49 protein-coding genes (1 of these 49 running past the window's edge) are annotated in these 56,939 nt (G+C 70.5%); 16 read left to right on the top strand and 33 right to left on the bottom strand.

Annotated features, from left to right (window positions below; translation table 11 throughout):
• Positions 1-1,893, bottom strand: the 5' portion of a protein-coding gene (iolD, locus tag D1J51_RS08245; protein WP_119074716.1) for a 3D-(3,5/4)-trihydroxycyclohexane-1,2-dione acylhydrolase (decyclizing). 99 nt of this gene lie to the left of the window's left edge; only the first 1,893 of its 1,992 coding nucleotides appear in the window; its start codon is at positions 1,891-1,893; its stop codon lies off the left edge, out of view.
• 313 nt (positions 1,894-2,206) lie between these two features.
• Positions 2,207-3,670: an aldehyde dehydrogenase family protein gene (locus tag D1J51_RS08240; RefSeq protein ID WP_119074715.1), complete on the bottom strand. Its 1,464-nt coding sequence runs from the start codon at positions 3,668-3,670 to the stop codon at positions 2,207-2,209.
• Between the two features lie 169 nt (positions 3,671-3,839).
• Between D1J51_RS08240 and D1J51_RS08235 the strand changes: the two genes are divergently transcribed.
• The gene (locus D1J51_RS08235) at positions 3,840-4,340 is read left to right on the top strand and encodes a Gfo/Idh/MocA family oxidoreductase (RefSeq protein ID WP_162903725.1); all 501 of its coding nucleotides are present in this window, start codon (positions 3,840-3,842) and stop codon (positions 4,338-4,340) included.
• 91 nt (positions 4,341-4,431) lie between these two features.
• On the opposite strand, the gene D1J51_RS08230 is transcribed toward D1J51_RS08235, so the two are convergent.
• From D1J51_RS08230 to D1J51_RS08210, 6 genes are all read right to left on the bottom strand, one after another.
• Positions 4,432-5,520, bottom strand: coding sequence for a LacI family DNA-binding transcriptional regulator (locus D1J51_RS08230; RefSeq protein ID WP_240423056.1), 1,089 nt, complete (start codon positions 5,518-5,520; stop codon positions 4,432-4,434).
• 183 nt (positions 5,521-5,703) lie between these two features.
• The gene (locus D1J51_RS17885; protein WP_162903724.1) at positions 5,704-5,880 is read right to left on the bottom strand and encodes a hypothetical protein; all 177 of its coding nucleotides are present in this window, start codon (positions 5,878-5,880) and stop codon (positions 5,704-5,706) included.
• Between the two features lie 11 nt (positions 5,881-5,891).
• Positions 5,892-6,668 carry a TIM barrel protein gene (locus D1J51_RS08225; protein ID WP_119074713.1) on the bottom strand — a complete coding sequence of 259 codons (777 nt, stop codon included), beginning with the start codon at positions 6,666-6,668 and terminating at the stop codon, positions 5,892-5,894.
• Positions 6,669-6,718: 50 nt separating this feature from the next.
• Positions 6,719-7,735 carry an inositol 2-dehydrogenase gene (gene iolG / locus D1J51_RS08220; protein ID WP_119074712.1) on the bottom strand — a complete coding sequence of 339 codons (1,017 nt, stop codon included), beginning with the start codon at positions 7,733-7,735 and terminating at the stop codon, positions 6,719-6,721.
• Between the two features lie 263 nt (positions 7,736-7,998).
• Positions 7,999-8,493, bottom strand: coding sequence for an FBP domain-containing protein (locus tag D1J51_RS08215; RefSeq protein WP_119074711.1), 495 nt, complete (start codon positions 8,491-8,493; stop codon positions 7,999-8,001).
• Between the two features lie 202 nt (positions 8,494-8,695).
• The gene (locus D1J51_RS08210; protein ID WP_119074710.1) at positions 8,696-9,712 is read right to left on the bottom strand and encodes a LacI family DNA-binding transcriptional regulator; all 1,017 of its coding nucleotides are present in this window, start codon (positions 9,710-9,712) and stop codon (positions 8,696-8,698) included.
• 209 nt (positions 9,713-9,921) lie between these two features.
• Here D1J51_RS08210 and D1J51_RS08205 point away from each other — a divergent pair, with 209 nt between their 5' ends.
• Positions 9,922-11,118 (top strand): Gfo/Idh/MocA family protein, encoded by a 1,197-nt coding sequence (locus tag D1J51_RS08205; RefSeq protein ID WP_119074709.1) that lies wholly within the window; start codon positions 9,922-9,924, stop codon positions 11,116-11,118.
• A 224-nt stretch (positions 11,119-11,342) separates the two neighbouring features.
• A complete protein-coding gene (locus D1J51_RS08200; protein WP_119074708.1) occupies positions 11,343-12,344 on the top strand; it encodes a sugar phosphate isomerase/epimerase family protein in 1,002 nt (333 codons plus the stop codon).
• A gap of 74 nt (positions 12,345-12,418) precedes the next feature.
• Here the strand turns inward: D1J51_RS08200 and D1J51_RS08195 are convergent, their stop codons facing one another.
• Positions 12,419-13,879: a sugar porter family MFS transporter gene (locus D1J51_RS08195; protein WP_119074707.1), complete on the bottom strand. Its 1,461-nt coding sequence runs from the start codon at positions 13,877-13,879 to the stop codon at positions 12,419-12,421.
• A gap of 92 nt (positions 13,880-13,971) precedes the next feature.
• Between D1J51_RS08195 and D1J51_RS08190 the strand changes: the two genes are divergently transcribed.
• Both D1J51_RS08190 and D1J51_RS08185 read left to right on the top strand, forming a co-directional pair.
• Positions 13,972-14,739 carry a sulfite exporter TauE/SafE family protein gene (locus D1J51_RS08190; RefSeq protein ID WP_119074706.1) on the top strand — a complete coding sequence of 256 codons (768 nt, stop codon included), beginning with the start codon at positions 13,972-13,974 and terminating at the stop codon, positions 14,737-14,739.
• Positions 14,740-14,857: 118 nt separating this feature from the next.
• On the top strand, positions 14,858-15,943 hold the full coding sequence (locus D1J51_RS08185; RefSeq protein WP_119074705.1) for a transaldolase family protein: 1,086 nt from the start codon (positions 14,858-14,860) through the stop codon (positions 15,941-15,943).
• A 35-nt stretch (positions 15,944-15,978) separates the two neighbouring features.
• Here the strand turns inward: D1J51_RS08185 and D1J51_RS08180 are convergent, their stop codons facing one another.
• The 4 genes from D1J51_RS08180 to D1J51_RS08165 all read right to left on the bottom strand — a co-directional run bounded on the left by D1J51_RS08180 (position 15,979) and on the right by D1J51_RS08165 (position 19,354).
• Complete coding sequence (locus D1J51_RS08180) at positions 15,979-16,215, bottom strand: hypothetical protein (RefSeq protein ID WP_205547832.1); 237 nt, start codon at positions 16,213-16,215, stop codon at positions 15,979-15,981.
• A gap of 245 nt (positions 16,216-16,460) precedes the next feature.
• Positions 16,461-17,333 carry a sugar phosphate isomerase/epimerase family protein gene (locus tag D1J51_RS08175; RefSeq protein ID WP_119074703.1) on the bottom strand — a complete coding sequence of 291 codons (873 nt, stop codon included), beginning with the start codon at positions 17,331-17,333 and terminating at the stop codon, positions 16,461-16,463.
• Positions 17,334-17,391: 58 nt separating this feature from the next.
• Entirely contained in the window at positions 17,392-18,408 is a 1,017-nt protein-coding gene (locus D1J51_RS08170; RefSeq protein WP_119074702.1) for a Gfo/Idh/MocA family protein, read from the bottom strand.
• Between the two features lie 19 nt (positions 18,409-18,427).
• The gene (locus tag D1J51_RS08165; RefSeq protein ID WP_205547830.1) at positions 18,428-19,354 is read right to left on the bottom strand and encodes a sugar phosphate isomerase/epimerase family protein; all 927 of its coding nucleotides are present in this window, start codon (positions 19,352-19,354) and stop codon (positions 18,428-18,430) included.
• A gap of 273 nt (positions 19,355-19,627) precedes the next feature.
• Here D1J51_RS08165 and D1J51_RS08160 point away from each other — a divergent pair, with 273 nt between their 5' ends.
• Positions 19,628-20,998: a Fic family protein gene (locus D1J51_RS08160; RefSeq protein WP_119074700.1), complete on the top strand. Its 1,371-nt coding sequence runs from the start codon at positions 19,628-19,630 to the stop codon at positions 20,996-20,998.
• A gap of 236 nt (positions 20,999-21,234) precedes the next feature.
• On the opposite strand, the gene iolD (D1J51_RS08155) is transcribed toward D1J51_RS08160, so the two are convergent.
• From iolD (D1J51_RS08155) to iolC, 5 genes are all read right to left on the bottom strand, one after another.
• On the bottom strand, positions 21,235-23,160 hold the full coding sequence (iolD, locus tag D1J51_RS08155; RefSeq protein ID WP_119074699.1) for a 3D-(3,5/4)-trihydroxycyclohexane-1,2-dione acylhydrolase (decyclizing): 1,926 nt from the start codon (positions 23,158-23,160) through the stop codon (positions 21,235-21,237).
• Positions 23,157-24,110: a 5-deoxy-glucuronate isomerase gene (gene iolB, locus D1J51_RS08150; protein ID WP_119074698.1), complete on the bottom strand. Its 954-nt coding sequence runs from the start codon at positions 24,108-24,110 to the stop codon at positions 23,157-23,159. Before iolB ends, iolD (D1J51_RS08155) begins: the two co-directional genes overlap by 4 nt.
• A 22-nt stretch (positions 24,111-24,132) precedes the next feature.
• Positions 24,133-25,644 (bottom strand): CoA-acylating methylmalonate-semialdehyde dehydrogenase, encoded by a 1,512-nt coding sequence (locus D1J51_RS08145; protein WP_119074697.1) that lies wholly within the window; start codon positions 25,642-25,644, stop codon positions 24,133-24,135.
• A 125-nt stretch (positions 25,645-25,769) separates the two neighbouring features.
• The gene (locus D1J51_RS08140) at positions 25,770-26,672 is read right to left on the bottom strand and encodes a Cgl0159 family (beta/alpha)8-fold protein (protein ID WP_162903721.1); all 903 of its coding nucleotides are present in this window, start codon (positions 26,670-26,672) and stop codon (positions 25,770-25,772) included.
• 1 nt (position 26,673) lies between these two features.
• Entirely contained in the window at positions 26,674-27,627 is a 954-nt protein-coding gene (iolC, locus tag D1J51_RS08135; protein WP_119074696.1) for a 5-dehydro-2-deoxygluconokinase, read from the bottom strand.
• A 174-nt stretch (positions 27,628-27,801) separates the two neighbouring features.
• Between iolC and D1J51_RS08130 the strand changes: the two genes are divergently transcribed.
• The gene (locus tag D1J51_RS08130; protein WP_119074695.1) at positions 27,802-28,560 is read left to right on the top strand and encodes a GntR family transcriptional regulator; all 759 of its coding nucleotides are present in this window, start codon (positions 27,802-27,804) and stop codon (positions 28,558-28,560) included.
• A 181-nt stretch (positions 28,561-28,741) separates the two neighbouring features.
• Here the strand turns inward: D1J51_RS08130 and D1J51_RS08125 are convergent, their stop codons facing one another.
• Positions 28,742-29,983, bottom strand: coding sequence for a glycosyltransferase (locus D1J51_RS08125; protein ID WP_119074694.1), 1,242 nt, complete (start codon positions 29,981-29,983; stop codon positions 28,742-28,744).
• Positions 29,984-30,223: 240 nt separating this feature from the next.
• Here D1J51_RS08125 and D1J51_RS08120 point away from each other — a divergent pair, with 240 nt between their 5' ends.
• Positions 30,224-30,928 carry a GntR family transcriptional regulator gene (locus D1J51_RS08120; RefSeq protein WP_119074693.1) on the top strand — a complete coding sequence of 235 codons (705 nt, stop codon included), beginning with the start codon at positions 30,224-30,226 and terminating at the stop codon, positions 30,926-30,928.
• Positions 30,929-30,984: 56 nt separating this feature from the next.
• Positions 30,985-31,755 carry an SDR family NAD(P)-dependent oxidoreductase gene (locus D1J51_RS08115; RefSeq protein WP_119074692.1) on the top strand — a complete coding sequence of 257 codons (771 nt, stop codon included), beginning with the start codon at positions 30,985-30,987 and terminating at the stop codon, positions 31,753-31,755.
• Positions 31,756-31,789: 34 nt separating this feature from the next.
• On the opposite strand, the gene D1J51_RS08110 is transcribed toward D1J51_RS08115, so the two are convergent.
• The 8 genes from D1J51_RS08110 to D1J51_RS08075 all read right to left on the bottom strand — a co-directional run bounded on the left by D1J51_RS08110 (position 31,790) and on the right by D1J51_RS08075 (position 42,869).
• The gene (locus D1J51_RS08110; protein WP_119074691.1) at positions 31,790-32,896 is read right to left on the bottom strand and encodes an alanine racemase; all 1,107 of its coding nucleotides are present in this window, start codon (positions 32,894-32,896) and stop codon (positions 31,790-31,792) included.
• A gap of 12 nt (positions 32,897-32,908) precedes the next feature.
• Positions 32,909-34,408, bottom strand: coding sequence for an aldehyde dehydrogenase family protein (locus tag D1J51_RS08105; RefSeq protein WP_162903720.1), 1,500 nt, complete (start codon positions 34,406-34,408; stop codon positions 32,909-32,911).
• Positions 34,409-34,439: 31 nt separating this feature from the next.
• Positions 34,440-35,717, bottom strand: a complete 1,278-nt coding sequence (locus D1J51_RS08100) for an NAD(P)/FAD-dependent oxidoreductase (RefSeq protein WP_240423083.1) — start codon at positions 35,715-35,717, stop codon at positions 34,440-34,442.
• Between the two features lie 82 nt (positions 35,718-35,799).
• Positions 35,800-37,299, bottom strand: a complete 1,500-nt coding sequence (locus tag D1J51_RS08095; protein ID WP_119074688.1) for an ABC transporter substrate-binding protein — start codon at positions 37,297-37,299, stop codon at positions 35,800-35,802.
• Between the two features lie 60 nt (positions 37,300-37,359).
• Positions 37,360-38,034 (bottom strand): HAD family hydrolase, encoded by a 675-nt coding sequence (locus D1J51_RS08090; RefSeq protein WP_119074687.1) that lies wholly within the window; start codon positions 38,032-38,034, stop codon positions 37,360-37,362.
• A gap of 28 nt (positions 38,035-38,062) precedes the next feature.
• Complete coding sequence (locus D1J51_RS08085; protein ID WP_119074686.1) at positions 38,063-39,973, bottom strand: ABC transporter permease subunit; 1,911 nt, start codon at positions 39,971-39,973, stop codon at positions 38,063-38,065.
• 63 nt (positions 39,974-40,036) lie between these two features.
• On the bottom strand, positions 40,037-41,674 hold the full coding sequence (locus D1J51_RS08080; protein ID WP_162903719.1) for an ABC transporter ATP-binding protein: 1,638 nt from the start codon (positions 41,672-41,674) through the stop codon (positions 40,037-40,039).
• A 133-nt stretch (positions 41,675-41,807) separates the two neighbouring features.
• Positions 41,808-42,869 (bottom strand): isocitrate/isopropylmalate dehydrogenase family protein, encoded by a 1,062-nt coding sequence (locus D1J51_RS08075; protein ID WP_119074684.1) that lies wholly within the window; start codon positions 42,867-42,869, stop codon positions 41,808-41,810.
• A 168-nt stretch (positions 42,870-43,037) separates the two neighbouring features.
• On the opposite strand from D1J51_RS08075, the gene D1J51_RS08070 reads away from it, so the two are divergent.
• Both D1J51_RS08070 and D1J51_RS08065 read left to right on the top strand, forming a co-directional pair.
• A complete protein-coding gene (locus D1J51_RS08070; protein WP_205547828.1) occupies positions 43,038-44,327 on the top strand; it encodes an aminotransferase family protein in 1,290 nt (429 codons plus the stop codon).
• Between the two features lie 11 nt (positions 44,328-44,338).
• The gene (locus D1J51_RS08065; RefSeq protein ID WP_240423054.1) at positions 44,339-45,802 is read left to right on the top strand and encodes an NAD-dependent succinate-semialdehyde dehydrogenase; all 1,464 of its coding nucleotides are present in this window, start codon (positions 44,339-44,341) and stop codon (positions 45,800-45,802) included.
• A 113-nt stretch (positions 45,803-45,915) separates the two neighbouring features.
• Here D1J51_RS08065 and D1J51_RS08060 read toward each other — a convergent pair whose 3' ends face one another.
• Positions 45,916-46,671 carry a GntR family transcriptional regulator gene (locus D1J51_RS08060; RefSeq protein WP_119074681.1) on the bottom strand — a complete coding sequence of 252 codons (756 nt, stop codon included), beginning with the start codon at positions 46,669-46,671 and terminating at the stop codon, positions 45,916-45,918.
• 179 nt (positions 46,672-46,850) lie between these two features.
• Here D1J51_RS08060 and D1J51_RS08055 point away from each other — a divergent pair, with 179 nt between their 5' ends.
• From D1J51_RS08055 to katG, 3 genes are all read left to right on the top strand, one after another.
• Entirely contained in the window at positions 46,851-47,504 is a 654-nt protein-coding gene (locus D1J51_RS08055; RefSeq protein ID WP_119074680.1) for an MIP/aquaporin family protein, read from the top strand.
• 153 nt (positions 47,505-47,657) lie between these two features.
• Positions 47,658-48,242: a Fur family transcriptional regulator gene (locus tag D1J51_RS08050; RefSeq protein ID WP_119074679.1), complete on the top strand. Its 585-nt coding sequence runs from the start codon at positions 47,658-47,660 to the stop codon at positions 48,240-48,242.
• Positions 48,235-50,469 carry a catalase/peroxidase HPI gene (gene katG, locus D1J51_RS08045; protein ID WP_119074678.1) on the top strand — a complete coding sequence of 745 codons (2,235 nt, stop codon included), beginning with the start codon at positions 48,235-48,237 and terminating at the stop codon, positions 50,467-50,469. The genes D1J51_RS08050 and katG overlap by 8 nt, the downstream gene beginning before the upstream one ends.
• Before the next feature lie 126 nt (positions 50,470-50,595).
• Here the strand turns inward: katG and D1J51_RS08040 are convergent, their stop codons facing one another.
• The 4 genes from D1J51_RS08040 to D1J51_RS08025 form a co-directional block, all read right to left on the bottom strand.
• Positions 50,596-51,924, bottom strand: a complete 1,329-nt coding sequence (locus D1J51_RS08040; RefSeq protein ID WP_119074677.1) for a dihydrolipoamide acetyltransferase family protein — start codon at positions 51,922-51,924, stop codon at positions 50,596-50,598.
• Between the two features lie 8 nt (positions 51,925-51,932).
• On the bottom strand, positions 51,933-52,943 hold the full coding sequence (locus D1J51_RS08035; protein ID WP_119074676.1) for an alpha-ketoacid dehydrogenase subunit beta: 1,011 nt from the start codon (positions 52,941-52,943) through the stop codon (positions 51,933-51,935).
• Positions 52,940-54,130 (bottom strand): thiamine pyrophosphate-dependent enzyme, encoded by a 1,191-nt coding sequence (locus D1J51_RS08030; RefSeq protein ID WP_119074675.1) that lies wholly within the window; start codon positions 54,128-54,130, stop codon positions 52,940-52,942. The genes D1J51_RS08035 and D1J51_RS08030 overlap by 4 nt, the downstream gene beginning before the upstream one ends.
• An 89-nt stretch (positions 54,131-54,219) precedes the next feature.
• Positions 54,220-55,326, bottom strand: a complete 1,107-nt coding sequence (locus D1J51_RS08025) for a histidinol-phosphate transaminase (protein WP_119074674.1) — start codon at positions 55,324-55,326, stop codon at positions 54,220-54,222.
• A 77-nt stretch (positions 55,327-55,403) separates the two neighbouring features.
• Between D1J51_RS08025 and D1J51_RS08020 the strand changes: the two genes are divergently transcribed.
• Together D1J51_RS08020 and D1J51_RS08015 are read left to right on the top strand one after the other, a co-directional pair.
• Complete coding sequence (locus tag D1J51_RS08020) at positions 55,404-55,811, top strand: phage holin family protein (RefSeq protein WP_119074673.1); 408 nt, start codon at positions 55,404-55,406, stop codon at positions 55,809-55,811.
• Between the two features lie 37 nt (positions 55,812-55,848).
• Positions 55,849-56,259 (top strand): arsenate reductase/protein-tyrosine-phosphatase family protein, encoded by a 411-nt coding sequence (locus tag D1J51_RS08015; RefSeq protein ID WP_119074672.1) that lies wholly within the window; start codon positions 55,849-55,851, stop codon positions 56,257-56,259.
• A gap of 53 nt (positions 56,260-56,312) precedes the next feature.
• On the opposite strand, the gene D1J51_RS08010 is transcribed toward D1J51_RS08015, so the two are convergent.
• Positions 56,313-56,636, bottom strand: coding sequence for a transposase (locus tag D1J51_RS08010; RefSeq protein ID WP_162903718.1), 324 nt, complete (start codon positions 56,634-56,636; stop codon positions 56,313-56,315).
• Positions 56,637-56,939 lie beyond the last annotated feature (303 nt).

Raw genomic sequence — 56,939 nt, 5'->3', positions numbered from 1 at the left:
CCACACCTCGGAGGACGGCAGGTCGGCGTGCGGGATCGTGGGCACCACGATCACCACCGGGCCGCGTGCATCCCGGGTATCGTCGAGCGCCGCGCGCACCTCGTCGGCGGTGACGGGCCTGCGCACCTCCGCGCCGAGCCCCGCCGCGATCTGCGCGAGGTCGATCTTCAGGTAATCGCCCTCGAGGCGATCCGCGCGCGCCCGAGCCGACTCCGCCCGCTCGACCGCCCCGGTCAGCGCGCCCTCGCCCTCGCGGTAGCGGAACTCGTTGCCGAAGTGCTCGCCCGTGCGCCACATCTGCAGGCGGCGGATCACCTGATAGCCGTGGTTCTCGGAGATGACCACGGTGAAGGGGATCCCCTCCTGCGCAGCGGTGACGATCTCCGTGGGCATCATCACGAAGGTTCCGTCGCCGATGAACGCGGTCACGCGATGCGCGGGATCGGGATCGGCGACGCGCACGCCCATGGCGGCGGGCAGCTCGTACCCCATGCACGAGAAGCCGAACTCGAGGTGCGCGTGGCGCCCGCCGGTCGCGTCCCACACCTTCTGCAGGTCGCCGGGAGGGCCTCCCGCCGCTGCGACGATCGTGTCGCCCGGCCGCGCGTGCTGCTGCATGAGCCCGATGAGCTGGCCCTGGGTGAGCACGGCGTCGGTGTTGGTGTTGGTGCCGTCGGGCAGCTCGGGGTGCCGCTCCGTCGGGAAGCGGGTGCCGGGATCGAGCGCGGCGTCGCGCGTCGGAATCCACTCTGCGCGGGCGGCCTCGACCTCGGCGGCCCACGCCGCGGGCACCCGGTAGTCGCCGAGCTCGGCGGCGAGCGCCTCGAGCGCGAGCTTGGCGTCGGCGATCGCGGCCGTCGCCCCCTGCTTCACGGCGTCGTGCTCGACCACGTTGATCGAGGCGAAGCGCACGCCGGGGTCGGCGAACAGCGACTGCGACGCGGTGGCGAAGTCGGTGAGGCGCGTGCCGATGTGCACGACGAGATCGGCGCGCCCGGCGAGGCGATTGGTCGTGGGCGCCCCCTCGAGACCGATGCCGAACACGCTCCACGGCCCGTCCTCGGTGATGGCGCCCTTGCCCGCGAAGGTCTCGCTGACGGGCAGCAGCGTCCGCTTGCCGAGCCGGGTGAGTTCGGGCTGCGCATCGGAGTAGATGACGCCACCGCCCGCGATGACGAGCGGGCGCTCGGCGTTCTTGATGAGCTCCGCGATCCGCGCGATCTCGGCCGCGTCGGGCACGCGGCGGCGGATCGCCCAGTCGCGCTCCTCGAAGAACTCGACGGGGAAGTCGAAGGCGTGCGACTGCACGTCCTGCGGCAGCGCGACCACGACCGCGCCGGTCTCCTCGGGGTTCCCGAGCACTCGGAACGCCTGCGGGAGCGCGGTGAGCAGCTGCTCGGGGCGGGTGATGCGGTCGAAGAAGCGGGCGACCGGGCGGAACGCGTCGTTCACGGTGACGTCGGGGGCGCCCGGCAGGTCGAGCTGCTGCAGCACGGGGCCCTGTCGGCGGGTGGCATACGTGTCGCCGGGGAACAGCAGCAGCGGAACGCGGTTCACGGTGGCGAGCGCCGCGGCCGTGACGAGGTTCGTCGACCCCGGGCCGATGGACGCGGTCACGGCGAGGGCCCGCTGCCGCTTGGAGGCCTTCGCGAAACCGGTGGCCATGTGCCCGAGCGCCTGCTCGTTGCGTCCCTGCACGAACGGCAGGCGATCCGCGTGCTCGGCGAACGCCTGCCCGAGGCCCGCGACGTTGCCGTGGCCGAAGATGCCGAGTGCCGCCGGCACGAAGCGGCGGCGCTCGCCGTCGGCGACCGAGTACTGGGCGGCGACGTATCTCACGATCGCCTGTGCGACCGTGAGGCGGACGGTCCGCCCGGAGTGTCCTTGGACCATGTCAGATGCTCCCTTGCTTCCTGTGACTACTGCTTGTTCTGAGTACTTGCTGCTCGACGAGGCCTGGTCGGCCGCGCGAGCGGTGCCCGAGACGTCTGGGAACCGGAACTCCCGGCCAGCGCCCAATGCAGACTGTTGAACTGTGCGGGTGACCCCGGCGGCCGGCCGAGCGACCGTCCGGGTTTCTCCCGCGAAGCTTGGCCGGGTCTGGCGGGAGCGATCGTGGTTCGGCGCGCAGCGCCGGACACGATCGCGGATGGATGAGCTTCGCGGGAGAAACCCGGGCGGTCTCGATCCCGATCCCGATCCCGAATCACCCGTGCATGATGACGGTCTTCACCTCCGTCATCTCCTCGATGGCCGACCGCACGCCCTCCTTGCCGTAGCCGCTGGCCTTGAGGCCGCCGTAGGGCATGAGGTCGGCGCGCCACAGCGGCGTCCAGCCGAGGTGCACGCTGCCCGCGTCGATCTCCCGCACCGCGCGCACACCCTCCGAGAGGGTGCCGCCGAACACGCCCGCCGCGAGCCCGTAGGGGGTGCCGTTGGCCGCCTCGACCGCTGCGTCGAAACCGTCGACCGTGGTGACGGCGACAGCCGGGCCGAAGAGCTCCTCCTGCGCGAGCGCCTGGCGGGTGGCGACACCCGTGACGACCGCGGGCGACACGAAGCCGCCGTCCCGCTCGCCGCCCGTGAGCAGCGTGGAGCCGTCGGCTACGGCCCGGGCGATGCTGCGCTCGACGCGCTGCGCCTCGCGCTCGGTGATGAGCGGCCCGAGGGTGACGCCCTCGGCGAAGGGGTCGCCCGCGCGGATCGCCCGCACCTTCGGCAGCAGGGCGTCGAGGAAGTCGGCCTCGACGTCGCGGTGCACGACGACGCGCTGCACCGAGATGCACACCTGGCCGGCGTTGACGTATCCGCCCGCGGCGACCGCCGAAGACGCCCTCTCGATGTCGGCGCCCGGCAGGATCAGCGTCGGGGAGGAGGCGCCGAGCTCGAGCGAGAGCTTCTTGACCCCGGCGACGGCGGCGATCCGCTCGCCCACCGCGGTTGACCCGGTGAAGGAGATCTTGCGCACGCGCGAATCCGACACCAGCGCGTCGCCGAGCACGCCGCCCGAGCCGGTCACCACCGAGACGACGCCCTCGGGCACCCCGGCCTCGACGAAGAGCTGAGCGAGAGCGAGAGCGGTGAGCGGCGTGGCCGCCGCGGGCTTGAGAATGACCGCGTTGCCGGAGGCCAGGGCCGGGCCAACCTTGTGCAGCACCAGCAACGCGGGGTAGTTGAAGGGGGTGATGGCGACGACGATCCCCACAGGCTGGCGCAGCGTGAAGCCCACCTTGTCCTGCCCCGTACCCGGATTCGCGTCGAGCGGCAGGCTGTCGCCGTAGAGCTGGCTGCCCTCGTGCGCCGAGAGGCGGATGATCGCCCCGGAGCGGCGCGCCTCGCCGAGCGCCTCGCCGAGCGGCTTGCCGTTCTCGGCCGAGATCGTGGCGGCGATCCGATCGGCGCGGGCGTCGGCGAGGTCGGCGGCGCGGTTCAGGATCGCGGCGCGCTCGTGCGCGGGTGTGCGGCGCCAGACCGGGGCGCCGCGCTCGGCTGCCGCGATGGCGGCATCGACGTCCGCGACCGTTGCGACCGCGACCTCGCCGACGGCATCGCCGTCGTAGGGCGAGCGCACCTCCGCGCGGGCGCCGTCCGCGGCCTCGCGCCACTCGCCGCCGATCAGCAGCCCGCAGCTGCTGTACTCTCGTGTGACCTGCGTGCCCTGCGCGTACATCGCCGTCCTTTCATCCTTGATTTGGACCGGTCCAAATTGTAAGCACAAGGGCCCGGGCGCGTCAACTCCCGCCCCGCGGGCGTTTCGCGGGCGTTTCGCGGGCGCGGGGATCGCGACGCGCCGAACCCCCTCGCCGAAACCGCACGACCTCACCGATACGCCAAGACATTTGCGCGATTCTCTTGGCCTTTCGGGTAACCTCTGGCGTCTCGGCGCCCGCCCGGTCGAGGTGTTCGCGGTCGCCGACGCGCTCGCATACCCCGAGTTCAAGGAGGCGGGCCTGCTCGACACCGCGGTCGTCACGGTCCGCTACGACAACGGCGCGATCGCCACGGCCGAGGCCAGCTTCTCGGCTGCCTACGGCTACGACGTGCGCGGCGAGATCTTCGGTTCGGCCGGTATGGTCACCGCGGGCGACGCACGCGAGCACAGCGCGCGCCACTACACCGCGGCGGGCGAGGCGAGCGCCACCACGCGCCTCAACATCGACCTTTTCCACCAGGCATACACCGACGAGCTCGTCTCGTTCGCGGCCGCGGCGCGGGGCGGCGAGGTCGCGGGAGCCCGCGGCGAGGACGCCCGCGCCGCGCTCGTCATCGCGCTCGCCTCCGTCGCCTCGGTACAGGAGCGGCGACCCGTCGCGCTCGCGGCCGACGGGTCGCTCGCATAGGGCACCGCGGGCTGCGGCTCCGGGAGCGCAGGAGCCGGAGCCGGGAGGTATCGGGGCGAAGGACGCCGGGGCGTGCCCGAGCGACGCGGGATCAGCCCCCCGTCGACCCCCGCACCACGAGGCTCGGCGGGATCAGCACCTCGCGCCCGCGCCGGAACGGCCCCGACGCGGCGAGCAGCGCCTCCGCCGCCTCCCGGCCGATGCGCCGATTGTGCGGGTCGACGCTCGTCAGGGAGATGCGCGGGATCGAGGCGAGCGTCGAGTCGTCGTAGCCCGTCACACGGCAGTCCCCGGGCACCCGCACGCCGGCCTCTTCGAGCGCGGCGATGACGCCGAGTGCGGTGAGGTCGTTCACGGCGACGATCGCCTCGGGAACGCGGCCCGCGGCCAGGAGCCGCTCCACCGCGCGTCGCGCGTCGCGCTCTGTGAAGTCGGCTCGCTCCACCGCGGTCGTCCCGCTCAAGCCGCGGCGCTTCGCCGCCGCTCGGAAGGCGCGCTCCCGCGACGCCGACACCGTTCCGCCGTCGCCGCCGACGAAGACGATGCGGGCGATGCCCTGATCGGCGAGATGGTCGACGACCAGATCGATGCCGGCGCCGTCATCGGTGCGCACCGCCGCCACCGTGTCATCGGTCGCATCGATGGCGCTCGCGACGACGGTGGGGATCGTCGCGGTGAGGTCCGAAAGCTCGGGGAACTCCGGGATCGTGCCGACCGTGATGAGGCCCGCGGGCCTCAGATTGCGCAGCACGGCGAGGTTGTCGCGATCGAGCACGGACTCGCCGCTGCCGTCGTCGACCTGCGCGGTGACGATCATCGTGCGCTGGCCGGCCTCGCCGAGACGGGCCTTCGCCGCGCCCACGATCTCGGCGAAGATCGGGTTCGACAGATTGGAGACGAGGATCGCGACGAGATCGCGACGCCCCGCCGAGAGGGACTGGGCGACGAGATTCGGGCGGTAGCCGAGGGCCTCGGCGGCCCGCAGCACCCGCTCTCGCCGCTCCTCGCTCACGTTCTCGCCGGCGTTGAAGACGAGCGAGACGAGCGACTTCGAGACTCCAGCCTCGCGCGCGACGTCGCGGATCGTGGGCGGGCGCGCCGGTACCATGGGCGCGGCGACCGCGGCTTCGGCCTCGGGGGGCGCCGGTGCAGGCGCGTCGGTTCCCGCTCGCTCCGCCATCTGCACTACCGCCCCTTTGCTCGCACACGCCCTCGCCGCCTTGTACCGTTCCAAGCCATTCTACCGCCGACCCGTGAACCAGCCCTGCGATGCGCCCCCACCGTGGATACGGGATCTGCCGTAGATATGGCCGACGCACCTGGCTGGGAACATATCTACGGGAGATCCCATACCTCCGGCCGCTCAGCCGGCCGGAGTCTCGCTCGGCTCGCCCGCGGGATCAGATAAGAGGCCGAAGATATCGGGGGCCTCGAGCACGGCACCGTCCTGCGTGAGCAGCCAGAGCAGTCCGAGCGCGCCGACAAGTCCCGCGACGAGCACGACGACGCGGTAGACGTTGCGCTCCCGGTCCCCTCTCACAGCAGCCGAGTCTACGCCCCGAACGCCGCCGCGAACGCGTCGAGCGCCGCTTCGGGATCGCCGCTCGCCCAGGCCTCCATGCCGATCACGCCCTCGTAGCCGAACTCGCGCAAAGAAGCGGCGATCGCCTCGTAGCGGATCTCGCCGGTGCCGGGCTCGCGGCGGCCGGGCACGTCGGCCACCTGGATCTCGCCGATCCACGGCAGCGCCTCGGTGACGAGGGAGATCAGGTTTCCCTCGCCGATCTGCGCGTGGTACAGGTCGAGGTTGAGGCGCACGCCCGGCCGGTCGACGGCCCGCACGAGCGCGAGCGTGTCGGCGGCCCTCGCGAAGGGGGTACCGGGGTGGTCGACGGCGAGGTTGAGGTTCTCGAGCACGAAGATACGGCCCGCGGCCTCGCCCAGCGCGGCCAGCTCGCGCAGGGTGTCGGCGGCGCGGATCCAGTCCTCCCCCGTCGCGCTCTCGCGCGGCACGACGGGCAGCCCGCCCTCGCCGAGCCCGGTGCCGTGCAGGTTGAGGCGCGGCGCATCGATGATCTCGGCGGCGCGCAGCGACTCCTTCGCGGTGGCGACGAGTTCGGCGCGGCCCCCGTCGGTGGTGAGGTCGCCGCGCAGGTAGCCCGTCATCGACGAGAACTCGGCGCCGGTTGCGGCGAGCGCCTCGAGGTCCTTGGCGCTCCAGTCCCAGATCTCCACCAGGAAGCCGCGGTCGTGGATGCGGCGCACGCGCTCCTCGAACGGCAGCTCGAGGAAGAGCATTTCCGCGCAGGCGGCGAGGCGGTAGGTCATCGGCGGGTCCTCTCGGGTGGTTCGGGATCGGCGCTCGAGGCGCCCGGAGTTCAGATCTCGACGGAGACGGCGACGCCCTCGGTGGCCGACCGCTGGGCGGCGTCGGCGAGCATGAGGGCGGCGCGGCCGTCCTCGAAGGTGGGGCTGGTCGACACCTCGCCGCGCACGAGCTTGACGAACTCGGTGAGCTCGTCGGCGTAGGCCTGCGCGTAGCGCTCGAGGAAGAACGCGCCGAAGGCGGGCTTCGCGTCGACCGCGTCGGCGGTGGAGGCGCTGACGAGGCTGGTGGGGGCGTTCGCGACCTGCAGCATGCCCCTCGCGCCGAAGGCCTCGAGGCGCTGGTCGTAGCCGATCGCGCTGCGGCGCGAGTTGACGATGGTGACGATGGCGCCCGAGGCGGCGCGCAGCGTGGTGACGGCGGTGTCGAAATCGCCGTGCTCGCGAGCGCCCGGGTCGAAGGCCTGGGTGCCGGTGGCGCTGACCGAGACGATCTCGGGCAGGAAGAAACGGGCCATGTCGAAGTCGTGGATGGTCATGTCGCGGAAGATGCCGCCCGAGACCCTGACGTAGTCGGCGGGCGGGGAGGCCGGGTCGCGGCTGATGATGACGAGCTGCTCGAGCTCGCCGATCTCTCCGGAGGCCACGCGATCCCGCACCGCCGAGAAGTCGCGATCGAAGCGGCGGTTGAAGCCGAGCGCCACGGGCACCCCGCTCGACTGCACGAGCGGGCGCAGGGCGTCGACGCGGGCGATGTCGAGGTCGATGGGCTTCTCGCACAGCACCGGCAGGCCGGCCTCGACCGAGGCCCGGATGAGGTCGACGTGGGTGGGCGTGGGCGAGGCGATGAGCACGGCGTCGATCTGCCCCGATGCGCCCGCGGCGATGAGCTCCTCGGCCGAGTCGGTGGCGGTGCCGCCGAAGTGCTCGGCCACGCCGCGGGCGCCCTCGATGAAGGGGTCGGCCACCCACGCGAGCGCCGAGTCGGGGGCGGCGGCGATGCCGGCGGCGTGCACGCGGCCTATGCGGCCGGTGCCGATGAGTCCGAAACGTACGGGGGTCTGCGTCATTGCCGTGTCCTCTGCGCTGTGAGATGGGGATCGTGGGGATCGGCGGGCCCGTCGCGGCGATCCCATGTTTGATAAGACATTATGTCGAACACAGTATAGGGCTTGGACCGATCCGACACTGGCCGTACGCGGAGTTCTCCGGCTCGGATCTCAACGACCGCGGCACCGGCTCGAGCCACCGGTCCCGCGCCCGCACCGAGCGCCCGACCGCGCCGATTCGTCCCGGCGAGCGAGCGCCCAGAGGCTCGAGCACCAGCGGCCGGCTAACGCCCGGAGACGAGCATGTCGGCGAAGCCGGCGACCTTCTGCCGGAGCGTCTCCACGCGGCGCTCGCGGGCGGCGGCCACATCGAAGCCCTCGTACGCCGGCGGGGGATCGTTGCGCACGTTGCGCGAGCACTCGAAGCCCCGGCAGAGCAGAAGGCCCACGGTCGCGCCGCGGCGGCCGGCGTCGCCGACGCGGCGGGCGCTGTAGAAGACGACATCGTTCGGCAGCCGCACGTCCCGGCACCAGTCGCACATGGCGCGGGAGCGCGGGGAGGCCTCCGCCTGCCGCAGCACGACGCCGACGGGATCCCCGCCCGGCAGGGGCAGGATCGCGTAGGCGCGCCGCGCGAACTTCGGGTCGCGGAGGCCGAGGTAGTCGAGCGACTCCCAGTCGCGCGTCTCGAGGTCCTCGGGCATCACCATCTCCTTCACCTCCCTGCGCGAAGCATTGACGAAGGAGGAACGGATGATGGACTCGGTCAGGGGAAGCATGTGAACCGTGCTCTCGGTCGGGGTCCCGGGCGGTCGCGCGCACGCGAGAGCACCCGGGACGGGGTGGATGCTGGCAGGCCTCGGCCGCCGCGCTCGCTGACTGAGCGCGGCGGGGGCGGGATCATCGCTCACCGGCGGCAGCGCCGCCGGTGACCTCCCAACGCCCGACAGGGGCGGAGCACCGAGCAATCACCCGGCCAGCTTAGCACTCGCCTGCAACGCTCGAGTCCCCCGGAGGCGCGGTCGACCGGCGCACCACGAGATTCGGGGCGAGCAGGCCGGCAGGTGCTGGATCGTCGGCACCCTCGAGCAGCTCGGCCAGCGCCCGCCCGGCGGCCTCGCCCAGCTCGCGCGGATCGCCGCTCACCGAGGTGAGCGCGATGAGCTCGTAGGCGGCGAGCGGGGAGTCGTCGTAGCCCACGACCGAGAGCGCCCGGGGCACCTCGATGCCGCGATCGCGGGCGGAACCGATCACGCCGACCGCCATCGGGTCGTTCACGGCGAACACCGCGGAGGGCGCGGGATCGGCCGCCTCGAACAGCTCCCCCGCCGCCGTGCGCGCCGCGGCCTCGCTGGTCTGCGCCGCGCGCAGCACCCGCGGCGCGAGGCCGCGATCCCGCATCTCGGCCAGATACCCCGTCTCGCGCGCGGCGGCGCTCGCGCCCGGCCCGGTGACGCAGACGATGTCGCGATGGCCGAGCTCGGCGAGGTGGGCAGTGGCGATCCGCCCGCCCCCGAGTTCGTCGCTCGCCACGACCGGGGCGCCCGGCGGCCGCAGCGCGCGCGTGCCCAGCACCACCGCCGGCACGGTCAGGCGCTCGAGCGCGTCGGCCGACACATCGCCCGCGAGCACCACGCCGTCGACGCGCAGCGAGCGGAACACCTCAAGGGGATCGAGCCCCAGGTGCGCGTTCAGCGACGCATCTGCGACGCTGAGGCTGTATCCGCCGGCCCCGAGCGCCGCGCGCAGGCCGGCGAGGACGGGAGCGAACCACAGGTTCTCGAACTCGTCGATCACCACGCCGATGCCGCGGGTGCGACTTCCCGCGAGGCCCGCCGCGAGACGACTGGGCGTGTAGTCGAGCTCGGCGACCGCGGCGAGCACAGCCGCCCGCTTCTCGTCGCTGACCCGCGGCGAGTCGCGCAGCACGAGCGAGACGAGCGACTTCGAGACGCCGGCGCGCTCGGCGACGTCGTAGATGGTGGGCGGTCTTCTCACGCGTCTCCTCCCGGTTCGTATGATCGCGAATCCCCGCCGCCGGTGCGGCCGGGCGGAATCCCCGGGGTTTCGCATTGACAGCGCGGCCTCGACAAGATTAGCGTGATCCTGATTGGAGCGCTCCAATAGTGAACCGGCCCCGCAGCGCCGCCGCGTTCTCCCGCTTCGACCGCCCCGAACCGCTTCGAACCACTTCGAGAGGAACCCCCGTGACCGCATCCATCGGCGTCGCCGTCATCGGCGCAGGCATGGCCGGCAAGGCGCACGCCGCCGCCTACCGCGCAGCCTCCACGCTCTACAAGCCCGCCCTCCCCCCGATCCGCCTCGTCTCGATCGCGGACATCAACGTCGAACTCGGCAGCGAGGCCGCCGCGCGCTACGGCTTCGAGCGGCACGACGCCGACTGGCGCGCCATCGTCGAGGACGACTCGATCCAGGTGGTCAGCGTGGTCGTCGCCAACTTCCTGCACCGCGAGATCGTCGAGGCGCTGCTCGCGGCGGGCAAGCACGTGCTCTGCGAGAAGCCGCTCAGCGACACGATCGACGACGCCCGCGCCATGGCGGAGGCCGCCCGCACCGCCGCCGAGCGGGGCGTGCTCGCCCGCATCGGCTACAGCTACCTGCGCGCGCCCGGCATCGCGTTCATGCGCGAGCTCGTCGACGACGGCCGCCTCGGCGAGGTGCTGCACTTCTCGGGTCGCTACTGGACCGACTACGGCTGCCGCCCCGACGCCCCCATGAGCTGGCGCTACCAGGGACCCCCCGGATCCGGCGCGCTCGGCGACGTGGGGAGCCATCTCTCGTACATCGCCGAATACCTCTGCGGGGAGGTGCAGCGGGTCTCCGGCGGCCGCTTCCACACCTCGATCGCCGAGCGCCCGAAGCCGCTCGGCGCCGTCGCGGGCCACACTCGCGGCAACGTGAGCGACGAGCTGGCGCCCGTCGAGAACGACGACTACGCCACGTTCAACGCGCGCTTCGAGCGCTGCGTGGGCACCCTCGAGGTGTCGCGCGTCGCGGCCGGCCACCCGAACGACCTCTTCCTCGAGCTGTTCGGCTCGAAGGGCGCCGCCCGCTGGTCGCAGACCAACCCGGGCCAGATCGAGGTCATGCTGCACGACGAGCAGGACGACCTCGCGGGCTACCGCACCGTGCCCCTCGGCCCCGCCCACCCCCACTACGCCGGCGGCTGGGCCATGGACGCACCCGGAGTCGGCATCGGCCAGAACGACCTCTTCGTGCACCAGGCGCGAGCCTTCCTCGAGGAGGTCGCGGGCGTCCCCGAGACCGCCTCGCTGCCTCGCTGCCGCACCTTCGCCGACGGCGTGCACAACATGGAGTTCCTGGCCGCCGTCGCCGAGTCCGCCTCGCTCGGCGGCGCGACGGTGCCGGTCGCTTCGCGCTGACCGCGATCCCGCACCGCCCTGCCCGCGGTGCTCGCCGTCCCCGCGCCGCAGCCTCCACCCCGCAGCCCCCGCCCCGCAGCCCCCGCCCCGCGCCGCAGCCTCCGCCCCGCGCCGAGACGCCATGAAACCACCGAGACGCCACGGAATTCACGTGATTTCCATGGCGTCTCGGAAGAACCGTGGCGTCTCGGCGGAATCACCCCGAACCAAGAAAAGAGCACCCCATGAAACTCGGCGTCTACAACGCGATCCTGCACGACCGCAGCCTGCCCGAGGCCATCGAGGTCGTGAGGCACCTCGGCCTCACGGGCATCGAGCTGAACACGGGCGGCTTCCTGCCCCCGGTCCACATCCCGAACCGCGAGGAGATCCTCTCCTCCGACACGGCCCGCGACGAGTTCCTCGGCCAGTTCGAGGGCACGGGGGTCTCCATCGCCGGCCTCAACTGCAACGGCAACCCGCTGCACCCGAAGCCCGTGATCGGCGACGCGCACGCCGCCGACGTGCGCCGCTCGATCGAGCTGGCCGCTCGCCTCGGCCAGAACCGCGTCGTCACCATGTCGGGCCTGCCCGGCGGCGAGCCCGGCGCGACCGTCGCCAACTGGGTCGTCAACGCCTGGAACTCGGCGGCGCTCGACGTGCTCGACTACCAGTGGGACATCGCCGCGAAGTTCTGGCGCGAGATGGACCGCTTCGCCGCCGACCGCGGTGTCAAGGTGGCGCTCGAGCTGCACCCGCAGAACATCGTCTTCAACTCGGCCGATGTGCACAGGCTCGTCGAGCTCACTAGTGCCACCCACGTGGGCGTCGAGCTCGACGCCTCGCACCTGTTCTGGCAGCAGATGGATCCCGTCGCCGTGGTGCGCCACCTCGGCGAGCTCGTCTTCCACGCCGCGGCCAAGGACGTGCGCGTGAACCCGCGGTGGGCGCGGCTCAACGGCGTGCTCGACAACTCGTTCCGCCGCCTGTCGCCCGAGGAGCCCCGCACCAACCTGGGCGGCGACGAGTGGGCCAATGAGTGGCCGAAGGAGTCGGCCTGGGACTTCGTCGCACTCGGCAGAGGACACGACACGACGTTCTGGACCGAGTTCCTGCGCGCCCTGCGCGAGGTCGACCCGGAGATGTGGGTCAACATCGAGCACGAGGACGTCTCGCTCGGCCGCATCGAGGGCCTCGAGGTCGCCGCGAAGGTGCTGCGCGAAGCCGACGCCGCACTGGAGGCGTAGCGGGATCCCGGATCCGCGAGAGAACCCCCGCCCCGATGCTGGTTCGGGGCGGGGGTTCTCTCGTCGAAGCGGCGCTACGGTCGATTGGACAGGTAGATGGCGCCGGTCGTCACGTCCTCCTCGAGCTCCTCGAGGGTGCGGCCGCGGGTCTCGGGCACGAACCTCCAGACGAAGAGCAGCGCGAGCGCTCCCACCGCCGCGAAGAGGTAGAAGGTTCCCGTGATGCCGACCGCGTCGACCAGGGAGAGGAAGTAGAGCGACAGGAAGCCGTTCGTCACCCACAGCATGAACACCGAGAAGCCCATGCCGAAGCCGCGCATGTGCAGCGGGAAGATCTCAGAGAGGTAGACCCACACGGCCACGTTGAGGAATGTCTGCATCGAACCGACGAACAGCACCACGAGGAACAGGATCACCCACGGGCGCAGCGGGTGCCCGACGGGCAGGGCCATCGAGGCGATGCCGATGAGCAGGTGGCTCGCCGTGGTGAGGATGAGACCGGTGATGAAGGTCTTGCGGCGGTCGAAGCGGTCCATCATGGCGAGCGCGATGATGGCGCCGATCACGGCGATCACGCCGGGGGCGATGTTGGCGACCAGCGCCGCGCTCTCGCTGAAGCCGGACTCGACGAGCACCGTCTGACCGAAGTACATGATCGAGTTGATGCCGGTGAGCTGCTGGGCGATGCCGACGCCCACGCCGATGAGCAGGATCCTCAGCAGGTTCTTGTTCGAGAAGACCGCGCGCCATCCGAGCTGCGTCTCGGCGGCCTCCTCGGCCGCGATGCGCTCGAGATCGCGCATCTCGGCCACGGCGCGATCCTCGGAGCGAACGGACTTGAGCACCGCGAGCGCCTCTGCGCCGCGCCCCTTCTCCATGAGCCATCGCGGCGACTCGGGCATGCGCAGCATGCCGAAGAACAGCGCGATGGCGGGCAGTGCGGAGATGGCGAACATGATGCGCCAGACACCGTCGAGGTCTCCGAAGACATTGCCGATGATGGCGTTCACGACGAACGCGGCGAGCTGGCCGGTGACGATCATGAACTCGTTGCGGCCTGCGAGCGAGCCGCGGATCTCGTAGGGGGCCATCTCGGCGAGGAACACCGGCACCACGGTCGACGCCCCGCCCACTGCGAGACCGAGCAGGATACGTCCGATCACGAGAACCGTGAGCCCCGGGGCGACCACGACGAACAGCGTGCCGACGAAGAAGAGCACGGCGAGCAGGATGATGGTCCTGCGGCGGCCCCAGCCGTCCGAGAGGCGGCCGCAGAACATCGCACCGATCGCGGCGGCGAAGATGAGGGAGCTCGTGACGACGCCCTCGGTGAAGGGGTTGAGGCCGAGCTCGGCGGCCATGGGGCGCAGTGCGCCGTTGATGACGCCGGTGTCGTAGCCGAAGAGCAGACCGCCGAAGGTCGCGATCAGCGCGACGAGACCGAGGCGTTTCTTGTGCGGCCCGTCGGTCAGCGGCGGCAGCGTCGATTTACTGGGGTCGAGTGTTCCTGAGGACAAGTGGGACTCCTTCGTCATTCGGGCGTCCTGCGTCGAAACAGCACGCACACCGAATCTTAACAATGTCGTTACATTTGAACAAACTTACCTTCGGGTAGGGTGGCTCGGTGATGCCGATTGTCCCCGATCTCGCCCCCTTCGCCTGGGTGCTGCTCGCGCTCGCCGCAATGCTCGTCGGCGTCTCGAAGACCGCGCTGCCGGGCATCAATACGCTCTCCATCGCCGTGTTCGCCGCCGTCCTGCCCGCGAGGGCCTCCACCGGGGCCCTCCTCCTGCTGCTCATCGTCGGCGACCTCTTCGCACTGCTCAGCTACCGGCGGCACGCCGACTGGGCCACCCTGATCAAGCTCATCCCGGCGGTGGTCGCCGGTCTCGCGATCGGCGCCCTCTTCCTCGCCGTCGCCGACGACGGCTGGGTGCGCCGGGTCATCGGCGTGATCCTGCTGCTCATCATCGCCTTCACCCTGTGGCAGCGGCGACGCGCCGCGGCGAACGGGGCCGGAGGTCCCACCACCGGGCGCTCCGGCCGATTCGGGCGCATCGGCTACGGCTCGCTCGGCGGCTTCACAACCATGGTGGCGAACGCCGGCGGCCCCGTGATGTCGATGTACTTCCTCGCCGCACGGTTCCCGGTGCGGGCGTTCCTGGGCACCGCCGCCTGGTTCTTCGCGATCATCAACCTCGCGAAGGTGCCGATCTCGGTAAGCCTGGGGCTCATCAGCCCGAGCACGCTCGTGCTCGACCTGCTGCTCGTCCCCGGCGTGATCGCCGGGGCGTTCGTGGGGCGCTGGATCGCGCTGCGCATCGAGCAGCGCGTCTTCGAGAGGGCCGTCATCGCGTGCACCGCGCTCGGCGCCGTCTACCTGCTCGTGAGTTGAGCGATCCCGCACTCCTCGCGAGAGCTCCGGGCCCGACTAGCCAACTCCACCGAATCACGGGTATCTTTGTCACGACAAATCAACCGGGCAACGGTGCCCGCCATCCACGGAGGTATACGTGACCGCAGCCGACTCTTCGAACCACACGGCTCCCCTGGCCCGCGCCGCTCGGGAGACGCCGACCGCGCTGTGGAACGACTCCGCCGATCCGAACGAACTCGCGGCCTCGATCGGCTTCGGCGCCGTGGGCGCCACCTGCAACCCCGTCATCGCCTTCACCGCGATCAGCAAGTACCCCGAGACCTGGGGCCCGCGCCTGCGCGAACTCGCCGCCGAGCACCCGACGTGGGGCGAATCGGCCCTCGGCTGGGCCGCGGTGCGCGAGCTCTCGATCGACGCGGCGAGACTGCTGCTGCCCGCGTTCGAGGCGAGCGGCGGGCGCAACGGGCGCCTCTCCATCCAGACCGATCCCCGCCTCTACCGCGACACGGCCGCGCTCGTCGAGCAGGCCGTCGAGTTCTCGCAGCTCGCCCCCAACATCATCGTCAAGATCCCGGCTACCGCGACCGGCATCGCTGCGATGGAGGAGGCCGCGTACCGCGGCGTCAGCATCAATGCGACCTGCAGCTTCACCGTGCCGCAGGCGCTCGCGGTCGGCGAGGCCCTCGAACGGGCGCTGGATCGCCGCTCGGCCGACGGCCTCCCCGAGCAGGAGTTCGGCCACGTCGTCACGATCATGGGCGGTCGCCTCGACGACTGGCTCAAGAAGTGGGCCGACCAGCAGCGCATCCTCGTCACTCCCGGCGCGCTCGACTGGGCCGGCGTCGCAGCGCTCAAGCGCGCGCACGCCATCTTCGCGGAGCGCGGCTACCGCAGCCGCGTCCTCTCCGCCGCCTTCCGCAGCTTCCTGCACTGGTCGGAGCTCGTCGGCGGCGACCTCGTCGTCTCGCCGCCGTTCGACTGGCAGGCGCGCATCAACGAGAACGGCATCCCCGCCGAGCACCGCATCGACCGCCCGGTTGCACCCGAGATCCTCGACGAGCTGGCGCGGCTCAGCGAGTTCCGCAGGGCCTACGAGCCCGACGGCATGAGCGTCGACGAGTTTCTCGACTTCGGGGCGACGCGCAACACGCTGCGCCAGTTCCTCGACGCCGACGCCCAGCTCGACGCGCTCGTGCGCGACGCGATCCTGCCGGGGGCGTAGGGGCGGGCTTCCGGCCCCGATATCGGTGCGCCGGGTCAGGCTCCCAGGAGCGCGAGCGGAATGACCGCGATCCCGTACGCACGACGGTATGCCTCCTTGCCCGAATAGATCACAACGAGATCGGCCACACGATCACCCAGTTGTCCGCGAAACCACTTCAGGTGCTTCACGTGACGGTCGTCGATGTGCGCGGAGAGCTTCACCTCGATCCCGATCACTTCTCCGTTGAGTCCCTCTACCACCAGATCGACCTCGTGGTCTCTACGCTGCAAATCGAATAGCTTTTACGCTTCACATGGAAGAGGGCATGACCCGCGCCCGCGTTCCAGACCGATCCCGGCCTCACGCTCGGCGCATCGGCTCAGGCTCAGCACGACTTGCGACAACGGGCTGAAACCGGGAAACCTGGTAGGCCCTGCACCGACCGCCTGCGATAGATACCGGATCTGTCGAAGACACGACCGTTCCCGCCGAGACGGGCACATCTTCCGCAGACCCCACGAAACACGGGAAGCGGTCACGCCGCCGCGATCAGTTCCCTGATCTTCGCGAGCTGGTACTTCGACACCTCATCGGCGCGCTCGTCCTCCGCGAACACGTTCGACACGATGAGCGCGTCCTCGCGGTCGAGGTAGCCGGTCTGCTTCAGCGTGCCGAAGAGCTCCGCCCAGTCGACGTCGCCGTCGCCGATCGCCAGGTGCTGGTGCACACGCACGGCGTTGCCGGGCGGGTTGGTGATGTAGCGCAGCGCGTTCGAGCGGGTGTGGTCGAAGCTGTCCGAGACGTAGACCGCGCCCAGGCGGTCGCCGACCTCGGGCAGCAGCGTGGCCGCCCGATCCCCGTAGTGGAAGGTGTGCGCGCCCACGTAGACGAAGCCGACCCGGTCGGTGTTCAGCCCGCGGATGATGCGCCACGCCTCGAGGCCGTCCTCGACGAAGTCGTCGGGGTGCGGATCGAAGTTGAGCTGCACCCCCTCGCGCTCGAGCACGGGGATGAGCGCCTCCATCGCTTCGTAGAAGCAGTTCTCCGACTCCTCCTCGCGCTCGGGGCGGCCCGAGAACTCGGTGTTGAGGATCGGCGCGTCGAGCTCGGCCGCGATCTCGATATAGCGGGTGGTGTTGCGGATCGCGGCGCGCAGCTGGTGCGGCTCGGGGCCGCCGAGGCGCTGCACGGGCAGCACCGAGGTGATGGTCACCCCGGCGTCGCTCGCGCGCTTCTTCAGCTTCGCGATCATGTCGCTGTCGACCTTCGGGTGGTGGAAGTGGCGCCCGAAGTCCGGGTTGGGCGTGAGCTGCAGGTACTCGTAGCCGAGCCTCGCGACGAGGTCGGGGAAATCGAGCAGGTGGACGGTGCCGTTGTAGGGCGTGGGGTCGAGTGCGATGCGGACCATGATGCTCCTTTGCTGGTGTGATGCCGGGGACTCGACGGGCTCGATCGGAGCGAACAGATCAGGCGTAGAAGGCGGGTCGCTCGGGCGCCTCGACGGGCACGACACCGCCGCCGTGCAGGGCCTTGACACCGGCCTCGCACGAGAGCGCCACGAGGTAGCCGTCCCACGCGTTGGGGCCGTCGATGAGGTCGCCGCGGCGCACCGCGTCGACCCAGCGCTGGATCTGCGCGTCGTAGGCGGCGGCGAAGCGGGTGACGAAGCTCTCGTGATCCTTCACCCGGAAGTAGCCGGCGTCCCAGCGCTGCAGGCCGGCCGGCTGGCCGATGCGGGCGATGCCCTTCTCGAACACCGCCTCGGTGGCGACCTGGTAGCCGAACTGCACGCTCACGTTCATCTCGACGTCGACGAGCACGCCGTTCTCGAGCTCCATGATCACGAGGATCGGCTCCTGCAGCCGCTCGGGGGCGAGCGAGTTGCGGCGCGGGTGCTTCACCTCGACGCTCACGACCCGCGACCCGGCGAGCCACGGCACCACGTCGAACTCGTGCACCACCGAGTCGGTGATGAGCATGTCGTTCGTGTAGCTCTCGGGCACCGACGGGTTTCGGTGCAGCGCGCGCACCATGAGCAGTTCGCCGCTCTCGCCCGAGACGACGAGGTCGCGCAGCTGCTGGTACTCGGCGTCGAAGCGGCGCATGAAGCCGAGCTGGATGTGCGGGCGGTCGAGCCGCTGCTCGATCTCGAGGATCTCGAGCGAGCTCGCGGAGTCCTGCGTCAGCGGCTTCTCGCACAGGATCGGCAGCCGCGCCTCGAGCGCGGGCTTGAGCACGGGCGCGTGGAACTGCCCGGGGGTCGCGATGAGCACGGCGTCCATCGCATCGGCCTCGATCGCGTCCTCGAGGCGCGTGAACGCGGCGGATCCCGGGGCGTCGGCCGCTGCGGCCTCTGCACGGCCGGCGTCCGGCTCGACGATGGCCGAGACGCGGGCGCCAGCGATGCGGTGGGTGATGCGCTTGACGTGGTCGGCGCCCATCATGCCGGCGCCGACGACGGCGATGCGGAGTTCTTGGGTCATTGCGGGTCCTCTCGGATGGTCAGCTGACGCGAGCGAGGTGCGTGCAGCCGAAGATGTGCTCACGCGTGCGCTTCGCGATGGGGAACGGGCGGTCGACGTCGCAGCCGTACATGTCCTGCTCGACGATCGCGAAGATCTCGGGGTCGATCCGCGCTGCGGCCTCGATCACGGGCGCGAGGTCGGGGATGCCGTGCGGCGGCTCGACCATGACGCCCTCGGCCACCGCGTCCACGAACGACGTGTCGTTCTTCAGCACGTCGAAGAGCAGCGCGGGGTCGACCTGCTTGAGATGCAGGTAGCCGATCCGCTCCGGGCGCTCCTCGATGAGCTTCACGCTGTCGCCGCCGTAGTAGGCGAAGTGACCGGTGTCGAGGCAGAGGTTCGTGTAGCGCGCATCGGTCTCGTCGAGGAAGCGGACGACCTCGCGCGTGGTGCCGATGTGGCTGTCGGCGTGCGAGTGGAACTGCTGCTTCATGCCGAACTCCTCGAGCAGCGCCTTGCCGAGCCGGTCGTGGCCCGCGGCGAGCTTCTCCCACTGCTCGTCGGTGAGGGTGCGGGGCTCGAGGTTATCTCCCGTCACGTCGCTGCGCCACAGGTCGGGGATCACGACGAGGTGCTCGGCGCCCAGCCTCGAGGCGAGGCCCGCGACGGCGAGGGCCTGATCCCAGGCCCGCTGCCACTGCTCGTCGCCCTTGTGGAAGCCGGTGAAGACCGTGCCGGCGGAGAGCTTCAGGTTGCGCTTCCCGAGCTCGTCCTCGAGCCGGTGCGGGTCAGTGGGCAGGTACCCGTAGGGTCCGAGCTCGATCCACTCGTAACCGGACTGGACTGCCTCGTCGAGGAAGCGCTCCCAGGGCACCTGCTTCGGATCGTCGGCGTGCCACACCCCCCAGGAGTCGGGGGCGGTGCCGATGCGGAGACCGGGGTTCTCGATTGCTTCGTCGCTCATCTGCTCACGCACTTTCTCGCGATGATCCATTACCGGAACATCCTAGCGCCGAATTCCGACTTTGACAGGACAATAGGCCAAAAAGAAGATGGGATTCCCTCATTCGAATCGCCCATCGGAATAAGCGCCCCGCTATTCCAGAATTCGACATCGAACTGGAATCGCACCATCGCTATTCCGGCGGGTCGGCCCCCGAGAGAGCCTCAGTTCTTCGCAAGTTTCTGAAACAAAAAATTTTGAGTGATTTTGCTTCATTTTGCTAGACTCATCAGCATGCCTCTTCGCAACCCTTCACCGGATTTCTCCGCACTCCAGCGAGAACTCATGGCCCAGGACAGCGAACGATTCTTTGGTCTTCTCACGATGTCGACTCTCGACGATTCCCGGTACCTCCACTGGGACGAGATATCCCGAAGAACCCCTCCGGCTGACCTCACACGAGACGAGTGGTGGGTTGCGCTCAAGTTCAATCGCTCCGCCCAGTCCCGCCGACTCCCCCTCAGGATGAAAGACGGCAGCGCATTCACCGTCAACCTCACCGATGAAGTCCTGCAGCTCTCGGAGGAAATCGCACGACGAGCAGGCGGAACAGTCGGCGGCGCGAAGAACGACCTCAATCGCACAGGCACCGACACCTACCTCGTACGTTCACTTCTTGAAGAATCGATTCGCTCCAGTCAGCTCGAAGGCGCTTCTACGACGCGACGCATCGCCATCGAAATGATCGATAGCGGCCGCGACCCTCAGGATGTGTCGGAGACGATGATCCTGAACAACTACATGGCCATGCAAGAAGCGAAAGCCGCTGCCGAGCGCGAGCTCACCCCAGAGCTCATCCTCGACCTGCACCGCACGCTTACAGAAGGAACTCTTGAAGATCCGTCAGGAGCAGGACAACTTCAATCACCAGACGATGCTCGTATCAGCGTGTGGGCCGGGGAGGTCTGCGTGCACGTGCCTCCGGCCGCCGAAGAACTCCCCGAGCGGTTGAACGAACTCACGCGCTTCGCGAATGGCGCACCAGAAGACTCTCCTTACTTGCCCCCCGTCGTGCGGGCAATCATCACACACTTCATGTTCGGCTACGATCACTACTTCGAAGACGGGAATGGAAGGACTGCCCGCATCGCGTTCTACTGGGCTATGCTGCACAACGACTACTGGCTCACCGAGTTCGCCACAATATCGGGCATCCTTCGAAATGCACCCGGCAAATACGGTGATGCCTATCAACATTCTGAGGACGATGACGGCGACCTCACATATTTCGTGCTCCACCAGCTTCGAGTCTTCAAGCGGGCCCTCGAACAACTGGACCGGTACATCGAAGCAAAGCGGCTGGAGAACTCTCGACTGCAGCAAGCGCTGAACAACGCAGGTGAACAACTGAATTTCCGTCAGAGCGAGATCTTGGAGTCTCTCTCCAGCCAGGAGTACACCACGGTGAGCGCCGCAACCATTGCAAACCGCTTCAACGTGACCAGTCAGACCGGCCGGAACGATTTACGAGACCTCGAAGGCCTCGGCCTCCTTCTCCGACTTCCGAAGTCACGTCCGGCGGTGTGGGTTGCCAGCGGCAACCTTGCAGAGCGTCTCGCCGATCTCCACTCACTCAATACGAGGGCGCCAGCGCCCTCTCGGTAGAGATACGCACGAAACAAAACTCTTTGTTTTGTTTTGTTTGATTTTGCTATCGCTGCCCGCCCGCAGAAGCCTTCTCCCGGGGCGGATCGAGAATGCCACGCACGAGAACCGACGGTCCCAGCGAGCGCGGTCGAAAGATATAGGATCTGCGGAAGATATGCCCGATCCGCCGGCTTGAATCGCATATCTTCCGCAGATCCCATACAAACGGCGGCCCCGATCCCGGACCCCGCGCCTCAGCCCAGCAGCGGCTTCTGCGCGGCCACCTGCTCCTCGTACTCCGCGCGGGCGCGCTGCGTCGACTCGAGCGTCGACACCTGCGGCACCGGCACGTCCCACCAGCCCGCGCCGTCGGGCGCGTAGATGAGCGGGTCGCTGTTGATGTGGATGAACGTGGCGCGGTCCGACGCCTTCGCGGTGGCGATCGCGGCCTGCAGATCCTCGATCGCCGAAGCGCCGGGTTCGACCTCGATGACGTCCATGCCGTAGCTGCGCGCGTTCATCGCGAGGTCGACCGGCAGGATCCCGCCGCCCTGGAAGTTCTTCGCGTCCTCGTCGTAGGAGCGGTACCAGGTGCCGAAACGCTCCGATCCCACGGTCTCCGAGAGGTGGCCGATCGAGGCGTAGCCGTGGTTCTGGATGAGGATCACGATGATCTTGATGCCCTCGGCCACCGCCGTGACGAGCTCGGTGTTGAGCATGAGATACGAGCCGTCGCCCACCATCACGATCACGTCGCGGTCGTCGCCATCGGCGAGCAGGCCGCGCTTCGCACCGAGGCCGCCCGCGATCTCGTAGCCCATGCACGAGTAGGCGTACTCGACGTGGTAGCCGAGCGGGTCGCGCACCCGCCACAGCTTGTGCAGGTCGCCCGGCAGCGATCCCGCCGCCTGCACGATCACGTCCTCGGGCGCGGAGGCCTGCTGCACAGCGCCGATGATCTCGGGCTGGCCTGGCAGCGTGAGCCCGGAGGGCGCGAAGGCCTCGTCCACGGTCGCGTCCCACTCGGCCTTCTCGCGCGCGACGCGCTCGGCATAGTCGGCGTCGACGCGCAGATCGGCGAGCTCGTCCGAGAGCTCGAGGATCGCCTCGCGGGCGTCGGCGACCACGGGGAGCTGCGTGCCGTGCTTGTGGGCGTCGAACGACGCCACGTTGATGTTCACGAAGCGCACGTCGGGGTTCTGGAACGCGGTGCGCGACGCGGTCGTGAAGTCGCTGTAGCGCGTGCCGATCCCGATGATCAGGTCGGCCTCGGCCGCGATCCGATTCGCCGCGAGCGTGCCGGTCGCGCCGATGCCGCCGAGGTTCTGCGGGTGATCCCACGTGAGCACGCCCCCGCCCGCCTGCGAGGTTCCGACGGGGATGCCTGTCGCCTCGACGAACGCGCGCAGCTGCTCCTCGGCGCCGGAGTAGAGCACCCCTCCGCCCGCCACGATGAGCGGCCGCTTCGCCTCGCGGATCGCCCGCACCGCCGCGGCGAGCGCGTCGCGCTCGGGTCGTGGCCGGCGGATCCGCCACTCCCGCGGCTGCAGGAACTCGATCGGCACGTCCATCGCCTCGGCCTGCACGTCCTCGGGTAGCGCGATCGTCACGGCGCCCGTCTCGGCGGGATCCGTGAGCACGCGCATCGCGGCGAGCGCGATCGAGAACAGCTGCTCGGGGCGCTGCACGCGGTCGAAGAACTTGGAGACGGGCCGGAACGCGTCGTTGACGGTGAGCCCGATGTCGTGCGGCTGCTCGAGCTGCTGCAGCACCGGATCGGCGACGCGCGTGGCGAAGGTGTCGCTCGGCAGCAGCAGCGCGGGCAGGCGGTTGGTCGTCGCGAGGGCCGCGCCCGTCAGCAGGTTCGTGGCGCCCGGGCCGACGGAGGCTGCGGCCGCGTAGGTGCCGCGGCGTCGGTGCATGCGGGCGTAGCCCACCGCCTGGTGCACCATCGCCTGCTCGTTGCGGGCCTGGTAGTAGGGCATGAGATCCGGCCGATCGACATTGAGCTGCTTGAGCGCCTGACCCACGCCTGCGACGTTGCCGTGGCCGAAGATGCCGAAGGTGCCCGGGATGGTGCGCTCGCGGATCCCGGTGCCGTCGACGGCGCGATCGACCGTCCACTGATTCGCCAGGAACTCGACGAGCGCCTGGCTGACGGTCATTCGACGGGTGGTCATCGTGCGGCCTCCGTGTCGGTGCGGGCGGTGAAGGGGAGCCTGGAATCGAGCTGCTGGCCCTCCCAGGCGTTGCGCACCCAGCCGTGGGCGGGGTCGTCGCTGATGAGCCAGGTGCGCTCGGGATCGGGCCCGGCCATCACGTTGAGGTAGTACATGTCGTAGCCCGGCGCCGCGACCGCGGGGCCGTGATAGCCGTACGGCACGAGAGCGACGTCGCCGGTCTTCACCTGGGAGTCGATCTCGATCCGCCCCGCGGGCGACGAGTAGGTGCTGAACAGGCCGAAGGCGTGCTCCTCGCTCACGCCCTCGGGCGCGCCCTCGGCGGGCGCGACCTCGAAGTAGTAGATCTCCTCGAGCTGCGACTCGTGGCCGGGGTTGTGCTCGTCGTGCTTGTGGGGCGGATACGACGACCAGTTCTCGGCCGGCGTGATCACCTCGACCACGATGAAGCGGGCCGCGTCGAGCGCCTCCTTGCGGCCGAAGTTGTGCACCTGGCGGCTCGAGGCGCCGGCACCGCGCAGCTCGACCGGCACCTCCTCGACCGGCATGTACCGCGAGGGCCGGACGGGGTACGCGCCGTCGAGGGGCACCGGCGAGGTGGCCACGAGGAAGCGGCTCTGGCCCCCGGAGGTCGCCGTGACGGCGCCCGTCGCCGCGGCCGAGAGATAGAGCACGTCGGTCGGGCCGTCGAACACGGAGGCGCGGCCGACGAGCTCGGTGACCGTCTGCTCGCCGTTCTCGGCGTGCGTCACCGAGAACGAGCCGCAGAGAGGAACGATCAGACGCTCGACGCCGGTGCCCTCGAGTTCGAGGGACTCTCCCCGCTCGAGCCTGCCCACTCGAATGCCGGTGTGCTCCCAGCCCGGGATGCGCTCGTCGACCACGGTCTCCCAACCGCCCTCGGCGAGCTCGCCGCGGCGGTGGAACCAGCGCTCGGCCTGCTGCGTCATGTCGCCCCTCTCTCCGTCGTTCTCAGTCGTTCTGCGGGAATCCGAGGTTGATGCCGCCGTGGGTGGCGGGATCGAGCCAGCGGCTGGTGATCGCCTTCTCGCGGGTGAAGAACTCGAAGCCCTGCACGCCGTACGCCTTCGAGTCGCCGAACAGCGAGGCCTTCCAGCCGCCGAAGGAGTGGTAGGCGACCGGCACCGGGATCGGCACGTTGATGCCGATCATGCCGACCTGGATCTCGTGCTGGAAGCGGCGGGCCGCGCCGCCGTCGTTCGTGAAGATGGCGGTGCCGTTGCCGAACGCGCCCGAGTTGATGAGGTTCACGCCCTCCTCGAAGGTCTTGACGCGCACGATCTCGAGCACCGGGCCGAAGATCTCCTCGGTGTAGGCGCGCGAGGTCGTGGGGAGGTTGTCGATGAGCGTGGGACCGACGAAGAAGCCGCCCTCGTGGCCGTCGACCGTGAAGTCGCGGCCGTCGACGACGATGGTCGCGCCGTCCTGCTCCGCGATGTCGATGTAGCCCGTGACCTTGTCGCGGTGCACGTCGGTGATGAGCGGGCCCATGTCGGGCTCGGGGGTCGACGCTCCGTTGCCGATGCTGAGCTTCGCGATGCGCTCCTTGACCTTCTCGATCAGCTCGTCGGCGACCGGCTCGACGGCCAGCACGACGGAGATCGCCATGCACCGCTCGCCCGCGGCGCCGTAGCCCGCGTTGATGGCCTGGTCGGCGACGAGGTCGAGGTCGGCGTCGGGGAGCACCAGCATGTGGTTCTTCGCGCCGCCGAGCGCCTGCACGCGCTTGCCGTGCTTCGAGGCGGTCTCGTAGATGTACTGGGCGATCGGGGTCGAGCCGACGAACGAGATCGAGTCGACGTCGGGCGAGGTGAGCAGGCCGTCGACGGCGAGCTTGTCCCCGTTGAGCACGGTGAACACGCCGTCGGGCAGACCGGCTTCCTTCCACAGCTCGGCGAGCCACAGCGATGCCGAGGGATCCTTCTCGCTCGGCTTCACGATGACCGCGTTGCCCGCGGCGATGGCGATCGGGAAGAACCACATCGGCACCATGGCGGGGAAGTTGAAGGGCGAGATGATGCCGGCCACGCCGATCGGCTGCTTGATCGAGTAGACGTCGATGCCGGTCGACGCGTTCTCGGAGAACGCTCCCTTGATGAGGTGGGGGAAGCCGGTCGCGAGCTCCACGACCTCCTGGCCGCGGAGGATCTCGCCCATGGCGTCCGAGAGCACCTTGCCGTGCTCGGCCGTGATGATCGCGCCGAGCTCGCTCTTGCGCGCGTTCAGCAGCTCGCGGAACTTGAAGATGACGTTCTGGCGCTTCGCCATCGACATCTCGCTCCACAGCTCGAAGCCGCGCCGCGCCGAGGAGACGGCCTCGGCGATCTCGGCCTCGTCGGCCAGCGCGACGTGCGCCTGCACCTCACCGGTGGCGGGGTTGTAGACGGGGGCGGTGCGGCCGCTCGCCGACTCGCGGCGGGCGCCGTCGATCCAGTGCGGGATCACGGGGAGGTCGGTGCTCATGGGGTTCCCTTCGGTGGAGGTGTGTGTCCGCGTATTCTGCGCGGAGCCACTGACATTCTTATCGGTAAACGGGCTTTCGCGGGAGGGTCGGGGCGATCGGATCTGCGACGCGCTCCGACCCCGCGCTACGCGAGACCCCGGTGCACGAGGCGCGCGGCGGTGTCGACGGCCGCCGCCACGTCGTCGTCGTGCGGGTAGAGGAGCGTGCGGCCGACGGTGAGGCCGCGCACGCCGGGCAGCGCGAGCGCCCGCTCCCACGAGGTGAAGGTCTCGTCGGGATCGCCGCCGTTGTCGCCGCCGAGCAGCAGCGTCGGCATGGTGGTGGCCGCCATCACGCGCTCCATGTCGTGCACCACCGGCAGCTTCATCCAGGTGTAGGCGCTCGAGTTGCCGAGACCGGAGGCGATGGCGGTCGAGAGGATCACCGCGTCGGCCGAGAGGTCGTTGACCACCCTGCCGTCGATCCGGCGGCTCATGAAGGGCTCGAGCATGATGGGCAGCTCGGCCGCGGCCGCCGCGTCGACGGCCCTGGCCGTGGCCTCGAGCGTGGAGGCGGTGCCCGCGTCGTCCAGGTCGACGCGGATGAGGGTCTTCGCGAAGTCGATGCCCTGCCGCTTCATGGCGGGCACGTCGTAAGCGGTGTAGCGGTCGTCCATCTCGAACGAGGCGCCGCGCAGGCCGCCGCGATTCATGGAGCCCACCACGATCTTGTCTTCGAGCAGGCCGAGCGCCGCGAGGTCGTCGATGACGTCGGGGGTGCCGAGCACGCCGTCGACGCCGGGACGCGAGACGGCGAGCGCCATGCGCTCGAGCAGCTCGTAGCGGTCGGCCATGGCGGTGGGGTTCGACCCGACCGCGACGGCGCCGCGGGCCGGGTGATCGGCGGCCACGATGAAGAGCCTGCCGTCGCCGCGGATCACCTCGCGGCGCTTGCGCCCCGCGAGGGCCCGGCCGACGGCCGCGGGGTCGGCCGCGCGGATCTCGCGCAGGCGCTCGAAGCCGGCTTCGTCCACCACTCGTTCGGCCATCTCAGGCTCCCTCCGCCAGAACGGCTTCGACCTCGGCCGCCTCGGGCATGGCCGTGGAGCACTCGAGACGAGTGGCCACGATCGCGCCCGCCACGTTGGCGAAGCGGAGCACGCGCTCGAGACCCCACCCCTCGAGCAGGCCGTGGCAGAGCGCGCCGCCGAAGGCGTCGCCCGACCCGAGGCCGTTAACGACGTCGACGACGTGCGGGGGCACCTCGACCCGCTCGTCACGGGTCTTGGCCAGCACGCCCTTGGGGCCCTGCTTCACGATGGCGAGCTCGATGCCGCGCTCGAGCAGGGCGTCGGCGGCGCGGTCGGGTTCGATCTCGCCGACCGCGACCTCGCACTCCTCGCGATTGCCCACCGCCACCGTCGACTTCTCGAGCCCCAGAGCGGCCTGAGCGGACGCCTCGGCGGGATCCTCCCAGAACATGGGCCGGTAGTCGAGGTCGAAGACGGTGTGCCGCCGCCGCCCGCGCGCCTCGAGCGCGGCGTGGTGGGCGGTGCGGCTCGGCTCCTCGCTCAGGCCGGTGAGGGTGAACCAGAGGATCCTGGCCCCGCCCACCGCGTCGAGGTCGAGGTCCGCGCTCTCGATCTGCAGATCGGGGGCCTTGGGCTGCCGGTAGAAGTACAGCGGGAAGTCGTCTGGCGGGAAGATCTCGCAGAAGGTGACGGGGGTCGAGTACCGCGGGTCGACCCCCACCTCGCGCGGATCGACGCCGAGGCGATCGAGCTCTCGCAGTAGGTAGCGGCCGAAGGGGTCGTCGCCCACGCGCGAGATCAGCGCGGCGGAGCGCCCGTACTTGGCGGCGGCCACCGAGACGTTCGCCGCGCTGCCGCCGAGGTATTTGCCGAAGCTTTCGACGTCTTCGAGCGGCCCCTGCTGCAGCGGGTAGATGTCCACTCCCAGCCTGCCCATCGCCAGCACGTCGTCAGGACGCCGCTGCTCCGACATTCGCTACCCGCCTTCCGAGGTGACGCGCCGCGCGAGCTGCGCCGCTGCATTTGTCTTAACAATAGCACGAACGTTTCCGGTGCACTCCGTCATGGGCGCCAGGAGGTAATGTTGTCCTCACAAAGCGTCGCCGGATCGGCCGATCAGCGCCGCTCGATGCTCCAAGGAGGGACCATGAGCTCCGCACCCGTGTGGCCGGACGAGCTGTTCACCGACCTCGACCGCAGCGGCCCGGTCCCCCTCTACTTCCAGATCTCCAGCCGCCTCGAGCGCGCGATCCGGGAAGGCGTCATCCCCGCGGGCGCCCGGCTCGAGAACGAGATCTCCATCGGCGAGCGCCTCGGCCTCTCGCGCCCCACGGTGCGCCGGGCCATCCAGGAGCTCGTCAGCAAGGGCCTCCTCGTGCGGCGCCGGGGCATCGGCACCCAGGTGGTGCAGGCGCGCGTGAGCCGGCCGGTCGAGCTCACGAGTCTGCACGAGGATCTCACCCGCACCGGGCACCACCCCTCGACGAGGGTGCTCTCGCTCGAGCGCGTCATCGCGGACGAGGACGCGGCGCAGCGCCTCCACGTCGAGCCGGGGGACGAGATCACCCGACTGCGCCGGCTGCGCAGCGCGGACGGCACCCCGATGGCGATCCTCGAGAACCTCCTCCCCCCGGAGTTCTCCGGCCTCACGGCCGAGCAGCTCGAGCGGCAGGGCCTGTACGAGATCCTGCGGGCGCGCGGCATCACGATCAAGATCGCGAACCAGGTGATCGGAGCGCGGCGCACGCACGGCGACGAGCACGAACTGCTCGAGATCGCGAAGGGCAGCCCGCTGCTGACGATGGATCGCGTGGCCTTCGACCACGGCGGGCGCGTCGTCGAGGCCGGCCACCACTGCTACCGCCCGGATCTCTACTCCTTCGAGACGACGCTCGTCTCGCGCTAGCCCGCGCCGCGTCCGCCCGATCCTCCCCCGGCTCGGAAACCCTCGCTCAGCTCGGGAATCCGGATCCCGTCCGGAGAGCGATCCCGCTCCGACCAGGGGCCGGCCTGCCAGCGGCCGAGGGCGGCCGCCGGGGTCGGTCGGACGAGCACCGGAGCGCGGCAGAGCGTCCGATGAGGTACGGCTAGCGCCCCAGCAACTCGAGGTAGACCTCGAGCAGGCGCTCGGCGGAGACGTCCCAGCTGCGCCCCAGCGCGTGGGCCCTGGCGGCCTCGCCCATGCGCTTGGTCAGTTCCTCGTCGCCGAGCAGACGCTCGATCGCCTCGGCCCAGGCGCGCGGATCGTCGACGCCGGCCTCGCCTCCGGGGATCAGCATCCCCGTCTCGCCGTCGGCCACGGCCTCGCGCAGACCCCCGGTATCGCGGGCGATCACGGGGATCCCCGAGGCGGCCGCCTCGAGCGCGACGAGCCCGAAGGTCTCCGAGTGCGAGGGCACGAGCATGATGTCGGCGCGGTGGATCCGCTCCGCGAGGTCGCTGCGGCGCAGCGCGCCGTCGAAGGCGGTGGTGCCGAGCATCCCGTGGCGCGCGACGGCCTCGTGGAGCGCGCGCACGTAGTCGTCGCCGTCGGGCGGCGGGGCGCCCACGATGCGCAGCACCGGGCGCCGATCCGGATCGATGGCCGCCACGGCGTCGATGACGAGATCGAAGCCCTTCAGCGGGTGCAGCCTGCCGACCACGATCGCCTCGGGGCGGCCGCCGCTGATCAGCCAGTCGCGATCCTCGTCGCACTCCCGTCTGACGCAGGGGTGGAAGAGCTCGGTGTCGACCCCCAGGGGCACCACGCGCACACGGTCCGCGTCACCCTCGAGCCGCTGGAGCACGGTGCGCCGCTCTGCCTTGCTCACGGCGATCACGAGATCCGCCTCGCGCGCGAGCAGGCGCTCCCCGGCGAGGCGCCCCGGCGATTCGGGGCGCTCGCCCTCGCCGAGGGGCGACTCGGGCGGGGCGGCGATGGAGTGGTAGCTCTGCACGAGCGGGATGCGGAAGCGTCGGGCGACGGGGAGCGCGGCGATGCCCGAGAACCAGTGCTCGGCGTGCAGCAGATCCACCGGGCTGCGCCGCAGCTCGGCGTCGAGCAGCTCGCCGAACCGCTCCATCACGCCCTCGTGCTCGCCCTTCGCCAGCAGGCGTGCCGGGCCGGCGTCGAGGTGCACCACGGTGAGGCCGGGCCGCAGCTCGGTGCGGCGGGGCAGCGCCGGATCGCTGCGCCGGGTGAAGATCAGCACCTCGTGGCCGGCTCGCGCCAGGGCGTCGGCCTGCGCGCGCACCACTACGTTCATCCCCCCGGCGTCCTTCGTGCCCGGCACGTCGAGCGGCGAGGTGTGCAGCATGACGAAGCCGATGCGGAGCGGGTCGTGTTCCATACGTCGAGGGTATCGGGTGACGCAGCAGCAGCAGCAGTCGCTCATTTCTAGATTGTCAACAATTTACAATCCTGCTACACTGAGGGCGTGCCTGCGTACGATCCGGCCCCTCTTCCCGAGCCCGCAGCCGGAGCCCCCGAGGAGACCGTCAATCGGGGGCCGGCCGCACGACGCATCCGCGCCACAGCAGGCGTACGATTGTCTACAATTCAACGGAAACGAACTCGTGAGGAAACTCTCATGCAAGGTGTGCAGGCGCTCTCGGCCATCAACAGCCGCCCGACCGCGGTGGTCATCGCCGACCAGCTTCGAGAGAGCATCATCATCGGGGCCTTCGGGCCCGGAGACCAGATCAACGAGGCGCAGGTGGCGAACCAGCTCAACGTCTCCCGCGGGCCGGTGCGCGAGGCGCTGCACCGCCTGGTGCAGGAGGGGCTCCTCCTCTCGCGCCCCAACAGAGGGGTCTTCGTGCAGGAGCTCACGGTGCGCGACGTCGCCGAGGTGTACGAGGCCCGAGAGGTCATCGAGTGCGCCGCGGCGGAGATCATCACGAAGATGCTCCCCGAGGATCGCGCCCGGATCGTCGACGGCATGCGCCCGATCATCGATCGCATGCACGCCCCGCTCGCGCGCGACGACTGGGCGCAGCTGGGCCGCATCGACCTGGAGTTCCACACCGCGCTGGTGTCCAGCGCCGGAAACACGCGCCTGGCGCGCGCCTACTCGACGCTCGCGACCGAGTCCCTCATCTGCCTCTCCAGCTTCCCGAGCGCGTATCCCGAGCCCGATCGCGTGATCGTGGGCCACACCGAGATCGCCGAGCTGCTGCTCGAGGGGTCGATGCAGCAGCTCCACCTCGCCCTGCACCGCCATCTCTCGCTGGACGACTACGAGCTGCGTTCGAGCGGCGAGGACGATGCGTTGCGGCACGGCCGCAACGAGTAGTCGGCGGGCTCCGTCCCGCCGCACCCCATCGCACCGATACCCGGAGGCAGCCCCGCATGACCACGCACCCCCCGACTGAGGGCGGCACCGCAGCGACCGCCCGCCGCAACGTTCTCATCACCGGCGCGTCGAGCGGTATCGGCGAGGCCGTCGCGGAGCGCTTCCGCTCCGATGGGTCACGCCTCTTCCTGACGGGCCGACGCGCCGATCCCCCGGCCGCGCTGCGCCCCGACGAGCGCTATCTCGCCGGCGACCTCTGCGACGAAGCCTTCGTCGAACGGCTCGTCTCGGAGGCGGTCTCGGAGCTCGGTCCCCTTGACGCCGTGATCGCCTGCCACGGGCTGCAGGCCTCCGGCGGCATCACGGAGATGCCCCTCGCGGAGGCCTCCCGAGTGCTCGACGCCAACCTGCTGAGCGTCTACGCGGTGATCAAGCACGCAGTGCCCGCAATGCGCGAGGGCGGCGGGGCGATCGTGCTCGTGAGTTCGCGGCTCGGCCTCGCGGGCATGCCGCACGAGGTGCTCTACAACGCGGCGAAGGGCGGCCTCATCATGCTGGGCAAGGGTGCGGCGCTCGAGCTCGCGCCGCAGAACATCCGGGTCAACATCGCGGCGCCGGGCCTCACCGAGACCCCCTTCATCGAGGCCGGCTTCCGGCGGGCGGCCGACCCCGAGGCGCACCGCGCCGCACGAGCGGCCACCATTCCGCTCGGCCGCATGGCCCGAGCCGAGGAGGTGGCGGAGGCGATCCACTTCCTCGGCTCGCCGGCCGCCTCGTACATCACGGGGGCCGTGCTGCCGATCGACGGCGGCTACACCGCCGCATAGCGAGCCCCCTGCGCCCCGGGAGGCGGCGGGAACGCTACCGGGGCCGCCCGAACCGGCTGACGGGAACGCGGTCGATCGTGCCGTCCGCTTCGAGGACGAGCAGCTCACGGACGTTCTGCACGACGGTGCACGAGTGGTTCGGGATCAGCGGCAGCACCGTCCCGATACCGTGCCGCGGGCCGTCCCCGACGTCGAGGAAGCCGTGGTACTCGTTCAGCCGGGCGACGGTGCCGCCGTCGCCCGCGATCCAGCCGTAGCCGCCCCGCTCGTCCACCTCCCGGCCGAGCGCCATCGTGCCGACGTCGAGAATCTGCGGGCCGTCCGGGCCTCCCGGGCCGTTGCTCACCACGGTCGCGGCCACGAAGAGCGCGATGTCCTCGCCCCGGCACACCTCGTGCCGGTACTGGTCCATGGAGTAGAACACGTACTCGCCGGGCCGGATCTCGGTGACGCTCCCGGCGGGCGAGTGCTTCGCGGTGGGCGTCGATCCGGCGCTCACGATGCGCGGCTCCACGCCCGCGGCCCGAAGCGACTCGGCCGCGTCGTGCAGCGCGGCCGCCTGGTCCCGCGCGGCTCCCTCCGCCGCCCCGTGGGCCCAGCCGTGCCCGGGGTAGGTGAAGACGCCGGCGACGCGCAGACCGCGCGAGAGCGCGTATTCCGCGAGAGCGCCCGCCAGATGCGGGACGAGGCCGCTGCGCCGGGCGCCGCAGTCGACCTCGATCACGAGCTCCAGGCGATCGTCGCCCGAGAACCCCTGCTCGACGATCGCGTCGACCGCCGCACGGCTCTCGACGCCGACCTTCAGCTCGGTCCGCTCGAGCAGTCGGCGCGCGCGCTCCGCCCTCGCCCGCGACATCCACAGCGGGAACGCGACGAACACGTCGACGATGCCCGCCGCGGCGAAGACCTCCGCCTGATGCAGGTCGCTGACCGTGATGCCCGCCGCGCCCGCGCGGATCTGCATGAGGGCGATGTCGACCGACTTGTGGGTCTTCACGTGCGGACGCAGGGCGACGCCGTGATCGTCCGCGAACGCCTGCATCCTGCGGATGTTCTCGCGCAGGACGTCGCCGAGCACTACCGCGGCCGGCGTCTCGAGCGCCTCGCCGTGATCCCTCACGGCCTGGATGATCTTATGCATGGCTGCCTCCGCTCACGGGGCCCAACCCATGCGATTCAGGATCACGTTCTTCGGCTCGCTCATCTCGCGCACGGCCTCGGCCACGCCCTCCCGGCCCACGCCCGAGCGCTTGGAGCCGCCGAACGGCATTGCGTCGATGCGGAAGTCGCTCGTGTCGTTGACGAGCACGCTGCCCATGTGGAGACGGTCGACGGCGCGCATCGCGCTCTGCAGCGAGGCGGTGAAGACCCCCGCCTGCAGGCCGTACTCGGTGTCGTCGACCGCCTCGAGGGCGGCGTCGAAGTCGGTGAACGCCTCGACGAGCACCACCGGCCCGAACACCTCTTCGCGATACACGCGCGCGTCGTTCGGCACGTCCACGAGAACGGTGGGCCAGTAGTACGCCCCCTCCCGCCTGCCGCCGACCACCACTCGGGCCCCGCCGTCGACGGCCTCGGCGACCCAGTCCTCGACCCGGCGCGCCTCGCGCTCCGAGATGAGCGGGCCGACATCTGTCGCCGGATCCCGCTTCGACCCGACGGCGAGCCGCGCCGTGCTGTCGGCGACGAGCGAGACCAGCCGCTCGTAGTGCGACGCGTGCACGAAGACGCGCTGCACGGAGAGGCAGTTCTGGCCGGCCACGCCGAACGCGCCGTCGACGATGCCCTCCGCGGCCGTCTCCACGTCGCCGTCCTCGCAGACGAGCACGGCGTTGTTGCCGCCGAGCTCCATGAGCACCCTGCGGGCGCCCGCGATGCGGGCGATCGAGTCGCCCGTCGCCGGGCCGCCGGTGAAGCTGATCGCCGCGATGCGGGGGTCGCCGACGAGCGCCGAACCGACCTCGCGATCCGACGCGAGCACCGCCATGCGTCTCGCGGGCATGCCCGCGCGGAGCAGGATGTCCTGCAGTGCGAGCGCCGACAGGGGGGTCGCGGCGGCAGGCTTGAGCACGATCGCGTTGCCCGCGAGCAGGCCCGGCCCGACCTTGTGCGCGACCAGGTTCATGGGATCGTTGAACGGCGTGATGGCGGCGACCACACCGAGCGGCACGCGCCGGTAGTAGCCGAACTTGCCCGCGCCCCGCGCCGTGTCCTCGAAGGGCAGGGTCTCGCCCTCGAGCAGGGCCGCCGAGTGCGCCGAGATCTTCAGGGTCTCGGCCGTCCGGGCGACCTCGCGAGTCGCCTCGGTGATGGTCTTGCTTCCCTCCGACGAGATGATCCGCGCGAGGCGCTCCCCCTCCCCGCGCACCAGGTCGGCGGCCCGCTCCAGCACCTCGCGGCGCTCCCACAGCTCCCAGACATCCTCGCTCAGGCTTCGCCGCACGCCCGCGATCGCCCGGTCGACGTCGTCGACCGTCGCCTCGTAGACGCGGGCGACGAGCGAGCCGTCCTCGGGGTCGGTCACCTCGAGGGCGAACGGGCCGCGCACCCACTCGCCGCAGAGGTAGCCTCCGCCCGGGATCCCGAGCCCGCGCAGCAGCTCGTCCTCCGCCTCGACTCTCACGGGCTGCTCCGCGCACGCGCAGTCGCTCATCGTTCGCATCTCCTTCGCTCGTTCGAGGGGCTCAGCTCAGCTTGTCCTGCAGGCCGTACCAGGCGCCTCCCGCGCGCAGGTGCAGCCAGGGGTTGCCGAAGTAACCGGGAATCCACGGGTTCTTGAGGTCCCGCCAGATGTTGGCCTCGGGGCGGCCCGAGACGACCTCGGCCATCACCTTGCCCATGTAGGTGGCCATCTGCACGCCGTGACCCGAATAGTTCAGCGAGTAGAAGAGGCCCTGGTGCTCGCCCGCGTGCACCATCTGATCCATGGAGATGTCGACGAGACCGCCCCACATGTAGTCGATGCGGGCGTCGCGCGTCTGCGGGAAGACGTGGTGCATCGCCTTCTTCAGGATCTCGCCGCTCTCCCGATCCTGCGACGGATCGGAGAGCGCGAACCGGGCCCTGCCGCCGAAGAGCAGCCGGTTGTCCGGCGTGATGCGGAAGTAGTAGATGAAGTTCTTGCTGTCGGAGGCCATGCGCCGGTTGGGCAGGAGCTCGTCGACGAGTTGCTGCGGCAGGGGCTCGGTGACCACGATGAAGCTGCCCACGGGGATCACCCGGCGCCGCTGCCAGCCGAAGGGCTTGCCGGTGTAGCCGCTGGTGCCGAGCACCACCGCGCCCGCACGGAGGTCACCGCGCGTGGTCTTGAGGTCGTGCACGGTTCCGCTGCCGATGCGCTCGACGTCGACGACCTCGGCCTTCTCGTGGATGGTCGCTCCGGCCTCGATGGCGAGGCGGCCCAGCTCGTGGCCGAACTTGCCCACGTGCATGCCGGCGCCGAGCGGATCGACCATGGCGCCGTGGTAGACGTCGGAACCGATCTCCCGGTGGATGCCGGCCCGGTCGACGAGCTCCACCGGCTGGCCCACGAGGCGCTTGAGCGCCTCGGCGGTCTTCTGCATGCCCTCCCAGTGAGAGGCCTTCCAGGCGAGGTTCATCTTTCCCGAGCGCTGGTAGTCGACCTCGAGACTGTGCTCCTGCACGATGTTCTCGATCAGGTCGATGGCCTCGTTGTACTCCCGGAAGTAGCCGATCGCCCGTCGCTCCCCGTAGCGCTTGATGGCGTTGCGGAACCCGATGGCGAGGCCGGTGGTCGCCATGCCGCCGTTGCGACCCGATGCGCCCCAGTTCACGGTGTTGGTCTCGAGCACCGCCACCGACTTGCCCGCCCGCGCCGCGTGGTACGCGGTCGACAGGCCGGTGAAGCCGGCGCCGACGACGGCCACGTCCACCTCCTTCGGCACCGGTGTGTGGGTGTAGTCGCCGCTCGGCGTTGCCGTGTCGAGCCAGTAGGAGTGCATTTTCACGTTGGGTGCTCCGATGATTCTGTGATGGGTGTGTGGAGGCGGCCGGCGCCGCGGGACCGGCACCGGCCGCCGGGGTTCAGCCCGCGGGCGCGGTCTGCTCGGTGATCAGGCGCCGCTCGAGGGGATCGCGCACCACGTTGGTGAACGTTCCGGCCTCGGCCTGCACCACCCGCTCGTGCACGAGCGGCACGACGCTGTCGAGTCGCAGAATGGCCGCCTCGGCGTCCATGGCGGCCTGCTGGCGGGCGTCGCCGGTGGCCTGCAGGCCCTTCTGCACGATGCCGTCGACTCCGGCGTCGCAGAGCTGGGCGACGTTGAAGCCGCCCGAGCAGGTGAAGTCCTGCGAGAAGAACGAGAGCGGGTCTCCCGTGTCGAGCAGGATGTTGCGCGAGATGATCACCGCGTCGAACCCGCCGCCGAGCATCTCCTCCTCCATGTTCACGTACTCCCGCACGTCCTGGGTGACCACGAAGCCCGCCTCCTCGAGCTGCTTCTGCAGCTGCACGGCGATCTCGGGGTTCTCGGCGCGGTCGGAGTAGGTGGCGAGCGTGATCGGCACGCCGTCGACCTTGGCGGGCTCGGTGGCCGACTCGATGTTGCCGCGCAGCTTCTCGGCCCAGGGCAGCGCAGGGCCGAGGAGCCCGTCGGCCGGGTCCGCCTGCCCCTCGTAGACCGTGTCGACGATCCCCTTCGGGTCGATGGCGGCCCGCGCGGCCGCGCGCACGGCGGGATCGGCGAAGGGCCCCGATTCGCTGTTCAGCGTGAGGAAGGTGGTGCGGGGCATGAACACCTCATTGACCTGCTGAGGATCGAGCAGCGTGACCTGAGACACGGGGATGCTCTCGGCGCCATCCGCCTCGCCCGAGCGGATCGCGCCCGCGCGCGCCGTTCCATCCGGCACGAAGTCGACGTCGATACCCGCCGCTTTGGCTTTCTCGCCCCAGTATCCGTCGTAGCGCTCGAGCGTGGCGGTGGTGGTCCCGTTGACGTCCGTGAGCTCGAACGGGCCCGTTCCGGTGCCGATGGGGCTGATGGTGCCGTCATCGCGGTAGGCCGCCTCCGAGAAGATCGACAGCTGCGGGCTCGCGAGCCGGTTGGTGAGCAGCGGATCCGGGGTGTCGGTGGTGATGGTGACCTCGTACTCGCCGGTGGCCTCGGTGCTGATCTTCACCCCGTTCAGGGCGCGCGGCGGCGTCGTGGCCGAGACGGCCTTGTCGAGCGTGTTCTTCACGGCCGCCGCGTTGAAGGGTGTGCCGTCGTGGAAGGTGACGTCGTCGCGCAGGGTGAACACCCAGGTCAGGTCGTCGACCTGCTTCCACTCTGTCGCGAGCAGCGGCTCGATCTCGATCTTGTCGTTCAGCCGCACCAGGGTCTCGCCCGTGCTCCATCGCGAGAGCTTCGCGACGTCGTCGCTGAACGGGTTGAGCGCGGCGGTGGGCGGCTGCATCATGGCGATCTTGATGCGGTCGCCTCCGCCTCCGGCGCTGCCGCCGCCGGCGCAGCCGGCGAGCAGCAGTGCAGCCGAGGCCATGAGACCGACTGCGGCCGCGACTCTGCGGCCAAATCTCTTGCTCATTTGTGTGGGTACCTTTCCTGTTCTCGCGGAGTGATTGGAGTCCCGCTCGGGGTGGATGGATCAGACGATGCCGAGCGCGCGGTTGACCTCGTCGAGCGAGCTCACGCGCACGGCGCCGTAGTGGGGCAGATCGGGGTCGTAGCCCCGGTCGAGGAAGACCTTGTTGGTGAAGCCGAGTTCGGCCATCGGAACGTGGTCGTAGAGCTGGTGCGACGAGATGTGCAGGAAGTCGCCGGGCTCGGCGTCGAGTTGCTCGAGCATGTAGTCGAACGCGCGCAGGCGAGGCTTGTAGGCGCCCGACTGCTCGGCCGTGTACACGGCGCGGAATGGCGCGCCGAGTCTCGGGATGAACGCGTTCAGGTGCCGGTCGTCGGCGTTGGACAGCGCGATGAGCGGGAAGTGCTCGGCCATCTTCGCGAGCGGTTCGGGCACGTCGGGGTGCGCGCCCCAGGTGATGACGTCGCGCTGGATCGCGGCGACGTCCTCGTCGGCGACCTCGAGGCCGAAACGGGCGCAAGTGCGGCGGAACGAGCGGTCGAGGATCTCGTCGTAGGGCCGGTACTCCATGATCTCGTCGTAGCGGTCGAGCCTGAATCGGTTGAAGAAGGCCTCGAGCCGTTCGCCCGGCAAGCGGTCGGCGACGATGGGCTCGACCGTCCTGCGCATCTCGAAGTAGATGAGCGTGCCGATCACGTCGAACGAGATGTACTTCGGGCGGGGGAGTTCGATGGACATGCGTACCTTTCGTTGCGGGTGGGAATGGTTACTCGGCGCGGGCCGTGATGTCGACCGCCCCGGTGGGGGTGAGGCCCGCCGCGGGGGTCTGGCCGGTCGTCGCCGTGCGGAGGCTCGTGACGGGCTTGCGACGCTTGCTCGCGCCCATCCGGCCACCGCGGAAGTCGATGCTCAGGCTCGAGAGCGACACCGCGAAGATCGAGAGGATCACGAGCGCTCCCGCCGGGACGATCACGACGAGCGGGGCGCGTTCGACGTAGGGCATGCCCTCGCCGAGGATGAGCCCCCACTCGGGCTGCGGCGGCTGAGGGCCGAGCCCCAGGAAGCCGAGCGCGGCGAGTGCGAGGCAGATGCCGGGCAGGCGCAGGCACGCGTGGCGGAACACGGGTCCCACGACGCTCGGCAGCACGTAGCGCAGCATCATGCGCGCCTTGCCCACCCCGAGCACCGGGGCGATCTTGACGTGGGGCTGGGCTTTGACCTCGGCGACGAGCGCCGCGGTGTGGGCGGCGAGCGGGGCCCAGCTCACGGCCGCGACGGCGATGGCCGCGCCGAACGACGAGGGCCCCATGGCCGCGGCGACGATCAGTCCCGCGAGGATCGGGGGCGCCGCGTTCGTGATCTCGATGGGCCCCGCCCCGAGGTTCGGGAACATGCCGATCACGAGGCCGATCACCAGGCAGACACCGGCGACGATCGCGCCGATCCCGAGCGTCGACAGCGCGCCGTGGGAGATCCGGGCGAGCACGTCGCGGCCGCTGGCGTCGGCGCCGAGCGGCAGCTCCCAGCTGGGCGCCTGGAGCCTCGTGTAGTCGAGCGCGAAGGGGTCGCGCGGCAGGCCCGAGACGATGAGCAGCACGAGGAGCACGAGCATGGTGGCGGGCAGCAGCAGCCCCCACTTGGAGCTCGGAGTCTTGGGCACCGGGGCGGGCAGCGAGTTGGAGCGCAGCGCGGGCCCGAGCAGCAGGCGCCGCAGCAGGGTCGCGCCGACGCCCAGCAGCACCGCCAGCAGCATGAGCAGGATCACCCCCGCCTGGAGCGTCGGCAGATCCTGCGACTGCACGGCCACGAGGGTCGCGCGGCCGATGCCCGGGATCGCGTAGACCTGCTCGATCACCACCGCACCCGCCGTGATGGCGACGAGGATGAGCGACATGGGCGCGGTCACGCCCGGCAGGGTGCGCCGGATCACCGCCAGCACGATGCGCGTTCTCGAGTAGCCGGCGACCTGCCACGTCGCCACCCAGCGCTCGCTGAAGGTGCTGGCGAGGGCGTCCGACAGGAGCCGGCCGAGGAACCCGCCGGTGGGCAGGCCCATCGACAGCGCCGGCAGGATCGCGTAGTTGATGCCGCGCCACCCGAACGGCGGCAGCCACCCCAGCCAGACCGCGAAGACCACGAGCAGCACGGAGGCGAGCAGGAACTCCGGCAGCGCGGTGAACGCGGCGGCGAGCCCGCCTCCCGTGCGATCGGAGCGCCCGGCGAGGCCGCGTCGGAAGGTGGGGATGGTGAGGAGGCCGCCGAGGATCACCCCGACCAGAAGGGCGGCGAGCATCACCGCGAGCGAGTTGCCGAGCGCCTCGAGCATGTCGGGCAGCACCGGTTGCCTGGTCGCCCAGGAGACGCCGAAGTCGCCCCGCACGACCCCGCCGAGCCAGGAGAAGAAGGCGCCGATCGCGCCGTTCTCGAGGCCCAGCTCCTTCCGCAGCGCCTCGAGCGCCTGCGGATCGATCTCGCCCTCCGCGTACCGCGAGCGGTAGACCGACACCGCGATGTCCCGGCCGGAGAGCAGGGGCAGGATGCCGAGCAGGAACACCACCGCCGCGATGGTCACGATGCGCGAGATCGCGGAGATGAGCACGGCTTTCGACCCGCCCGAGAGCGAGGTCTTGCGCTGTGCGCGGCGCAGCGCGGGAACGGCTTGTGTGGAGATGGCCATTCGCTTTCCTTTCTCGATGGTGAGGGCTCGACGGACTGCGGCGTCGCGCGAACCCGTTGAGATTCAGACGGCTGTCGTCGTGTCCTCGTGCGCGAGATGCAGCTCCGGGATGGCGTCGAGCAGTTCCCTGGTGCGCGGGTGCCGCGGATCGGTGAGCAGCTCCATGGTGGGGCGATCCTCGACGACCTCGCCCGCGTGCATCACGACGGTGCGCTCGCAGAGGCTCGCGACCATCGAGAGGTCGTGCGAGACCACCGCGATGCCGGTGCCGCGCTCCTCGGAGATCTGCCGCAGAAGCGCGACGATGGCCTCCCGCATGGGCAGGTCGAGTCCGCTCACGGGCTCGTCGGCGAGCAGGAAGTCGGGCCGGGTGGCGATCGCCCGGGCGATGGCGAGCCGCTGCGCCTGCCCTCCCGAGAGCTCGTTCGCCCGGCGGCGCGTGAACGTCTCGTCCAGCCCGACGGAGGCGAGTGCCTCGCGCACCATCGCGTCGTGGTCGCCGGGCACCCCGAGGCGCACGAGCGGCTCGCGCACGAGCTTCTGCACCGTCATGAGCGGGTCGAGGGTGCTCGCGGGATCCTGCGGCACGTACTGCACCTTGCGGCGATACCACTTGAGCCTGCTCACCTCGGCGGGGTAGACCTCCTTGCCCTCGCAGGTGATCGCACCGGTGTCGGTCGTGTCGAGGGCGAGCATGAGGCGCAGCAGGGTCGTCTTGCCGGATCCCGAGACGCCCACGATGCCCACGCGCTCACCGGCGCCGATGGTGAGACTCGTGGGGAAGAGCGCGGTCTTGAACTCGCGTTTCGCGAGGAGCCCCTTGCGCGGCATCGGGTACTCGCGGCTGACCTCGCCGATGTCGTAGAAGATCTTGCGGGCGGGGCGCCGCGCGACCTCCTCGGCGCGCAGTTCGCCGAGCTCCTCGGTGAATTTCTGCACGTAGGGCTCGACCGTCGCGGCGCGTGCCGCGCGGATGAGTTCGCGGGTGTAGGGGTTCTCGGGGGCCGCGAAGATGGAGCGGATGCGCCCCTGTTCAACGACGTCGCCGTCCTTCATCACCACGGCGTCGCTGCACAGCTCCGAGGCGACCGCGAAGTCGTGGGTGATGAACAGCAGTGCGGGCGTGTTCTGCCCCGCCGTGTACTTCTTGAGCACGTCGAGCACGCGCCTCTGGGTGACGACGTCGAGCGCCGTCGTCGGCTCGTCCGCCACCATGAGCCGGGTGTTGCAGGCGAGCGCGAGCGCGATGCAGACGCGCTGGCGCTGGCCGCCGGAGAGTTCGGCCGGGAACCGCTCGATGATCAGGGCGGGATCGGGCAGCCCGACCGACTCTGCGAGCTCGGCGGCCGCCTGCAGCGCCGTCTCGCGGCCGAGGCCCCGGTGGCGGCGCAGCGGCTCGACGATCTGCTCGCGGATGCGCACCAGCGGGTTGAGCGCGACCGCCGAGTCCTGGAACACCATCGCGACCCGTGCTTCCTCGGGTCGCTTGGAGGCAGGGACGCCGAGCACCTCGACGCCGTTGACCATGATGCTGCCTTCGGCCTTCGCGTTCGCGGGGAGCCGGCCCAGCACGGCGCTCGCGGTGAGCGACTTGCCCGACCCCGATTCGCCGAGCAGGCAGACCCGCTGGCCCTGGCTCACCGAAAACGTGGTTCCGTTGACGATCGTGCGTCCGCCAATGGATATCGTGAGATCTGTCACCTCGAGACTGTGCATGCCCGCTCCATCGAATCTCCGTGCTCCCGCAGCTCCGCGAGATACTGGCGAGAATAGCCTCACGCTCGTTGGATTGTCAACAATCAAACGATTTCGTCACCGTTTTGCAGCACTCCCGTTACACGCCGCGCGCGGAGAGCTCGGCGACGACCGCGGCTCCGACCTCCGCCGTCGTCAGCTCACCGCCCAGATCCGGGGTCACCGCACCGCGCTCGACGACGGCGGTGAAGGCCGTCTCGATCGACCCCGCGATCTCCTCGTGCCCCAGGTGGCGCAGCATCATCGCGCCGGCCCAGATCTGACCGATGGGGTTCGCGATGCCCCGCCCGGCGATGTCGGGGGCCGAGCCGTGCACGGGTTCGAACATCGACGGGCACCGCCGCTCCGGGTTCAGATTCGCACTCGGGGCGATTCCGATCGAACCGACCGCCCCGGCCAGGAGGTCGGACAGGATGTCTCCGAACAGGTTGGAGGCGACGATCACATCGAGGGTCTGCGGTGCGCGCACGGCGCGCGCCGCGAGCGCGTCGATCAGCACCGGCTCGAGGGCCACCCCTCCCCCGCGACCGACCACCTCGGCGACCACCTCGTCCCAGAAGGGCATCGTGTGGATGATCCCGTTCGACTTCGTCGCCGAGACCAGCCGCCCGCTGCGGGCTCTCGCCACATCTGCGGCGTAGGCCGCGACGCGCTCGACGCCGCGGCGGGTGAAGACGGACTGCTGGTACGCGGCCTCGAAGGGGGACCCCTGACCGCTCCGGCCCCCGACCGCGGAGTACTCGCCCTCGACGTTCTCGCGCACGATGACGACGTCGATGTCGGGGGATCCCGCGAGCGACGAGCGCACACCCGAGAACGAGCGCACCGGCCGCAGGTTGATGTACTGATCGAACTCCCGCCGGATCGGGATGAGCATGCCCCAGAGCGTCTCGACGTCCGACACCTCCGGGTGCCCCACCGCACCGAGGAAGACGGCGTCGGTGCCCGCCATCGTCTCGATCGCATCGGTCGGCATCATCCGGCCGCGGCGCCGGAAGTAGTCGCTGCCCCAGGGCTGCTCCCGCCACTCCAGGCGCACGCCGCGATCGCGCGTCGCAGCGTCGAGCACCTCCATCGCGACCGGCATCACCTCGATGCCGATGCCGTCTCCCGCGAGCACTGAGATCACGTGAGCGTCCATAGTTGCCTCCTCGTCCAGCAGCTCTGGTGGTGAACTGTCAACAATCTACAAGAATGAGGCGAGCCGCATCGTCCACCACCCCGATCTTCCAAGAATCGTAGTATTGCCCTACAATCCATTTCAATCCGTTTCTCTGCGATGCCACGTGACCGAAGGAGACCACCGACCGTGAACCCCACCCCCGACACCGGCTCAGCGCTGTGGAGCGCGCAAGCCCACATGCCATCCGTACTCGGCCGTCAGCTCGTCGTCAATCGCGGCGAGGGCAACTACGTCACCACGACCGACGGACGGCGCCTGTTCGACGGCACGGCGGGCCTCTGGCACGCCAACATCGGCCACGGCCGGCCCGAGATGGCGGAGGTCGCCGCAGAGCAGATCCGCACGCTCGAGACCTACCACGTCTTCGGCCGGTACCTGAACGACCGCGCGGTGGAGCTGGCCGAGAAGGTCGCCTCCATCTCGCCCATCGCCGACCCGAAGATCATCCTCAACAGCGGCGGTTCCGACTCCATCGACGTCGCGCTGAAGCTCGCCCGCCGCTACTGGCAGCTGCGCGGCCGCCACGAGAAGACCATGGTGCTCAGTCGCGACCTGGCGTACCACGGGCTCCACGCCTACGGCACCAGCGTCGCCGGGCTCGAGTTCAACCGCGAGGGCTACGGCACCGAATCCCTCGTGCCCGAGACCGCGCGCTTCGACACCCACGACATCGAACGGGTGCGCAGGACCGTCGCCGAGATCGGCCCCCACCGCATCGCCGCGCTCATCGCCGAGCCGATCCAGGGCACGGGCGGCGTGATCCCGCCGTCGCCCGGCTACCTCGAGGGACTGCAGCGGATCGCCGACGAGCACGACATCCTCCTGATCCTCGACGAGGTGATCACGGGCTTCGGCCGCACGGGCGAGTGGTTCGCCGCCGACCGGTACGGCCTGCGCCCGCACATCATCACCGTGGCGAAGGGCATCTCCTCCGGCTACTCGGCGGTCGGGGGCATCATCGTGGCGCCCGCGGTCTGGGCCCCGTTCTACGAGACGGGCGCCCCGATGTACCGCCACGGCACCACCTACTCGGGGCACGCGACGTCGGCCGCGCTCGCGTTGAAGAACCTCGAGATCATCGAGCGCGAGGGCCTGCTCGCGCGCGTGCGCCACCTCGAGGGCGTCCTCGGCGCCGAGCTCGGCGCCCTCGCCTCGGACGATCGCGTCGCGGACAGCCGCGTCGCCGGCCTCATCGGCGGCATCGAGCTGCGGCCCGAGTACTCCGCGGAGCGGGTCACCGACGAGATGGTCGAGCAGGGCTGGATCGCCCGGCCCCTGCGCGGCAACGTCATCCAGATCAGCCCGCCGTTCACCACGACGGACGACGAGCTTCGCGGCATCGTCTCCGCCGCGATCACGGCGCTCGACACGGTCGGTGCGGCGGCGACGACGCGGGAACCGGCGGTGACCCGATGACCCTGCGAGGCGTGCAACAGCATCTGATCGACAGCTCCGAAGCCGCGCTCGCGAGTGTGGCGCTGGATCCCCTCGGCCTCGGGACCGGCACCTTCGAGGTACGCGATCCCGCCACCGAACGGGTCATCGCGACCCCGCCCGACCACTCCGTCGAGACGGCGCTGATCGCGCTCGCCCGAGCCGACGAGGCGGGGAAGGCCTGGGCCCGCACCACCGCCCGCCACCGCTCGGACGTGCTGCATCGCGCGTACGGCCTGCTCGTCGAGCAGCGGGATCGCCTCGCCCTCGTCATCACCCGCGAGATGGGCAAACCGCTCGCCGAAGCGTACGGCGAGGTGCAGTACGCGGCCGATTACGTGCGCTGGTACGCCGAGGAGGCCCTGCGGCCGTCGGGCAACTACCGCGAGAACCCCGCCGGCGGGTCGACGATCCTCACCACGCGCGCGCCCATCGGCACCACCCTGCTCATCACGCCCTGGAACTTCCCCATGGCCATGGCCACCCGCAAGATCGCCCCGGCCATCGCCGTCGGCTGCGGGGCGGTGGTGAAGCCCGCCGCGCTCACGCCGCTCACCACGCTCGTGGTGGCCGAGATCTTCGTGCAGGCCGGCGTTCCCGAGGATCTCGTGCAGGTCGTCACCACGAAGAACTCGGCCGGGCTCAGCTCGGCGCTCATGGCCGACGGACGCGTGCGCAAGGTGTCGTTCACGGGCTCCACCGGCATCGGCAGCGTGCTGCTGGGACAGGCGGCGGAGCACGTCATCAAGAGCTCCATGGAGCTCGGCGGCAACGCACCGCTGATCGTCTTCGACGACGCGGATCTCGATCGCGCCGTCGAGGGGGCCGTCGTGGCGAAGCTGCGCAACGGCGGCCAGTCGTGCGTCGCCGCCAACCGCATCCTCGTGCAGGACGGGATCGCCGACGCCTTCGTCGAGGGCTTCGCGGAGCGGATGGGCGAGGCGGTGCTGGGCAACGGTCTCGCCGAGGGGGTCACGCTCGGGCCCGTCATCGACGATCGCGCGGTGCGGGGCTTCGCGGGCCTCGTCGAGGACGCGGTGGCGAGAGGCGCGGATCTGCGCCTCGGAGGCGCCGCCCCCGAGGGGCCGGGCCACTTCTTCGAGGCCACCGTGCTCGACAACGTGCCGGCCGGCTCCGAGATCGCGAACACCGAGATCTTCGGTCCCATCGCCGCCATCACGCGCTTCGGCACCGAGGACGAGGCGATCGAGCGCGCCAACAGCACGCCCTTCGGCCTCGCCGGCTACGTCTTCTCCGAGAGCATCGACCGCGCCTTCGAGGTCGCCGACCGGCTCGACACCGGCATGGTCGGCATCAATCAGGGCATCGTCTCGAACGTCGCCGCCCCCTTCGGCGGCGTGAAGGCCTCCGGCCTCGGCCGCGAGGGCAGCGGCGAGGGACTCGAGGAGTACCAGGAGATCCGCTTCTACAACCTGGCGCGCCGAGGCCGCCCGTGACCCCCGCGTAGCGGGCGGCCTCGGCGCTGTGATCCCGATCTCGTCGCTCCGCGAGGATCCGACGGATCGGGATCCCGCGCGTCCCCCCAGCGAAGCGTCGAGAGGAGCGGCGGTCAGCGCGATCCCGCCGAATCGTCGCTCGCCGCAAGGATCTGCCGGATGCGCTGGTGATTCTCGCGGAGGTGCGCGGCGAGCGCCGCACGCGCCGCCTCCGCGTCGCCCGAGACCACCGCCTCCAGCAGCCGCCGGTGGTGGGCGAGCACCGCCTCGTCGACTCGCCCGGGCTCGTCGTCCACGTGGGAGAGGATCAGCAGGTAGTACCCCATCTCGGTGGCCACGGTCTCGAAGAACGCGCTGAGACGCTCGCTCCCGAGGCGGGCCACGAGCGACGAGTGGAACGCCATGTCGGCGGCCACGATCTCCCTGGCCTGGCCGGTGTGCGCCGCCGCCACGAGCGCTTCGAACGCGCGCTCGAGCGCGGCGACCTGCTCCGGGGTCGGCTCGGCTCCGACGGCGAGCGTCTCCAGATGCATCCGGGTGCGGTACAGGTCGTCGAGCTCGTCGATCGACGGCGTGGCGACCACGGCGCCCCGGTGCATCTCGTAGCGAACCAGACGGCCCCGCTCGAGCAACCGGATACCCTCTCGCACCGAGTTCCTCGAAATCCCGAGGGACTGCGCGAGCGCGCTCTCCCGCAATCGCTCTCCCGCGACGAGCGTGCCCTCGAGAATGAGGCGGGTGAGCCGATCGGCGACCTGCTCCGCGGCGCTCGTCCGATCGAGCGCGAGCGGCACCCCTACGCGACCTGCGTTCTCCGGCTTCCGGCGCGCGGGCCCCGCCGGACCGGGCGCGGAGGGAGCTGCACTCATCCGCGGCAGATTACCACCCCCCGCTGGGCGCTCCCCGGTTGCGAGACGGTCGCACCGCTCGGCGCTCCGACGAATCGCCCGTTCGCGACCCCGCGCGACCGGGCTGACTTCAGCCCCTCACCTTGACATAATGGACGAAACTGAGAAAATCCCGAATGTTCCAGGAAAGTGAGCCGAAAATGACCGGTACGGTACGCAACGCGGTCGCTGAAGCCCTCGCGACCCTTCTGTTCGTCTTCGCCATCGTCGGCGCGATCAACAACGCGGGCGACTTCACCCCGCTCGTGATCGGCTTCACGCTGATGGTGCTCGTCTACGCGACCGGCCATCTCTCGGGCGCACACCTCAATCCCGCCGTCTCGCTCGGAGCGCTCATCCGCGGCGCGCTGAGCCTCGGCGACTTCATCGCCTACGTCGTCGCGCAGCTGGTCGGCGGCGCGATCGGCGCCCTCCTCGCCACGGCCCTGTGGCCGCGCGCCACCGAGACCGTCGCCATCGAGGTCGGCCCCGCCTTCATCGGCGAGCTCGTCGTCACCTTCGTGCTCGTGTACGTCGTACTCAACGTCGCCACCTCGAAGGACAGCGCCGACAACTCCTTCTACGGCCTCGCGATCGGCACCACCGTGTTCATCGGCGCCGCCACCGTCGGCCCCGTCTCGGGCGGCGGCTTCAACCCGGCCGTGGCCTTCGGACTCGCGGTCCACGGGGACTTCGCCTGGAGCAACCTGTGGCTCTACGTGCTCGCACCCCTCGTCGGCGGCGCACTCGCCGCGCTCGCCTTCCTCGCGCTCAACACGCACGACCGCCTCAGGGTGGGTTCGGCCGCGAGCTGATCCCCCGCGGCAGCGGGCCCGCCCCGATCCCGCGCCGGAGCGGGCCCGCTGCCGCACGCGACCGGCGCGCACGGAGAGTGCGACACGCCCGATAGTTCCGCACGCCCGCGCGGATCACTATTTTGAGTCGCTCAAAACACGTAGGCTGGGGGTATGAGCGCGCGCGCCCCGGCCTCGTCCGAGCATTGGAGCAGTCTGCTCCACGCGCGCGGTCTGCGGGTCACCGAGGGCCGCCTCTCGGTGCTGGGGCACATCGACGCGCACCCGCACAGCTCCGCCTCGGCGATCCACGCGGCCCTCGCCGAGCGGCGGCCGCCGCTCTCGCCCCAGTCGGTGCACAACATCGTCAACGACCTCACCGAGCACGGCCTGCTGCGGCGCATCGACCCGCCGGACTCCGACAGCGCCCTCTACGAGACCCGGCTCCACGATAATCACCATCACGTGCAGTGCATCGTCTGCCACTGCATCGAGGACGTCGACTGCGCCGTCGGCGCGGCCCCGTGCATCCTGCCGCCGCAGACCCACAGCATGCGCATCATCGAGGCGACCGTCACGTTCCGCGGCATCTGCACCGCCTGCGACTGCCCGGACGCGCACGGCTCGCACGGCGCTGCGACGGGTCCAGAGGCCACGCCCACGGCTGCGGGATCCCGCTCAGCCACCTGCTCGCCGCCGAGCACCCGAGACCTCCACCACGCACGAACACCGCCGAAGAAAGGAATCAGCATTGACTGACGAGCTCAAGTGCCCCGTCGACCACAGCGGAAAGGGCCCCACGCCGACCGAGGGCGCAGCCAAGCCCGCCGCGGGCGCGCCCGGCAACTCCGACTGGTGGCCCGACCGCCTCAACCTGAAGATCCTCGCCAAGAACCCCGGCGTCGCGAACCCTCAGGGCGCCGACTTCGACTACCGCGCCGCCTTCGAGAAGCTCGACCTGGCCGTGGTCAAGAGCGACATCGCCGAGGTGCTCACCGACTCGCAGCCCTGGTGGCCGGCCGACTTCGGCAACTACGGCCCGCTCTTCATCCGCATGGCCTGGCACTCGGCCGGCACCTACCGCGTCTTCGACGGCCGCGGCGGCGGCGGCACCGGCCAGCAGCGCTTCGCGCCCCTCAACAGCTGGCCCGACAACGTCGGCCTCGACAAAGCCCGCCGCCTGCTGTGGCCCGTCAAGAAGAAATACGGCAAGTCGCTCTCGTGGGGCGACCTCATGATCCTCGCCGGCAATGTCGCGCACGAGCAGATGGGCATGCCCACCTTCGGCTTCGGCGGCGGCCGCCCCGACGTGTGGGAGCCGGACGACGACGTGTACTGGGGCTCCGAGGCCAGCTGGCTGGGCGACGAGGCGCGCCTCGGCGGGGACGGCAAGGCCAAGCTCGCCGAGCCGCTCGGCGCCACCATGATGGGCCTCATCTACGTCAACCCCGAGGGCCCGCGCGCCAGCGGCGATCCGCTCGCCGCAGCGCACCAGATCCGCGAGACCTTCGGCCGCATGGCCATGAACGATGAGGAGACCGTCGCGCTGATCGCCGGCGGCCACACCTTCGGCAAGACCCACGGCGCAGCCCCCGAGGGCGAGCACGTCGCGGCCGAGCCCGAGGGCGCCCCCATGGAGCAGATGGGCCTCGGCTGGAAGAGCGGCTTCGGCGCCGGCCACGGCAGGGACGCCATCGGATCGGGCCTCGAGGTCACCTGGACCTACCACCCGACCCGCTGGGACAACGAGTTCTTCCACATCCTGTTCGCGTACGAGTGGGAGCGCGTCGAGGGCCCCGGTGGGCACCACCACTGGAGCCCGAAGGACGGCGGCGGATCCGACATGGTGCCCGAGGCCGACTTCAGCGGCCGCCGCGAGCCTCGCATGCTGACGACCGACATCTCGCTGCGCGAGGATCCCGCATACCGCGAGATCTCGCTGCGCTACCGCGACGACCAGCAGGCCTTCACCGAGGCCTACCGGCGGGCCTGGTTCAAGCTCACCCACCGCGACCTCGGCCCCAAGTCGCGCTACCTCGGCCCCGAGGTGCCCGAAGAGGACCTGATCTGGCAGGATCCCGTGCCCGTCCGCGACTACGAGCTGATCGACGCCGCCGACGTCGCCGCCCTCGAGCAGCGGATCGCCGACAGCGGCCTCACCGTGAGCGAGCTCGTCTCGACCGGCTGGGCTGCGGCGGCCACCTACCGCGGCAGCGACAAGCGCGGCGGCGCGAACGGCGGTCGCATCCGCCTCGAGCCGCAGCGCGACTGGGAGGTGAACAGGCCCGAGCAGCTCGCGCGCGTGCTGGGCGTGCTCGAGAGCATCAAGGCCGCCTTCGACGCGGAGAACGAGGCGAGCGGCAAGCGCGTCTCGATCGCCGACCTCACAGTGCTCGCCGGCAACGTGGGCGTGCAGCAGGCGGCGGCCGCCGCGGGCCGCGCGGTCTCGATCCCCTTCACCCCGGGCCGCACCGACGCCACGCCGGAGCAGACCGAGGTCGAGCAGTTCGAGTACCTCAACCCGGCCGCCGACGGCTTCCGCAACTACGAGAGCGACCGGGCTCTCGGCCGCCCCGCCGAGCACCTCCTCATCGACCGCGCCAACCTGCTCACCCTGTCGGCGCCCGAGATGACGGCGCTGATCGGCGGCATGCGCGTGCTCGACACCAACTGGGACGGCTCGAGGCACGGCGTCCTCACCGACCGCCCCGGCGTGCTCACGAACGACTTCTTCGTGAACCTGCTCGACCTGAACACCGACTGGCGCGCGATCGACCCCGAGTCGCGCACCTTCCAGGCCGTCGACGAGACCACCGGCGAGGAGACCTGGACGGGCACGCGCGCCGACCTCGTGTTCGGCTCGAACAGCGAGCTGCGCGCCGTCGCCGAGGTGTACGCCAGCGATGACGCCGCCGACCAGTTCGTCGACGACTTCGTGCGGGCCTGGGTCAAGGTCGCGAACCTCGACCGCTTCGACGTGCGGTAGCCGGAGCGCGGGGCGTCGGCCCGCGCCGCAGGGCGCCCTCGGTCACTCGACCGGGGGCGCCCTGCGGCGTTCGGGGCGTCCTGCGTCAGCGCTTGCCGATGTCGGCGGTGACGCCCGCGCCCGCCCTCAGTCGAGCAGCAGCGCCGGCTCCTCGAGCACCGAGGCGACGTCGGCCACGAAGCGCGAGATGACGTCGCCGTCGACGACGCGGTGGTCGAAGGATCCGCCCACCGTCGTCACCATGCGCGGACGCACCTCGCCGTCGACCACCCACGGCTTCTGGCGGATCGTGCCCATCGCCATGATGGCGACCTCACCGGGCACCAGGATGGGGGTGCCGAAGTCCATGCCGAACACCCCGATGTTGGTGATCGTGATCGTGCCGCCCCGCATGTCCTCCGGGCGCGTGCGTCCTTCGCGGGCCGTGAGCGTGAGCTGCTCGATCGCCCTCGCCAGCTCGAGCAGGCTCAGATCCTGCGCCTCCTTGACGACCGGCACGATGAGGCCGCGCGGAGTCGTCGCGGCGATGCCGAGGTTGACGAAGTGATGGCGGATGATCTCGGTCTCGGTGAAGGTCGAGTTGATCTCGGGGCTGCGCCGGACCGCCCACAGCATCGCCTTCGCGAAGATGAGCAGCGGCGACACCTTGACGCCCGCGAAGTCGGTCGAGCTCTTGAGGCGCTTCACGAACTCCATGGTGCGCGTCGCGTCGACGTCGGTGAACACGCCCACATGGGGGGCCTCGAACGCGCTCGTCACCATCGCGTCGGCGGTGGCCTTGCGCACGCCCTTGAGCGGGATCCGCTCCTCGCGCGCCTCGGGGTGGGCCTCCGGGGTCGAGAGGTTGCGGAAGAGGCTGGCCTGCGAGGCCTGTCGCACCACGTCGTCGCGCAGGATCTCGCCGGCGATCCCGCTTCCGGTCACCTGCGCGAGGTCGACGCCGAGATCCTTCGCCAGCTTGCGGATCGGCGGCTTCGCGATCACGGGCGCGGCCTCCGCGACCGGGATCGGGGCCTGCGGCTTGCCCGTCAGCAGCGGCTCTCCCCCGCGGCGGCGGCGCGAACTCACCGTGCCGGCCGCGCCGTAGCCGACGAGCACCGCTCCGCCGTCCGCCTCGTGCTCGACGGTGCCCGCCGCATCGGCCACGGCGTCGCGGGTCTCCTCCGATTCGGCCGGCGCGTCGGCGGGCGCGGGATCCGCCTCGTCGGCCGTCCCGGCCACGGAGACGCGCAGGATCGGCTCGCCGACCGGCACCGTCTGCCCCACCTCGGCGAGCACCTCGGTGACCGTGCCCGTGAACGGCGAGGGCAGCTCCACGAGCGATTTCGCGGTCTCGATCTCGCAGATCACCTGGTTGAGCGCGACGGTGTCGCCGACGGCGACGTGCCACGTGACGATCTCGGCCTCGGTCAGCCCCTCGCCGACGTCGGGGAGGGGGAAGGTCATCTCGCTCATGGTTGCTCCTAGTAGTGCATGGTGCGGTCGACCGCCTCGAGCACGCGGTCGGCGTCGGGCAGGTAGAGGCCCTCGAGGCGCGCGGGCGGGAAGGGCACGTCGTACCCCGCCACCCGCAGCACCGGCGCCTGCAGCGAGTAGAAGGCGTGCTCGGCGACGTGGGCGGCGATCTCGCTGCCGAGGCTCACGCCGCCCTGCGCCTCCTGGGCCACGACGAGGCGGCCGGTGCGGCGCACCGACTCGAGCAGCGGCGCGTAGTCGACGGGCGAGAGGCTGCGCAGATCGACCACCTCGAGGCTCGTGCCCTCGCCCTGCGCCACCTCGGCGGCCTGCAGCAGCGTGGTCACCATGGCGCCCCAGCCGACCACGGTGCAGTCGGCGCCCTGGCGCGCGATCCGCGTGCGGTGCAGCTCCGCGGCGGGGGCCGCGGGGTCCACCTCGCCCTTCTGCCAGTACTTGGCCTTGGGCTCGAAGAACAGCACGGGGTCGGACGACTGGATGGCCTGCTGGATCATCCAGTAGGCGTCGTTGGGCGTCGAGGGCGCGACCACCCGCAGGCCCGGCGTGTGAGCGAAGTAGGCCTCGGGGCTCTCCTGGTGGTGCTCGACGGCTCCGATGTGCCCGCCGTAGGGCACCCGGATGACGATGGGCATCGGGATCCTGCCGTCGTGGCGGCTGGTGAGCTTGGCGAGCTGCGTGACGATCTGGTTGAAGGCGGGGAAGATGAAGCCGTCGAACTGGATCTCGATGACGGGGCGGTATCCGCGCATGGCGAGCCCGATCGCGCTGCCGACGATGCCCGCCTCGGCGAGGGGGGTGTCGAGCACGCGCGCCGACCCGAACTCGGCCTGCAGCCGGTCGGTCACCCGGAACACGCCGCCGAGCGGGCCGATGTCCTCGCCCATGAGGATGACGCGCTCGTCGGCCGCCATCGCCGCGCGCAGCCCCTCGTTGATGGCCCTGGCGAGCGGCAGGGTGGCGTGCTCGGTCAGGGGGCCCGGCGGGGTCGCGGCGCTCATCGGGCCGCCTCCTCGTCCGCGAACGACGACTCGTAGCGCTCGAGCCACTCGCGCTGCTCCTCGATGCGCTGGTGCGGCTCGGAGTAGACGTGCGCGAACATCGAGTCGGCCTCGGGCGCCGGCAGGTGCAGGATCGCGTCGCGCACCCGCTTCGCCTCGCGATCGGCGGTATCGCGCACCTCGTCGAAGAAGTCGTCGCCGACGCCGAGCGAACGCAGGTGGGCCTCGAGGCGGTCGATGGGATCGCGCTGCTGCCAGCGCTCGAGCTCGCCCTCCTCGCGGTAGCGGGTGGGGTCGTCGCTCGTCGTGTGGGCGCCGATGCGGTAGGTGAGGGCCTCGATGTAGCCGGGCCCGCGGCCCTCGCGCGCGTCTCGCAGGAAGCGGCGGCCCACCGCGTACGCGGCGAGCGGGTCGTTGCCGTCGATCTGCACGGCGCGCAGGCCGAAGCCGAGCGCGCGGCGGTAGAGCGGCGTGCGGCTCTGACGCGTGACGGGCACGGAGATGGCCCAGCGGTTGTTCTGCACCACGAAGAGCTCGGGGGTCTGGTAGCTGGCGGCGAAGATCATGGCTTCGTTGGCGTCGCCCTGGCTGGTGGTGCCGTCGCCGTAGAACACCATCGTGGCCTCGCCGGTCGCGGTGCCGGGCTCCCCCGCGTCGAGCGCCGTGTCGGCGGCGCGGCGCTTGGCGTCGAGCACCTGTCCGAGCGCGTGGCCGGTGGCGTGCTGCGTCTGGGCGCCGAGCACCAGCGTGTACAGGTGGAAGTTGCCGTGCGCGGGATCGGTGACGTCCCAGCCGCCGTGCGTGAGTCCGCGGAACTGCGCCGCGAGATCCACGAAGGAGACGCCGCGGATCCTCGCGACGGCGTGCTCGCGATAAGCGGGGAAGATGTGGTCCTGCGGCTCGGCGGCGTGGGCGAGGCCCACCTGGCAGCCCTCCTGGCCCACGCTCGGCACCCAGAGGGCGAGCTGGCCCTGCCGCTGCAGGTGGGTGCACTCCGTGTCGAAGGCTCGCGTGGAGACCATGTCGCGGTACCACCGCGAGAAGTCCTCGAGCCCGACGCCCGCGAGCTCGTCGGCGAACTCGGCCGCGGTCTGCGAGGGCGCATGGTTGCCCGCGTCGTCGAGGAAGCGGACCGGCTCGGGATCCGCGCCGCCGTCGAGCAGCGGGCTGAAAGTCTCTTCGCTCATCCCGACCCAGTGTAATCGGGCGCCATGTCGGAGGGCGGATATTCGGCCGGTTCGCACTCGGGCGGACGCGTGCGCACGGCGCCGGACGCCTACCCTCCCAGACGCGCGGCCACGTGCTCCCGCACGACGCGCAGCACCTCGGGCAGGCTCTCGAGCTCCCCCACCGAGACGCGCACGCCGTGCCCCGCGAACGGGCGCACCAGGGTGCCCGCCTCGGCGAAGTCGGCGGCGAGCGCCGCGGCATCCGCGACGCCGCCCGCCCCCTCGGGGATCCACGCGAAGTTGCCCTGCGCCTCGGGCACGGCGATCCCGAGTTCGCGCAGCGCGGCCGCGAGCGCGTCGCGCCTCCGGGCGAGTTCGGCGATGCGTTCGGCGTGGATCCCGCGCGCCTCCGGGGCGAGCGACGCAAGCGCGGCGCTCTCGGCGATACCGGTCACCGAGAGCGGGATCGAGACGCTCGCCGCGGCCGCGAGGATCGCGGGATCGCCGACGCCGTAGCCGACCCGGAGGCCCGCCAGGCCGTAGGCCTTGGAGAAGGTCCGCAGCACCACGAGGTTCGGATGCTCCCGCAGCACCTCCTCCCCGCGAACGGCCTCGGGATCGGTGACGAACTCGCGGTAGGCCTCGTCGAGCACCACGAGCGTGTCGGCGGGCACGCGCGCCATGAAGCGGTCGAAATCGGCGCGCCGGATCGCCGGGCCGGTCGGGTTGTTGGGCGTGCACAGGAGGATGACGCGCGTGCGGCCGGTGACGGCGGCGGCCATCGCGTCGAGGTCGTGCTCGGCCCGCGCGTCCAGCGGGACGGCGACCGGCGTCGCGCCCGAGGCGAGGCCCAGCGCGGGGTAGGCCTCGAAGCTGGGCCAGGCGTGCACGTACTCGTCGCCCGGCCCCGCCGCCGCGTGCACGAGCTGGTAGAGGATCGCGACCGAGCCGGCGCCGAGGTGCACGTGGTCGAGGCTGACGCCGAAGCCGCCCGCGACCATCGCCCGCAGTTCGGGCATGGCCGCGGCCCCGTAGCGGTTCGTCTGTTCGGCGCGGCGGGCCATCGCCTCGAGCACACCGGGCAGCGGTCCGAAGGGGTTCTCGTTGCTCGACAGCTTGAAGCCGGGCTCGGCGGGCGCGGCGCCCTGCCGGTACGCGGGCGCGGCGAGCACTGCGGGGCGCAGACGTACGGGCGGCACGGCGTTTTCGCTCATAAGACGAGAGTGTATCGCTTGCCCCGCGGACGCCGACGACTGAGGCGCCGCGCAGCACGAGCTGTCAGACTAGAGGCATGCGCACCGTCATCCGAGTTCTCGTCGGCGCATTCGCGCTGTGGCTCACCACGCTCATCGTGGGCGGCAACGGCGAGCGCGGGGTGTGGATCGTGCCCATCAGCGACGACGACTACGCACCGCTGCTCACGCTCGTGCTCGTGGCCCTCGTCTTCGGGCTCGTCAACGGCACGCTCGGCCGGGTGGTGAGGTTCGTCTCGATCCCGCTCTACATCGTCACGCTCGGGCTCTTCGGCCTCATCGTCAACGGCTTCCTGTTCGCCGTCGTGGCCTGGCTGTCCGATCTCGCGGGCTTCGGACTGCGCATCGAGACGTTCTGGTGGGGCGTGCTCGCGGCCCTCGTGATGTCGCTGCTCTCCGGCCTCATGAACGCACTGCTCGGCACCGGCAAGAAGAAGGATCGCTGAGCGGGGCCGTGCGCCTGCGTTCGGGCAGACTGGGGGCATGAGCGCCGACGACTCCAACCGCCCCTTCCGCATCGGTTTCGTCTGCTCGGGCAACATCTGCCGCTCCCCCATGGGCGAGGTGATCTTCCGCGCTCTCGCGGAGCGGGAGGGGCTCGGCGATCGCTTCCTCGCGACCTCGCGCGGCACCCACGGCTACCACGTGGGCGATGGGGCCGATCCTCGCACTCTCGCCGCGCTGGCGGCTGCGGGGTACGACGGCGGTCGGCATCGCGCCAGGGAGGTCACCGACGCCGACATCGCGGGGCACGACCTGCTCATCGCGCTCGATCGCGGCCACGAGCGCCACCTGCGCGGCCGCGGCGCCGATCCGGATCGCCTGTCCCTGCTCACGGCCGTCGACCCCGAGCGGCCGGCCGATCCTGGGCGGGCGTGTCTTCCCATGCGGTGATGATCGGTTCGACCCCGAACTCGGCCTTGTGCTGGTCGATGTACATGATACGGTCACTCATCGGGAGGGGCGGTCGAACTCCGCCGCGAAAAAGCCGCCGAAGACTTCAAGATCGCGTTGGCCCGGCGCAGCTCACGCACCTCGCGTTCGAGTGCTCTGATCCGGGCCTCGTCGCTGCTGGTCGTGCCCGGGCGGAGGCCCTCGTCTTGCTCGGCGCGATGCACCCAGGTGTGCAACGCTTCGGGATGCACGCCGAACTGCTCGGCGATACGACGGTACGCGCCCTGCCGGGTGGCGGGGTCTTTGCGGGCCTCGACGCAGAGCCGGGTCGCGCGTTCACGAAGCTCTGCGGGGTACTTCGAGGTTCCATCGGTCAAGGGGTCCTTCCGGATTCATGCACCCTCCATCAAACCCGACACGCTCCGCATCTTCTTCTTCGGTTCAGCAAGCGACGAGGTTGAGATTTTGGCGTACCCGGATGGGTGGGTCCACATAGCCCCCGTCATCGCGACCACGGTGTATCACGGTCTCAGCACGAGCGAAGTCACCGCGGGCTCGTTCGAAGTTCTGGTGAGGATATCCACCACTCAGCCGTCCTCGAGGTGGCAAGCGGGCGGTGCGACCGCGAGCGGGGGAACCAGTTTTGTGGCTCATCGTAAATGGGGGTGTAGGTGCGGCCT

Source organism: Leucobacter sp. wl10 (assembly GCF_003569785.1).
GTDB lineage: Bacteria > Actinomycetota > Actinomycetes > Actinomycetales > Microbacteriaceae > Leucobacter.
This window is presented reverse-complemented; position numbering and strand designations above follow the sequence as displayed.

Excerpts from the sequence above, each read along its gene's own strand:
- D1J51_RS08120 (WP_119074693.1), top strand. The coding sequence starts at position 30,224 with ATGCAAGGTGTGCAGGCGCTCTCGGCCATCAACAGCCGCCCGACCGCG.
- D1J51_RS08015 (WP_119074672.1), top strand. The coding sequence starts at position 55,849 with ATGAGCGCCGACGACTCCAACCGCCCCTTCCGCATCGGTTTCGTCTGC.
- D1J51_RS08030 (WP_119074675.1), bottom strand. The coding sequence starts at position 54,130 with ATGAGCGAAGAGACTTTCAGCCCGCTGCTCGACGGCGGCGCGGATCCC.
- D1J51_RS08160 (WP_119074700.1), top strand. The coding sequence starts at position 19,628 with ATGCCTCTTCGCAACCCTTCACCGGATTTCTCCGCACTCCAGCGAGAA.
- D1J51_RS08170 (WP_119074702.1), bottom strand. The coding sequence starts at position 18,408 with ATGACCCAAGAACTCCGCATCGCCGTCGTCGGCGCCGGCATGATGGGC.
- iolC (WP_119074696.1), bottom strand. The coding sequence starts at position 27,627 with ATGTCGGAGCAGCGGCGTCCTGACGACGTGCTGGCGATGGGCAGGCTG.
- D1J51_RS08100 (WP_240423083.1), bottom strand. The coding sequence starts at position 35,717 with ATGCACTCCTACTGGCTCGACACGGCAACGCCGAGCGGCGACTACACC.
- D1J51_RS08175 (WP_119074703.1), bottom strand. The coding sequence starts at position 17,333 with ATGGTCCGCATCGCACTCGACCCCACGCCCTACAACGGCACCGTCCAC.
- D1J51_RS08035 (WP_119074676.1), bottom strand. The coding sequence starts at position 52,943 with ATGAGCGCCGCGACCCCGCCGGGCCCCCTGACCGAGCACGCCACCCTG.
- D1J51_RS08115 (WP_119074692.1), top strand. The coding sequence starts at position 30,985 with ATGACCACGCACCCCCCGACTGAGGGCGGCACCGCAGCGACCGCCCGC.
- D1J51_RS08125 (WP_119074694.1), bottom strand. The coding sequence starts at position 29,983 with ATGGAACACGACCCGCTCCGCATCGGCTTCGTCATGCTGCACACCTCG.
- D1J51_RS08165 (WP_205547830.1), bottom strand. The coding sequence starts at position 19,354 with ATGAGCGACGAAGCAATCGAGAACCCCGGTCTCCGCATCGGCACCGCC.
- iolG (WP_119074712.1), bottom strand. The coding sequence starts at position 7,735 with ATGACGCAGACCCCCGTACGTTTCGGACTCATCGGCACCGGCCGCATA.
- D1J51_RS08195 (WP_119074707.1), bottom strand. The coding sequence starts at position 13,879 with ATGACGAAGGAGTCCCACTTGTCCTCAGGAACACTCGACCCCAGTAAA.
- iolB (WP_119074698.1), bottom strand. The coding sequence starts at position 24,110 with ATGACGCAGCAGGCCGAGCGCTGGTTCCACCGCCGCGGCGAGCTCGCC.
- D1J51_RS08055 (WP_119074680.1), top strand. The coding sequence starts at position 46,851 with ATGACCGGTACGGTACGCAACGCGGTCGCTGAAGCCCTCGCGACCCTT.
- D1J51_RS08240 (WP_119074715.1), bottom strand. The coding sequence starts at position 3,670 with ATGTACGCGCAGGGCACGCAGGTCACACGAGAGTACAGCAGCTGCGGG.
- D1J51_RS08040 (WP_119074677.1), bottom strand. The coding sequence starts at position 51,924 with ATGAGCGAGATGACCTTCCCCCTCCCCGACGTCGGCGAGGGGCTGACC.
- D1J51_RS08095 (WP_119074688.1), bottom strand. The coding sequence starts at position 37,299 with ATGAGCAAGAGATTTGGCCGCAGAGTCGCGGCCGCAGTCGGTCTCATG.
- D1J51_RS08200 (WP_119074708.1), top strand. The coding sequence starts at position 11,343 with ATGAAACTCGGCGTCTACAACGCGATCCTGCACGACCGCAGCCTGCCC.
- D1J51_RS08025 (WP_119074674.1), bottom strand. The coding sequence starts at position 55,326 with ATGAGCGAAAACGCCGTGCCGCCCGTACGTCTGCGCCCCGCAGTGCTC.
- D1J51_RS08215 (WP_119074711.1), bottom strand. The coding sequence starts at position 8,493 with ATGCTTCCCCTGACCGAGTCCATCATCCGTTCCTCCTTCGTCAATGCT.
- D1J51_RS08230 (WP_240423056.1), bottom strand. The coding sequence starts at position 5,520 with ATGGCGGAGCGAGCGGGAACCGACGCGCCTGCACCGGCGCCCCCCGAG.
- D1J51_RS08130 (WP_119074695.1), top strand. The coding sequence starts at position 27,802 with ATGAGCTCCGCACCCGTGTGGCCGGACGAGCTGTTCACCGACCTCGAC.
- D1J51_RS08075 (WP_119074684.1), bottom strand. The coding sequence starts at position 42,869 with ATGGACGCTCACGTGATCTCAGTGCTCGCGGGAGACGGCATCGGCATC.
- D1J51_RS08110 (WP_119074691.1), bottom strand. The coding sequence starts at position 32,896 with ATGCATAAGATCATCCAGGCCGTGAGGGATCACGGCGAGGCGCTCGAG.
- D1J51_RS08060 (WP_119074681.1), bottom strand. The coding sequence starts at position 46,671 with ATGAGTGCAGCTCCCTCCGCGCCCGGTCCGGCGGGGCCCGCGCGCCGG.
- D1J51_RS08020 (WP_119074673.1), top strand. The coding sequence starts at position 55,404 with ATGCGCACCGTCATCCGAGTTCTCGTCGGCGCATTCGCGCTGTGGCTC.
- D1J51_RS08225 (WP_119074713.1), bottom strand. The coding sequence starts at position 6,668 with ATGACCTACCGCCTCGCCGCCTGCGCGGAAATGCTCTTCCTCGAGCTG.
- D1J51_RS08085 (WP_119074686.1), bottom strand. The coding sequence starts at position 39,973 with ATGGCCATCTCCACACAAGCCGTTCCCGCGCTGCGCCGCGCACAGCGC.
- D1J51_RS08140 (WP_162903721.1), bottom strand. The coding sequence starts at position 26,672 with ATGGCCGAACGAGTGGTGGACGAAGCCGGCTTCGAGCGCCTGCGCGAG.
- D1J51_RS08145 (WP_119074697.1), bottom strand. The coding sequence starts at position 25,644 with ATGAGCACCGACCTCCCCGTGATCCCGCACTGGATCGACGGCGCCCGC.
- D1J51_RS08050 (WP_119074679.1), top strand. The coding sequence starts at position 47,658 with ATGAGCGCGCGCGCCCCGGCCTCGTCCGAGCATTGGAGCAGTCTGCTC.
- D1J51_RS08105 (WP_162903720.1), bottom strand. The coding sequence starts at position 34,408 with ATGAGCGACTGCGCGTGCGCGGAGCAGCCCGTGAGAGTCGAGGCGGAG.
- D1J51_RS08190 (WP_119074706.1), top strand. The coding sequence starts at position 13,972 with ATGCCGATTGTCCCCGATCTCGCCCCCTTCGCCTGGGTGCTGCTCGCG.
- D1J51_RS08090 (WP_119074687.1), bottom strand. The coding sequence starts at position 38,034 with ATGTCCATCGAACTCCCCCGCCCGAAGTACATCTCGTTCGACGTGATC.
- iolD (WP_119074699.1), bottom strand. The coding sequence starts at position 23,160 with ATGACCACCCGTCGAATGACCGTCAGCCAGGCGCTCGTCGAGTTCCTG.